General features: G+C 63.4%; 59 protein-coding genes (1 of these 59 running past the window's edge). 29 read left to right on the top strand and 30 right to left on the bottom strand.

The window, feature by feature from the left end; translation table 11 throughout:
* From AC0L2U_RS18975 to AC0L2U_RS18965, 3 genes are all read left to right on the top strand, one after another.
* Positions 1 to 194, top strand: partial view of an FMN-dependent NADH-azoreductase gene (locus tag AC0L2U_RS18975; RefSeq protein ID WP_127268106.1) — the 3' end only. 442 nt of this gene lie to the left of the window's left edge; 194 of the gene's 636 nt are visible here — the last part of the coding sequence; its start codon lies beyond the left edge, outside the window; it ends in the stop codon at positions 192 to 194.
* Positions 195 to 364: 170 nt separating this feature from the next.
* Positions 365 to 604 carry a CopG family ribbon-helix-helix protein gene (locus tag AC0L2U_RS18970; protein ID WP_127256140.1) on the top strand — a complete coding sequence of 80 codons (240 nt, stop codon included), beginning with the start codon at positions 365 to 367 and terminating at the stop codon, positions 602 to 604.
* A gap of 3 nt (positions 605 to 607) precedes the next feature.
* Entirely contained in the window at positions 608 to 901 is a 294-nt protein-coding gene (locus AC0L2U_RS18965) for a type II toxin-antitoxin system RelE/ParE family toxin (RefSeq protein ID WP_127268105.1), read from the top strand.
* A gap of 20 nt (positions 902 to 921) precedes the next feature.
* Here the strand turns inward: AC0L2U_RS18965 and AC0L2U_RS18960 are convergent, their stop codons facing one another.
* Positions 922 to 1,221 (bottom strand): AzlD family protein, encoded by a 300-nt coding sequence (locus AC0L2U_RS18960; RefSeq protein ID WP_127326299.1) that lies wholly within the window; start codon positions 1,219 to 1,221, stop codon positions 922 to 924.
* The gene (locus tag AC0L2U_RS18955; RefSeq protein ID WP_473602469.1) at positions 1,218 to 1,952 is read right to left on the bottom strand and encodes an AzlC family ABC transporter permease; all 735 of its coding nucleotides are present in this window, start codon (positions 1,950 to 1,952) and stop codon (positions 1,218 to 1,220) included. Before AC0L2U_RS18955 ends, AC0L2U_RS18960 begins: the two co-directional genes overlap by 4 nt.
* A gap of 170 nt (positions 1,953 to 2,122) precedes the next feature.
* Between AC0L2U_RS18955 and AC0L2U_RS18950 the strand changes: the two genes are divergently transcribed.
* The 5 genes from AC0L2U_RS18950 to AC0L2U_RS18930 all read left to right on the top strand — a co-directional run bounded on the left by AC0L2U_RS18950 (position 2,123) and on the right by AC0L2U_RS18930 (position 5,460).
* Positions 2,123 to 2,581, top strand: coding sequence for an Lrp/AsnC family transcriptional regulator (locus tag AC0L2U_RS18950; RefSeq protein ID WP_127268102.1), 459 nt, complete (start codon positions 2,123 to 2,125; stop codon positions 2,579 to 2,581).
* A gap of 126 nt (positions 2,582 to 2,707) precedes the next feature.
* Positions 2,708 to 3,910, top strand: a complete 1,203-nt coding sequence (locus AC0L2U_RS18945; protein ID WP_473602468.1) for an MFS transporter — start codon at positions 2,708 to 2,710, stop codon at positions 3,908 to 3,910.
* 298 nt (positions 3,911 to 4,208) lie between these two features.
* The gene (locus AC0L2U_RS18940; RefSeq protein ID WP_473602467.1) at positions 4,209 to 4,472 is read left to right on the top strand and encodes a YMGG-like glycine zipper-containing protein; all 264 of its coding nucleotides are present in this window, start codon (positions 4,209 to 4,211) and stop codon (positions 4,470 to 4,472) included.
* Between the two features lie 50 nt (positions 4,473 to 4,522).
* The gene (locus tag AC0L2U_RS18935; protein ID WP_292635448.1) at positions 4,523 to 5,158 is read left to right on the top strand and encodes an outer membrane lipoprotein carrier protein LolA; all 636 of its coding nucleotides are present in this window, start codon (positions 4,523 to 4,525) and stop codon (positions 5,156 to 5,158) included.
* 92 nt (positions 5,159 to 5,250) lie between these two features.
* Positions 5,251 to 5,460: a hypothetical protein gene (locus AC0L2U_RS18930; RefSeq protein ID WP_473602466.1), complete on the top strand. Its 210-nt coding sequence runs from the start codon at positions 5,251 to 5,253 to the stop codon at positions 5,458 to 5,460.
* 87 nt (positions 5,461 to 5,547) lie between these two features.
* On the opposite strand, the gene AC0L2U_RS18925 is transcribed toward AC0L2U_RS18930, so the two are convergent.
* Together AC0L2U_RS18925 and AC0L2U_RS18920 are read right to left on the bottom strand one after the other, a co-directional pair.
* On the bottom strand, positions 5,548 to 5,847 hold the full coding sequence (locus AC0L2U_RS18925; RefSeq protein WP_127326294.1) for an HlyU family transcriptional regulator: 300 nt from the start codon (positions 5,845 to 5,847) through the stop codon (positions 5,548 to 5,550).
* 112 nt (positions 5,848 to 5,959) lie between these two features.
* The gene (locus AC0L2U_RS18920; protein ID WP_127326293.1) at positions 5,960 to 6,649 is read right to left on the bottom strand and encodes a PadR family transcriptional regulator; all 690 of its coding nucleotides are present in this window, start codon (positions 6,647 to 6,649) and stop codon (positions 5,960 to 5,962) included.
* Between the two features lie 269 nt (positions 6,650 to 6,918).
* On the opposite strand from AC0L2U_RS18920, the gene AC0L2U_RS18915 reads away from it, so the two are divergent.
* Entirely contained in the window at positions 6,919 to 7,176 is a 258-nt protein-coding gene (locus AC0L2U_RS18915; RefSeq protein ID WP_127396261.1) for a DUF2798 domain-containing protein, read from the top strand.
* A 66-nt stretch (positions 7,177 to 7,242) separates the two neighbouring features.
* Here the strand turns inward: AC0L2U_RS18915 and AC0L2U_RS18910 are convergent, their stop codons facing one another.
* From AC0L2U_RS18910 to AC0L2U_RS18880, 7 genes are all read right to left on the bottom strand, one after another.
* Positions 7,243 to 7,611, bottom strand: a complete 369-nt coding sequence (locus tag AC0L2U_RS18910; RefSeq protein ID WP_127396262.1) for a thiol-disulfide oxidoreductase DCC family protein — start codon at positions 7,609 to 7,611, stop codon at positions 7,243 to 7,245.
* Positions 7,612 to 8,676: a DMT family transporter gene (locus AC0L2U_RS18905; protein ID WP_292700399.1), complete on the bottom strand. Its 1,065-nt coding sequence runs from the start codon at positions 8,674 to 8,676 to the stop codon at positions 7,612 to 7,614. It lies immediately after the preceding gene.
* 26 nt (positions 8,677 to 8,702) lie between these two features.
* Positions 8,703 to 8,972, bottom strand: coding sequence for a putative hemolysin (locus AC0L2U_RS18900; protein ID WP_127809618.1), 270 nt, complete (start codon positions 8,970 to 8,972; stop codon positions 8,703 to 8,705).
* Between the two features lie 106 nt (positions 8,973 to 9,078).
* Positions 9,079 to 9,372: a GYD domain-containing protein gene (locus AC0L2U_RS18895; RefSeq protein ID WP_127396265.1), complete on the bottom strand. Its 294-nt coding sequence runs from the start codon at positions 9,370 to 9,372 to the stop codon at positions 9,079 to 9,081.
* Positions 9,373 to 9,552: 180 nt separating this feature from the next.
* Positions 9,553 to 11,574: an RNA polymerase sigma factor RpoD gene (gene rpoD, locus AC0L2U_RS18890; RefSeq protein ID WP_013530149.1), complete on the bottom strand. Its 2,022-nt coding sequence runs from the start codon at positions 11,572 to 11,574 to the stop codon at positions 9,553 to 9,555.
* Between the two features lie 422 nt (positions 11,575 to 11,996).
* On the bottom strand, positions 11,997 to 13,931 hold the full coding sequence (gene dnaG, locus AC0L2U_RS18885; RefSeq protein ID WP_292679765.1) for a DNA primase: 1,935 nt from the start codon (positions 13,929 to 13,931) through the stop codon (positions 11,997 to 11,999).
* Positions 13,932 to 14,067: 136 nt separating this feature from the next.
* Positions 14,068 to 14,448, bottom strand: coding sequence for an RcnB family protein (locus AC0L2U_RS18880; protein ID WP_292700397.1), 381 nt, complete (start codon positions 14,446 to 14,448; stop codon positions 14,068 to 14,070).
* 387 nt (positions 14,449 to 14,835) lie between these two features.
* On the opposite strand from AC0L2U_RS18880, the gene AC0L2U_RS18875 reads away from it, so the two are divergent.
* Positions 14,836 to 16,500 (top strand): Na/Pi cotransporter family protein, encoded by a 1,665-nt coding sequence (locus AC0L2U_RS18875; RefSeq protein ID WP_127809616.1) that lies wholly within the window; start codon positions 14,836 to 14,838, stop codon positions 16,498 to 16,500.
* A 148-nt stretch (positions 16,501 to 16,648) separates the two neighbouring features.
* A complete protein-coding gene (locus tag AC0L2U_RS18870) occupies positions 16,649 to 17,833 on the top strand; it encodes an MFS transporter (protein ID WP_127326287.1) in 1,185 nt (394 codons plus the stop codon).
* 6 nt (positions 17,834 to 17,839) lie between these two features.
* Here AC0L2U_RS18870 and AC0L2U_RS18865 read toward each other — a convergent pair whose 3' ends face one another.
* Positions 17,840 to 20,026, bottom strand: a complete 2,187-nt coding sequence (locus AC0L2U_RS18865) for a heavy metal translocating P-type ATPase (RefSeq protein ID WP_473602465.1) — start codon at positions 20,024 to 20,026, stop codon at positions 17,840 to 17,842.
* A 105-nt stretch (positions 20,027 to 20,131) separates the two neighbouring features.
* Between AC0L2U_RS18865 and AC0L2U_RS18860 the strand changes: the two genes are divergently transcribed.
* Positions 20,132 to 20,548, top strand: a complete 417-nt coding sequence (locus AC0L2U_RS18860; protein WP_473602464.1) for a MerR family transcriptional regulator — start codon at positions 20,132 to 20,134, stop codon at positions 20,546 to 20,548.
* 249 nt (positions 20,549 to 20,797) lie between these two features.
* On the opposite strand, the gene AC0L2U_RS18855 is transcribed toward AC0L2U_RS18860, so the two are convergent.
* Positions 20,798 to 21,265: a GNAT family N-acetyltransferase gene (locus AC0L2U_RS18855; RefSeq protein WP_473602463.1), complete on the bottom strand. Its 468-nt coding sequence runs from the start codon at positions 21,263 to 21,265 to the stop codon at positions 20,798 to 20,800.
* Between the two features lie 272 nt (positions 21,266 to 21,537).
* Positions 21,538 to 23,733: a catalase/peroxidase HPI gene (gene katG, locus AC0L2U_RS18850; protein WP_473602462.1), complete on the bottom strand. Its 2,196-nt coding sequence runs from the start codon at positions 23,731 to 23,733 to the stop codon at positions 21,538 to 21,540.
* A 263-nt stretch (positions 23,734 to 23,996) separates the two neighbouring features.
* On the opposite strand from katG, the gene AC0L2U_RS18845 reads away from it, so the two are divergent.
* Entirely contained in the window at positions 23,997 to 24,950 is a 954-nt protein-coding gene (locus AC0L2U_RS18845; protein WP_473602461.1) for a hydrogen peroxide-inducible genes activator, read from the top strand.
* A 19-nt stretch (positions 24,951 to 24,969) separates the two neighbouring features.
* Here AC0L2U_RS18845 and AC0L2U_RS18840 read toward each other — a convergent pair whose 3' ends face one another.
* On the bottom strand, positions 24,970 to 25,683 hold the full coding sequence (locus AC0L2U_RS18840; RefSeq protein WP_473602460.1) for a DNA helicase: 714 nt from the start codon (positions 25,681 to 25,683) through the stop codon (positions 24,970 to 24,972).
* A 578-nt stretch (positions 25,684 to 26,261) separates the two neighbouring features.
* Between AC0L2U_RS18840 and AC0L2U_RS18835 the strand changes: the two genes are divergently transcribed.
* Positions 26,262 to 27,236 (top strand): hypothetical protein, encoded by a 975-nt coding sequence (locus tag AC0L2U_RS18835; RefSeq protein WP_473602537.1) that lies wholly within the window; start codon positions 26,262 to 26,264, stop codon positions 27,234 to 27,236.
* 501 nt (positions 27,237 to 27,737) lie between these two features.
* Positions 27,738 to 28,655: an NADP-dependent oxidoreductase gene (locus AC0L2U_RS18830; protein WP_473602459.1), complete on the top strand. Its 918-nt coding sequence runs from the start codon at positions 27,738 to 27,740 to the stop codon at positions 28,653 to 28,655.
* A gap of 34 nt (positions 28,656 to 28,689) precedes the next feature.
* On the opposite strand, the gene AC0L2U_RS18825 is transcribed toward AC0L2U_RS18830, so the two are convergent.
* Positions 28,690 to 29,172, bottom strand: coding sequence for a hypothetical protein (locus AC0L2U_RS18825; RefSeq protein ID WP_473602458.1), 483 nt, complete (start codon positions 29,170 to 29,172; stop codon positions 28,690 to 28,692).
* A complete protein-coding gene (locus tag AC0L2U_RS18820) occupies positions 29,162 to 29,383 on the bottom strand; it encodes a hypothetical protein (protein WP_473602457.1) in 222 nt (73 codons plus the stop codon). The genes AC0L2U_RS18825 and AC0L2U_RS18820 overlap by 11 nt, the downstream gene beginning before the upstream one ends.
* A 226-nt stretch (positions 29,384 to 29,609) precedes the next feature.
* Here AC0L2U_RS18820 and AC0L2U_RS18815 point away from each other — a divergent pair, with 226 nt between their 5' ends.
* The gene (locus AC0L2U_RS18815; RefSeq protein WP_292139579.1) at positions 29,610 to 30,050 is read left to right on the top strand and encodes a DUF2267 domain-containing protein; all 441 of its coding nucleotides are present in this window, start codon (positions 29,610 to 29,612) and stop codon (positions 30,048 to 30,050) included.
* Positions 30,051 to 30,100: 50 nt separating this feature from the next.
* Here AC0L2U_RS18815 and AC0L2U_RS18810 read toward each other — a convergent pair whose 3' ends face one another.
* From AC0L2U_RS18810 to pcaD, 3 genes are all read right to left on the bottom strand, one after another.
* The gene (locus AC0L2U_RS18810) at positions 30,101 to 30,316 is read right to left on the bottom strand and encodes a hypothetical protein (protein ID WP_473602456.1); all 216 of its coding nucleotides are present in this window, start codon (positions 30,314 to 30,316) and stop codon (positions 30,101 to 30,103) included.
* Positions 30,317 to 30,361: 45 nt separating this feature from the next.
* Positions 30,362 to 30,607, bottom strand: a complete 246-nt coding sequence (locus tag AC0L2U_RS18805) for a hypothetical protein (RefSeq protein ID WP_023809680.1) — start codon at positions 30,605 to 30,607, stop codon at positions 30,362 to 30,364.
* 277 nt (positions 30,608 to 30,884) lie between these two features.
* The gene (pcaD, locus tag AC0L2U_RS18800) at positions 30,885 to 31,676 is read right to left on the bottom strand and encodes a 3-oxoadipate enol-lactonase (protein WP_473602455.1); all 792 of its coding nucleotides are present in this window, start codon (positions 31,674 to 31,676) and stop codon (positions 30,885 to 30,887) included.
* A 100-nt stretch (positions 31,677 to 31,776) separates the two neighbouring features.
* On the opposite strand from pcaD, the gene AC0L2U_RS18795 reads away from it, so the two are divergent.
* Positions 31,777 to 32,751, top strand: coding sequence for a LysR family transcriptional regulator (locus tag AC0L2U_RS18795; protein ID WP_473602454.1), 975 nt, complete (start codon positions 31,777 to 31,779; stop codon positions 32,749 to 32,751).
* A 45-nt stretch (positions 32,752 to 32,796) separates the two neighbouring features.
* Here AC0L2U_RS18795 and AC0L2U_RS18790 read toward each other — a convergent pair whose 3' ends face one another.
* Together AC0L2U_RS18790 and AC0L2U_RS18785 are read right to left on the bottom strand one after the other, a co-directional pair.
* The gene (locus AC0L2U_RS18790) at positions 32,797 to 33,111 is read right to left on the bottom strand and encodes a hypothetical protein (protein WP_127396753.1); all 315 of its coding nucleotides are present in this window, start codon (positions 33,109 to 33,111) and stop codon (positions 32,797 to 32,799) included.
* 133 nt (positions 33,112 to 33,244) lie between these two features.
* The gene (locus AC0L2U_RS18785) at positions 33,245 to 33,694 is read right to left on the bottom strand and encodes a GatB/YqeY domain-containing protein (protein WP_013530126.1); all 450 of its coding nucleotides are present in this window, start codon (positions 33,692 to 33,694) and stop codon (positions 33,245 to 33,247) included.
* 276 nt (positions 33,695 to 33,970) lie between these two features.
* On the opposite strand from AC0L2U_RS18785, the gene carA reads away from it, so the two are divergent.
* From carA to AC0L2U_RS18770, 3 genes are all read left to right on the top strand, one after another.
* A complete protein-coding gene (gene carA / locus AC0L2U_RS18780) occupies positions 33,971 to 35,188 on the top strand; it encodes a glutamine-hydrolyzing carbamoyl-phosphate synthase small subunit (RefSeq protein ID WP_473602453.1) in 1,218 nt (405 codons plus the stop codon).
* A gap of 64 nt (positions 35,189 to 35,252) precedes the next feature.
* The gene (locus tag AC0L2U_RS18775; protein ID WP_023809686.1) at positions 35,253 to 35,504 is read left to right on the top strand and encodes a type II toxin-antitoxin system RelE family toxin; all 252 of its coding nucleotides are present in this window, start codon (positions 35,253 to 35,255) and stop codon (positions 35,502 to 35,504) included.
* Between the two features lie 11 nt (positions 35,505 to 35,515).
* Positions 35,516 to 35,899, top strand: coding sequence for a helix-turn-helix domain-containing protein (locus tag AC0L2U_RS18770; protein ID WP_127397906.1), 384 nt, complete (start codon positions 35,516 to 35,518; stop codon positions 35,897 to 35,899).
* Between the two features lie 72 nt (positions 35,900 to 35,971).
* Here the strand turns inward: AC0L2U_RS18770 and AC0L2U_RS18765 are convergent, their stop codons facing one another.
* The 3 genes from AC0L2U_RS18765 to ypfJ form a co-directional block, all read right to left on the bottom strand.
* The gene (locus AC0L2U_RS18765; protein ID WP_127397908.1) at positions 35,972 to 36,889 is read right to left on the bottom strand and encodes an aldo/keto reductase; all 918 of its coding nucleotides are present in this window, start codon (positions 36,887 to 36,889) and stop codon (positions 35,972 to 35,974) included.
* Positions 36,886 to 38,151: a TCR/Tet family MFS transporter gene (locus AC0L2U_RS18760; RefSeq protein WP_292679771.1), complete on the bottom strand. Its 1,266-nt coding sequence runs from the start codon at positions 38,149 to 38,151 to the stop codon at positions 36,886 to 36,888. The genes AC0L2U_RS18765 and AC0L2U_RS18760 overlap by 4 nt, the downstream gene beginning before the upstream one ends.
* A 155-nt stretch (positions 38,152 to 38,306) precedes the next feature.
* Positions 38,307 to 39,221: a KPN_02809 family neutral zinc metallopeptidase gene (gene ypfJ, locus AC0L2U_RS18755; RefSeq protein ID WP_128288915.1), complete on the bottom strand. Its 915-nt coding sequence runs from the start codon at positions 39,219 to 39,221 to the stop codon at positions 38,307 to 38,309.
* A gap of 187 nt (positions 39,222 to 39,408) precedes the next feature.
* Here ypfJ and AC0L2U_RS18750 point away from each other — a divergent pair, with 187 nt between their 5' ends.
* A complete protein-coding gene (locus AC0L2U_RS18750) occupies positions 39,409 to 41,478 on the top strand; it encodes a hypothetical protein (protein ID WP_245486668.1) in 2,070 nt (689 codons plus the stop codon).
* A gap of 157 nt (positions 41,479 to 41,635) precedes the next feature.
* Here AC0L2U_RS18750 and AC0L2U_RS18745 read toward each other — a convergent pair whose 3' ends face one another.
* Positions 41,636 to 41,824 (bottom strand): hypothetical protein, encoded by a 189-nt coding sequence (locus tag AC0L2U_RS18745; RefSeq protein WP_127321885.1) that lies wholly within the window; start codon positions 41,822 to 41,824, stop codon positions 41,636 to 41,638.
* 90 nt (positions 41,825 to 41,914) lie between these two features.
* A complete protein-coding gene (mntR, locus tag AC0L2U_RS18740; RefSeq protein ID WP_127271216.1) occupies positions 41,915 to 42,364 on the bottom strand; it encodes a manganese-binding transcriptional regulator MntR in 450 nt (149 codons plus the stop codon).
* A gap of 235 nt (positions 42,365 to 42,599) precedes the next feature.
* Here mntR and AC0L2U_RS18735 point away from each other — a divergent pair, with 235 nt between their 5' ends.
* The 3 genes from AC0L2U_RS18735 to AC0L2U_RS18725 all read left to right on the top strand — a co-directional run bounded on the left by AC0L2U_RS18735 (position 42,600) and on the right by AC0L2U_RS18725 (position 45,641).
* On the top strand, positions 42,600 to 43,964 hold the full coding sequence (locus tag AC0L2U_RS18735) for an Nramp family divalent metal transporter (RefSeq protein WP_127809602.1): 1,365 nt from the start codon (positions 42,600 to 42,602) through the stop codon (positions 43,962 to 43,964).
* An 81-nt stretch (positions 43,965 to 44,045) separates the two neighbouring features.
* The gene (locus AC0L2U_RS18730) at positions 44,046 to 44,888 is read left to right on the top strand and encodes a protein-L-isoaspartate O-methyltransferase family protein (protein ID WP_164895679.1); all 843 of its coding nucleotides are present in this window, start codon (positions 44,046 to 44,048) and stop codon (positions 44,886 to 44,888) included.
* A gap of 102 nt (positions 44,889 to 44,990) precedes the next feature.
* A complete protein-coding gene (locus AC0L2U_RS18725) occupies positions 44,991 to 45,641 on the top strand; it encodes a dihydrofolate reductase family protein (protein ID WP_127399421.1) in 651 nt (216 codons plus the stop codon).
* Positions 45,642 to 45,987: 346 nt separating this feature from the next.
* Here AC0L2U_RS18725 and AC0L2U_RS18720 read toward each other — a convergent pair whose 3' ends face one another.
* Positions 45,988 to 46,857, bottom strand: a complete 870-nt coding sequence (locus AC0L2U_RS18720; RefSeq protein ID WP_473602536.1) for a LysR substrate-binding domain-containing protein — start codon at positions 46,855 to 46,857, stop codon at positions 45,988 to 45,990.
* A gap of 98 nt (positions 46,858 to 46,955) precedes the next feature.
* On the opposite strand from AC0L2U_RS18720, the gene AC0L2U_RS18715 reads away from it, so the two are divergent.
* Positions 46,956 to 47,555, top strand: coding sequence for a LysE family translocator (locus AC0L2U_RS18715; protein ID WP_127326265.1), 600 nt, complete (start codon positions 46,956 to 46,958; stop codon positions 47,553 to 47,555).
* Between the two features lie 173 nt (positions 47,556 to 47,728).
* Here the strand turns inward: AC0L2U_RS18715 and AC0L2U_RS18710 are convergent, their stop codons facing one another.
* Entirely contained in the window at positions 47,729 to 48,523 is a 795-nt protein-coding gene (locus AC0L2U_RS18710) for an SDR family NAD(P)-dependent oxidoreductase (RefSeq protein WP_128363756.1), read from the bottom strand.
* A 206-nt stretch (positions 48,524 to 48,729) separates the two neighbouring features.
* On the opposite strand from AC0L2U_RS18710, the gene AC0L2U_RS18705 reads away from it, so the two are divergent.
* Positions 48,730 to 49,185 carry a MarR family winged helix-turn-helix transcriptional regulator gene (locus AC0L2U_RS18705; RefSeq protein ID WP_292659514.1) on the top strand — a complete coding sequence of 152 codons (456 nt, stop codon included), beginning with the start codon at positions 48,730 to 48,732 and terminating at the stop codon, positions 49,183 to 49,185.
* 24 nt (positions 49,186 to 49,209) lie between these two features.
* Here the strand turns inward: AC0L2U_RS18705 and AC0L2U_RS18700 are convergent, their stop codons facing one another.
* Positions 49,210 to 50,388, bottom strand: a complete 1,179-nt coding sequence (locus AC0L2U_RS18700) for an MFS transporter (protein ID WP_127383298.1) — start codon at positions 50,386 to 50,388, stop codon at positions 49,210 to 49,212.
* Positions 50,389 to 50,587: 199 nt separating this feature from the next.
* Here AC0L2U_RS18700 and AC0L2U_RS18695 point away from each other — a divergent pair, with 199 nt between their 5' ends.
* The 3 genes from AC0L2U_RS18695 (at position 50,588) to AC0L2U_RS18685 (ending at position 52,898) form a co-directional block, all read left to right on the top strand.
* Entirely contained in the window at positions 50,588 to 50,944 is a 357-nt protein-coding gene (locus AC0L2U_RS18695) for an ArsR/SmtB family transcription factor (RefSeq protein ID WP_127260980.1), read from the top strand.
* 76 nt (positions 50,945 to 51,020) lie between these two features.
* Entirely contained in the window at positions 51,021 to 51,785 is a 765-nt protein-coding gene (locus AC0L2U_RS18690; RefSeq protein WP_473602451.1) for a metallophosphoesterase family protein, read from the top strand.
* A 312-nt stretch (positions 51,786 to 52,097) separates the two neighbouring features.
* The gene (locus AC0L2U_RS18685) at positions 52,098 to 52,898 is read left to right on the top strand and encodes an SH3 domain-containing protein (RefSeq protein ID WP_473602450.1); all 801 of its coding nucleotides are present in this window, start codon (positions 52,098 to 52,100) and stop codon (positions 52,896 to 52,898) included.
* Positions 52,899 to 52,991: the final 93 nt, after the last annotated feature.

Here is a 52,991-nt window from a genome sequence, read left to right as displayed (position 1 = left end):
CGGCCGTGCAGTTCGATCACGCCATTCCCTACCTGCGCGGCGTGCTCGGCTTCCTCGGCATGACCGATGTCGATGTCATCCGTATCGAAGGCGTCGGCATGGGTCCTGACGCGGTGACCGCAGCGCTCGCCAAGGCGACCGCCAAGGTCGATGCCGTGGTGGCAGCCAGCCAGGGTGTCGCGGCTGCCGCATAGGGAAAAGACTTAAATTGGAGGGCAGGCGCTTGGCGCCCGCCCTTTTGCAATGCGCTCCCCGCTTGTTTTCCTGACAGTAAACAGCGCGAAGCGACCAGAGTCCTTTGGGTGTGACTTGACGATCCACCTTGGTTCACTCACAATCACAATGAACCAAGTGGATCGAAACCATGACGGCTTTCACCGTACGCCTCCCCGACGACACGACAAACAGGCTCGACCAACTTGCCGAAAAGCTCGATCGCTCGCGCTCTTATGTGGCCGCCAAGGCCATCGAAGACTTTGTAGCTCGTCAAGAGTGGCAACTCGCTGAGATAGAGGCCGGATTGGCCGAGGCCGAGCGCGGTGAGTTCGCCAGCGAACAAGAGTTGGCCGCCGTGATCGGGAAATACGTCAAGCCCGCCGGCTGATCCATGAGCCGCAAGACAATCCGTTGGACCAAGCGGGCTTTGCGTCGGCTTGGCGAAATTGGCGCGCATATCGAGAAAGACAGTCCCGAAGCTGCCGCCCGTGTCATTGGGCGCATCTTGTCCGCAGCGGAGTTGCTTACCGAACAGCCGGCTATGGGTCGCGTTGGACGCATCAAGGCGACGCGAGAACTCGTTTTGGCCGATATCCCATATATCGTCCCCTATCGCGTAAGCGAAGATGCCGTCGAAATACTTACCGTCATACATGCCGCCCAACAGTGGCCAAAGAGCCTCTGAGCCAACTGGCCGCTGCCTTTCTAGCCGATGAAATGCCTGAGCAACCCCGCCGAAGCGACTCCGATCAGCACAGTCGGCAGCATGGAAAGCCGCGTGGCGGCCACCAGCGTAACAGCCAGCGCCAGAATATCCGCCGGGGACTTCGACACGAAGGCCGGTGCGATGACCGCAATCAGCACGCAACCGGGCGCCGCTTCCATCACCGCCGTGGCACGCCCGCTGAGCGTACGGTTGCGCAGCACGACATAGCCGCCGATGCGCGTGAGATAAGTGACGCCAGCCATCAGCACGATGGTGAAAAAGGTCGTTGCATCGATCATGCATCACTCGCCATCAGCCAGGCCGCGACCAGACCCGACATGGCGCCCGCGGCGACATACCAGGCGCCGGGAACGAAGAGATAGACCAGTGCCGCCACGACCAGGCTGACCAGCCAGGGTCGCGCCGCCGCCATCCCCGTCCACATGCCGCGCATCAGCACCAGGAAGACAGCCGGGAACGCCATGTCGAAACCATAGGCCCCGACGTCGCCGAGCATCGGACCGAGCAAGGCACCCAGCGTGGTGAAGACCACCCAGGTGAGATACATCGCCAGCGCCGCGCCCAAATAGTAGCGCGGGCTGAATGCCGGCATGATGCCGGCAGCAGTGCGCTGTCTGGCATCGGCCAGACCCAGCGCCCAGCTCTCGTCGCACATAAAGAAAAGCGCCGGAAACACCTTGCGCCGCGGCAGGTGGCGCAGGAACGGCGCCAGTGCCGCACCCATCAGCAGGTGACGGCTGTTGACCAGGAAGGTGATGGCGACGATGAGCACGATGTGCGGCGGCGACGTCCACAATTGGATCGCCGCGAATTCCGAACCGCCGGCGAAATTCAGCCCTGTCATCATGGACAATTCGACAGCGCTCAAGCCTTTCTGCGTGGCCTGGGCGCCGAGCACCAGCGCATAGGGTATGGTGCCGAACAGCACCGGCGCGCAGGACGCCACGCCACGGCGGAATTCGGATCGCGAACCATTGCCCGCCGCCTCGATTGCCTGTGAAATGCTCATGTGTCTCCACTGGCGCGCCTCGCGGCCGCCGCTGCCCTGCGTTTGAACTCTCATGATACTGGCGGCAAACATACCCACAATTCTCCGCAATATGGTTGCGAATATTGTTGTACTTCAACTAGGTTCGGCATTGAGTGCCATTAATTTCAAAATAGATGGAATCTAGAGCCATGAAGCTGGATGAGATCGACAAGCGGATCCTGCGGGCGCTGCAGCGCGACGGCCGCATGGCCAACAACGATCTGGCCAAAGAGGTCGGCCTGTCGCCCTCTCCTTGCCTGCGGCGCGTGAAGCTGCTGGAGGAAGCCGGCATCATCGATCGCTACGTCGCAGTGCTGAACCCCGGCAGCATCGGCAAGGGCCTCACCTTCTTCACCCGCATCTGGCTGAAAACGCAGGACGAGGACACGATCGAGCATTTCGCCACCGAAGTCGCCAAGCTGCCGCAGGTGATGGAGTGCTATTTGATGCTCGGCGATTGCGACGCCATGGTGCGCGTGGTGGCGGCCGGCATCGACGATTACCGCCGCTTCCAGTCGGAGCATCTGAGCCGCATCAAGGGCGTGCAGAACGTCAAGACCGACGTCCCCAGCCAGACGATCAAATACACGTCGGAACTGCCGATCTGAGCTGCCGAAAACGGCGTCACGTCAAACTGGATAAAAAATGCAACCGGATTGTAGGATCGAACCCGGTGCCGGCGTCCTTCGGGTGCAAGCAGCGCGCAGCGCTGCCTTTAGGCATGGGAGATTTGAATGAGCCTTTCCTATCGTTGGGTCATCGTCGCCGCTGGCGCGCTGATGTCCTGTGTCGCCATCGGGACGATGTTTTCGCTGGCGATATTCCTGGAGCCGATGGCGATCGACACCAACTGGTCGCGCGCCGGCATTTCCAGCGCCATGACGCTCAACTTCCTGGTGATGGGCCTTGGTGGCTTCGCCTGGGGCGCGATATCGGACCGTTTTGGCGCCCGCATCGTCGTGATGATCGGCGCGGTGCTGCTCGGGTTGGCGCTGGTGCTGGCCAGCCGCGCCGGTTCGCTGCTGAGCTTCCAGATCACCTATGGCGTGCTGGTCGGTCTCGCGGCAAGCGCCTTTTTTGCCCCGATGATCGCGCTGACCACAGGCTGGTTCGACACCAACCGCAGCCTTGCCGTCTCACTGGTCTCGGCCGGCATGGGCGTGGCGCCGATGACGATCTCGCCCTTCGCCCGCTGGTTGATCTCCGCCTATGACTGGCGCACCGCCATGTTCGACATCGGCATTACCGCCTGGGTGCTGCTGTTGCCGGTGGTGCTGCTGGTGCGCCAGCCGCCGAAGCCCGTCTTGGTCGACACCGGCTCCGCGCCGGTTGCCGAAGGTGCCGGCCTGACAGTCAGCCAGGCGCTGCGCTCGCCGCAATTCATCGTGCTCGGGCTGACCTTCTTTGCCTGCTGCGCGGCGCATTCCGGACCGATCTTCCATATGGTCAGCTATGCCATGCTGTGCGGCGTCGCCCCCATGGCAGCGGTCTCGATCTACAGTGTCGAAGGTCTGGCAGGCCTTGGCGGCCGGCTCTTCTACGGCGTGCTGGCCGACCGGCTGGGCGTCAAGCCGGTGCTGATCGCGGGCCTGGCGATCCAGGCGATCGTCATTGCCGCCTATCTGTCGATCAGCCAGCTTGAGCAGTTCTACATGCTGGCCGTTATCTTCGGTGCCACCTATGGCGGCGTCATGCCGCTCTATGCGGTGCTGGCGCGCGAATATTTCGGCCAGCGCATCCTCGGCACCGTGTTCGGCGCCGCCACCATGCTGTCCAGCCTCGGCATGGCGCTGGGACCGCTTGCCGGCGGCATGGTATTCGACGCTTACGCCAACTATTCCTGGCTGTTCATCGGCTCTGCTCTTATCGGGCTCGGCGCGGTCGGCATCGCCATCGCGTTCCCTCCCCTGCCACGCAGGGAGTTGCAGCCGGCTTAGTCCGGGTCGATTTCCAAACCTTGCTGGCCAGGCGCGCAATCAGCCTGGCCCGTTCGGTCCGCCGCGGATCCTGTCCCCTGTTTCATCCGTTCCCCCTTGTGCGAGTGCGGAAGTCCACGGCCACGTTTGCACCAAGCGACGACCTTCGCGCACCCGTCCACACCAGTGAGGGTACCATTTGAGCCGAAGGCGCGCGGCTCCGCCACGGCCAGGCTTGAATGGCAGGCAACGGTCGATGGATCGAAAAGCTCTCTTAAGCATTTAAGCTTTGGCTAATAGTAGCCTCAGGAGAGAAACGATGAAAAAGACGCTGCTCATTTTGAGCCTGCTCGTTCCGCTCTCGGCGTGCTCCCGTACCGAACAAGGCGCCGCCGTCGGCGGCTTGGGAGGCGCGGCCGTAGGCGCCGCGGTGGCCGGAGACCCTGTGGAAGGGGCGGTCGTTGGCGGTGCGGTGGGAGCGATAGCAGGGGCCGTCATCGGCCACGCCAGCGAAGCCGGCCAGTGCAGATATCGCGATCGGTACGGCCGGGTTTACGTTGCACGGTGCCCGGACGGTTACTGATCTCAAGACGCGTGATCTCCTTCGATCACGCGTCTGCCAAGAGTAGTCGAATGGCCTATCGGATCAAAAAGCTGCCGGGTTTCTTGTTTGCCGCTGTCGGCGCTGCCGCGGTGAATATCGCGTCCACGATTGCGATTTCGGCCGCGCCGGTTGATGCGAAGACCATTGCCGATCACTTCTCATCGGTGAAATCCATGTCAGGGGATTTCGTGCAGTCAGGCCCGAAAGCGGAAAGAAAACATGGCAGGTTTTTTCTCCAACGCCCAGGCAAGATCCGGTTCAACTATGCAGGCCAATCTGGGATCAGCGTGATTGCAGATGGTAAATCCCTGGTGGTTTACAACAGGAAGCTGAAGACATCGCGGCTCTATGCTCTCTCGAAGACGCCGCTCAAGCTGTTGCTCGACAACAAGGTCGACTTCTCCGGCAGTCGCCTCAAGAGCATCAGAGACGACGGCGCCCAAGTTACCGTCAAGCTGGCCGACAGATCGGCTTTCGGCAACTCGAACATCTCCATGGTGTTCGACAGAAAATCGCTCGATCTGCGCCGATGGAGCCTCACCGACGAGAAGGGACTTACCACAACGGTGACTATATCAAATGTGAAGCAGGGCGTTCGCGCTCCCGAGGGCACCTTCGTCATCGATTATGCGGCGAACCGTGAATTCAACACCACAACGAAATAGCGGCGGCCGCAGAATGGTCACAGCACCGGAACCAATATGATCAGCGGCGGTTTAATCCGTGAAGGGACCGGAACCGCAAAGGACGCGGCACAATGATTGAAATTCACAGCATCGAAGCGGCCAACGCCAGACTGCGCATAAGGAGAGCTGAGCACTCTCTGAAGCGCGCGAATGACTTGCTGGACGAGGAAGGCGGCGTCGCTCTTAATCTGGCATTGTGCGGCCGGATAAGGGCCGCGAGAAGGCATCTGATCGAGGCCAGGACCCGCCTGATGACGATCGAGCCCGCCAGGACGAGTTGATGCGCCGGCGGTCAGGTCAACCCGGACCGAGAGGTCCATCGTGGTGCAAAGGCCCACATGGTTAGGCAGTGCCCTGCTGGCGGTGATCTACCCAAAAATCCGGTCGCCCTGCTCGTCGACCAGTTGGATGCCCTTCTTGATCGAGATGTCGACGGCGTCGTCGAGCCCGGCGAAACGGTCTGCGCGGATGAATTTGTGTTCCTTCACCACACCGTCGATCTCCTTGGAGACGACGCCGCACGTCTGGTACTGGCCATCCGCCTTGTAGGGCGTGGCGCTGATCAGGAAGCCCTTGTGCTCGACCTGCTTGGCTGGCGCTGCACTCGTCGGCTCAGCCGCCTGGGTTCCGCCGCCACCACCGCCGAAAAGACGCTTCAGAAAAGACATCGGGCTTCCTCCAACAGCATTCATCCCGCACCATGTAGAGTGACGCGGGATGAATTTCACTATCGGTCCTTGGCCCAGCGGGCAAGGGCTGCGTCCGGTCGGCTGGACAAGCTTACTTGTGCGACAGCGCTTCCAGCGCCTCGGCGGCGCCTTCGAGGATGGCGATCGCCTCGGCCTGCTTGTCGGCCGGGGCGTCGACGAAGTCACCCAGAGCCGCGCGCAGTCGGTGGCGGACTGCGCGGAATTCGTCGCGCGCTTCCGAACGATCCCCGCGGCTACCCCGGCCGCCACGACGCCCGCCCTCTTCACTCTCGTCGTTCCAGCCGAACCAGTCGCGCGCCTTGGCCATTTTGCGGCCGAAGCGCTCGAGATGGTCGAGCACGCCATCGATCATCTCGCGGTTGTCGGCGAGATGCGCCTGACCAGCTTCGGTGATCGAAAACACCTTCTTGTTGCCGTCGGCGGCGGAGGCGGCATAGCCGGCCTCTTCCAGGAAGGTCAGCGTCGGGTAGACCACGCCCGGGCTCGGGCTGTAGATGCCGCTGGTGCGCTCTTCCAGGGCCTTGATGATGTCGTAGCCGTGGCGCGGCGCCTCGGCCAGCAGCGACAGCGTGATCAGCTTGAGGTCACCGTCGGCCAGCATGCGCCCGGCGCGGAACATGTCGCCCGGGCCTCCGCGCCCGCCACCGCGACCGCCCTGCCCGAACGGGCCAAAACCGCCGCCCCCTCTGCCACCGAATTTGCCGGCCATGTGCATGAACATCCGTTCGCCGAAATGATTGTTCCCAAAATGTTTGTGCATTGATTGCTCCTTGAGTTGTATCTTACGATATATCTTAATTAGGCAAGCCAATCGACGGAGTCAAGATATATCTTACGATGTATCTGAATGCGGCGCCAGAGGCTTGCTTTCATTGGAACGTGCCGCTAGAAGGCCGGCGAGCGCCTCGGCTGCTCCGTAAGCGTCTGACGTCAAGCAACGCATCCAACCCGGTCTTCCGGGCAATTTTGCCGGCCACCGGCGAATGGATGCCAATGCGACGGACCGGACACTTTCAGGGAACACCCGAAATGAATGCAAGATATCAGCGCAGGAAACTGCCTGCGCGCTATGCCGCTGTTCTCAGCCCGCTGGTGCTGTCGCTGTTGATGACCTTCATCGTCTCGTTGATCTCGACGTTGAAAAGCCTTGGCTTCCACCCCGACCTGCCGTCCATCTGGCTGACCGCCTGGGGTCTGTCGTGGCTGGTGGCGTTTCCGACGCTGCTGCTGGTGCTGCCGATAGTGCGCCGCATCGTCGGCGCGCTGTGCAAGCCGGCCAGCCGATAGCGCGCACGAAAAAGGTCCGGAGATGTCCTCCGGACCTTTTGCCCTGCGGTCATCAATGACGAACCGCTACCAGCGACCCTTGCGGCGGTTCCAGGCATAGAGAAGATCGGCGAAGCGGTCGTAGGCAAAGCGTGTCACCGGCAAGGCAACCGGATTGCCGAACACCATCGCCAGCCAGCCTTCGCCCGGCGTGACCTTCCACACGGCGATGGCAACGTCGGCGCCGACCAGCAGCCTGCCCGCCGCATCGGTGGCGTGCAGCCGGCGGCGGATGTCCTCAAGCGACGCGCCATGTCCGGCAAGCGGTGCCGGTTCAAGATTGGTGTCTCGGAACTCGATCCGCCCGGCCTTGACCGCCTCGATCAGCCGCCGCTTCTGCCTGCTGATACCGGCATCGCAGACCGGGCAGCGCGTGTTGTACCAGACGGTCAGCATCTATCCGTGGCCATGCCTGTGGTGCAGGTCGGGATAATGCGGATGCCGGTGGCGCATCGGGGCATGCCGGTGCCAGTGCGAATGCGGCTCGCTCACCGGCCCGTCATGATGGTGCTGGTGGTGCTCGTCATGCACATGGCTGTGCTCGTGTTCCAGTTCCTCATGGTCGTGCTCATGCTCATGGCGTTCCGACAAATGCAGCCATAGGCCAACGCCCATCAGAACTCCGGCGGCCGCAAGCTTGAGCGTGACGGCGTCACCCAGGATGGCGATTGCCAGCAACGCGCCGATGAAGGGAGCGAGCGAGTAATAGGCCCCTGTCCGGGCGGTGCCCAGATGACGCAGCGCCACGATGAACATCACCAGGCTCACCCCAATGCCGAAGAAACCGACTGCGGCGGTCGCTGCAATGACCGACGCCGGGGGAAACAAGGCCCCGCCGGCAAGCGCCAGCCCGACATTGACGACACCCGCCACCAGCCCTTTGAGCATGGCGATCACCACCGGGTCGGTGGCGGAGATCCTGCGCGTGAAATTGTTGTCGATCCCCCAGGCCAGACAAGCCCCTGCCACCATCAGGGCGCCACGGTTGAAGGCGACGCCCTCACCTTGCCACGACAGAAGAATGGCACCCGCCAGAATGGCGAAGGCGCCAAAAAGCAGGCGCCGGTCGACATTCTCGCGATAGACGAGCCAGGCGATCGCCATCGTCGCCAGCCCTTCCAGGTTGAGCAGCAGCGCCGAACTGGACGCCGTGTTGAGGGTCAATCCGAACAGCAGCAGCACCGGCGCGATAACGCCGCCCATGCCGATCGCCAGCGCCAGCCAGGGAATATCCCCAGCGGTCAGTTGCGCCTCCCCGGCCGCGGCCTGCCTGCCCCGAAGCAGGCGGTACAGAGCGAGGCCAAGACCGGCACCGAGATAGAGCAGGCCGGCCAGCATGAAGGGATTGACGCCATTGAGCAGCAGCTTGCTGAGCGGCGGCGTCGCCCCGAACAGGGCGGCCGAGCCAAGCGCGAGTGGCACGCCGGGCCACAGATGCGAATGGGAATGCGGTTCGGACATGATCTCACCCTATGATGGCAGGTGTGTCACTTGCGGCGCATGGCCGCCTTCGGCCCGATGCACTTGTTGTCGCGAAACAGCGCCCACTCCTCGCAAAGGCGCCCATTGGGCAAGCCGCAGAATCCATATTCATTACCGGCCTTGTCCTTCCTGATCACCAGGCGCCCGCCGATATCGACACAATGGACGGATGCCGGATTGGCCATGCCGACCGGTTTTTGCGCACTGGCGCCGGCGGAAAACGGCAGCGACGACAAAGCGGCAAAGCTGGCGACCAATATCGAAACCTTCTTCATCGCGATCTCCCCGGCCACATTCTATCACGGCGAAGCGCCCCGTCTTGCGGCAAAGCGCCACCAGGCCGGCACCAACCAGCGACTTCGAGAAACCCTGCCGATTCCTTCACCCGAGCGAGGTGATGATCTCGCGGTAGGCTAATTCGGGAAAGGCCTTCAGCGTCCGCGTCCTGACATTGCCCGCTGCCGCCAGCATCAGCGAGAAGCGCGCCAGCACCGCGTCGTCGGGCGCTTCGACCACCGCCACCATATCGTATTCGCCCATGGTCAGGTAGAACGTCTTGAACGATCCGCCCATGTCTCCCAGTTGCCTCCTGGCGGCGTCGAGCCGCTTCGGTGACTCGCGTATGTTCCTGGCACCTTGCTCCGTCCAGTTCATCAGCACGATGTAGCTTGTCATGGCACACCTCCCTCCGGGGCCACGGAGCACGGCGGCTTCGCCGGGGCGGGCATCCGGGTTGTCGCCCAGAAAATGCATCCGACACCGAATTATCCTCCCGAAGGGCCTCGCCCGCAAGAGTGCGTCCCACAACAAAAAAGGGCGCCATCGGCGCCCTTGAACTTTTTGCATCGGTAAGTCTCAGCTATCCAGGAAGCTGCGCAGCTTGCGCGACCTGCTCGGGTGCTTGAGCTTGCGCAGCGCCTTGGCTTCGATCTGGCGGATACGCTCGCGGGTGACCGAGAACTGCTGGCCGACTTCTTCCAGCGTGTGGTCGGTGTTCATGCCGATACCGAAGCGCATTCTGAGCACGCGCTCCTCGCGCGGCGTCAGCGAGGCCAGCACGCGCGTGGTGGTCTCGCGCAGATTGGCCTGGATCGCCGCGTCGATCGGCAGGATCGCCATCTTGTCCTCGATGAAATCGCCCAGATGCGAATCCTCCTCGTCGCCGACCGGCGTTTCGAGCGAGATCGGCTCCTTGGCGATCTTCAAGACCTTGCGCACCTTTTCGAGCGGCATGGCAAGCTTTTCGGCCAGTTCTTCCGGCGTCGGTTCGCGGCCGATCTCGTGCAGCATCTGGCGCGAGGTGCGCACGATCTTGTTGATCGTCTCGATCATGTGCACCGGAATACGGATGGTGCGCGCCTGATCGGCGATCGAACGCGTGATCGCCTGCCGGATCCACCACGTCGCATAGGTCGAGAACTTGTAGCCGCGGCGGTATTCGAATTTGTCGACCGCCTTCATCAGGCCGATATTGCCTTCCTGGATCAGGTCGAGGAACTGCAGGCCGCGATTGGTGTATTTCTTGGCGATGGAGATGACGAGGCGCAGATTGGCTTCGACCATTTCCTTCTTGGCGATCGCCGCTTCGCGCTCGCCTTTCTGCACCTGATTGACGATCTTGCGGAATTCCAGGATCGAGATCGCCGTTTCGGTGGCGAGGTTCTGGATCTCGGCGCGCAGGTCCTTGATCGCATCCTTCTCGTTCTTGGTGAATTCCTTCCAGCCGCGCGAGGTCAGATTGCCGATCGAGCGCGTCCAGTTCGGGTCGAGCTCGGAACCCTGATATTCCTTCAGGAACTCTTCGCGGCGCACGCCGTAGCTTTCGGCCAGCCTGAGCAGCTTGCCTTCGTTCTGCACCAGGCGCTTGTTGATGTCGTAGAGCTGCTCGACCAGCGCCTCGATGCGCGCCGTGTTGAGCGACAGCGACTTCACCGCCTTGATCAGCTGGTCCTTGAGCTCCTTCAGCCGGCGGTCCTGGCTGGGCGACAGCGTGCCGGCGGCGGCCAGACGGTTCTCGACCTGCTGGTCCTGCAGCTTGCGCAGCTTTTTGTAGGTGTCGGCGATAACGTCGAGCGTCTCCATCACCTGCGGGCGGAGTTCCGCTTCCATCGCGGCCAGCGACAGGCTCGCTTCGTCCTCGTCTTCGTCGTCGTCATCCGTCAGCCCACGCGTATCGGCGCCGACATTCGTGATGTCGTCTTCGTCGTCGCGCGAACGGCGCGGCTTGTCCTCGACCTTGGCTTCCTCGACGCGCTCGACCACCGGCGCCTGCTTGGCCTCGGGGCCGGCATAGGTGGCTTCGAGATCGATGATCTCGCGCAGCAGGATCTTGGATTCGTTGAGTTCGTCGCGCCAGATGATGATGGCCTGGAAGGTCAGCGGGCTTTCGCACAGACCCGCGATCATCGTCTCGCGGCCGGCCTCGATGCGCTTGGCGATGGCAATTTCGCCCTCGCGCGACAACAGCTCGACCGAGCCCATCTCGCGCAGATACATGCGCACCGGATCGTCGGTGCGATCGGTCGGTTCTTTCTTGGTGGTGGTGGCGGCGACCGCGGTGCCGGTCTGCTCAGCCAACTCGTTGGCGTCTTCCTCGGCATCGGCCGCGGTGTCGGCGGCCTCGGGCTCCTCGCCCTGCTCGTCGTCCTCGACCACGTTGATGCCCATGTCGGACAGCATCGCCATCGTGTCCTCGATCTGCTCGGAGGTCACTTCCTCTGAGGGCAGCACCGAATTCAGCTCGTCCATGGTGACATAGCCGCGCTTCTTGGCGGCCTTGATCATCTTCTTGACAGCATCATCGGAAAGGTCGAGCAGAGGGCCATCGGTGGCGCCTTCGCGTTCGGTTTCGACCTCTTCCTTTTCCTTTGTCGCCATAGTCTTTATCTTCTCCTAGCGGCCGAACTTCAAAGCCGCGTAAGCTGTCGGACCAGTCAAATCGGATGCGCTCGCTTATGAAACGCGCTTCACCGGGCCAGTAACTGCATCAACTCGTTTCGTTTGGTGTATGTCGTTGCCCAAATCGGTTTCCCCTTTTGGGCGACATGCATTAAGTCCAGATTAACCCTGATATCTGTGGCAGGCGGGCTGCCTGTCCAGTGACCAGTACCTCACATCGCTTATTTCCCGTCGACGCGGGTTCGGGTTAACGTTTCGAATCGTCCTGATTCCGCCAATCTGCCAGAAGGTCAAGCGCCTCTCGCATGATTCGCATGAAAAAAGCGAATCAATTACCCGACTTAGCCCGTTACGCGCCATTTGGACGCGCAACGACGCTTTCTCAATTCACTCGCTTCCAACTAAGCTCGCCCAGCCCTGCCCGAGGAGACGCCAAACCCTTCGATCAGCGCTTCCGTGGCCTGCACATCCTGGAATTGCGCCTGAATTTCGATCAGATGCCGGTAGTTTTCGTCTGTGGGATCGGTGGCGAGCGCCGCTTCCGCCTGTTTCAGTTCCTTATGTAAGGTGCGCGCGCTGCGCTGCAAGTGCAGCGCCTGGCTGAAAGCATCGCGGGCATCTTCAAGGGCGGCGGTCTCCAGCGCCGGCCATTGCCGCATCCGCCGGATCAGCCCGACGGCCCGCTCCCAGATCTCGGCGCAGCCAGCGCGTTCGATCGTCGCAATCACCGCCTGCCGGTCATTGGCCATGTCATGCGCCATCGCATCTAGGATTGCCGCATGCAGCCGCCTCAGGTCGGAGTTGGCGAGATCGAGGAACTCGATATGGGCGAAATTCTCGTCGATCAGCGCCGGATGGTTGATCAACGCGACGATGATCGTCGCCTCGCGCACCGACATCCCCTCGCCGCCGCGTTTGACCAAAGCCGACTGGCCGAGGCTTTCGGTGATCGCAATGCGGCCGCCACCGCCTTTGGCGAACTGCCCGCCGGGCGCGGCCGTCTTGCCCTGGCCCTGTTTCCAGTCCTGCCGACCTTGACGCCCACTGCGCTGCGAGCCGAAGAAGCTGAGCACACGCTCGCGCATCTCCTGCTGGTAGTGGTAGCGCAGGCTTTCGTCGCGGATGCGGCTGGTCAGCTCGCGCAGCGTCTTCTCGAGTTCGGCCCGCCGCTCCGGCGTATCGAAGACGCCGCCCGCCGTCTCACGCATCCACAAAAGGTCGACCAGCGGCCGCGCCTCGGCCAGCACGCGACGAAAAGCATCCGGTCCTTCGGTCTTGACCAGATCGTCGGGATCCTTGCCTTCCGGCAGCAGCGCGAAGCGCGCCGAACGGCCGGCCTGCACAGATGGCAGCGCCATATCGGCGGCCCGCCACGCTGCCTTCAGCCCGGCCTTGTCGCCGTCGAAGCACAGCATCGGCTCCGGCGCCATGCGCCAGAGCAGTTCGAGCTGGTTCTCGGTAAGCGCGGTGCCGAGCGGCGCCACGACATTCTCGAAGCCGGCCTGCGCCAGTGCGATCACGTCCATATAGCCTTCGACGGCGATGACCGTGCCGCCCTTGGCCAAGGCCTTGCGGGCGCGGGCGAAATTATAGAGCACATTGCCCTTGTGGAAGAGCTCGGTGTCAGGCGAGTTCATGTATTTGGCCAGCGCGTCCGGCTGCAAAGCACGGCCGCCGAAGGCGATGATCTTGCCCCGGGAATCCGGAATCGGGAACATGATGCGGTCGCGGAACCAGTCATAGGAAACCGGGATGTCGTCACCGTGGCGCACCAGTCCACAAGCCTCGATGTCGGCCTTGGGCACGCCCTTGGCGGCGAGATGCTCCTTCAGCGCATTGCGGCTGTCGGGCGCAAAACCGAGCCGGAACGATTGCTGCGTCGCCGGCGTCAGTCCGCGGTCGCGCAGATAGGCACGCGCCTTGGCGCCTTCCGGCCCCTGCAGCCGTTCCTGGAAGAAGGCGGTGGCCATCTCCATGACGTCGGTCAGGCTGGCGCGTTCCTTTTCGCGCCGCTCCTCCTGCGCATCGCGAACCGGCATCGGCACACCGGCCATGTCGGCGATCTTTTCGACCGCTTCGGGAAAGCTCATCCCGTCGAGTTCGGTAAGGAACTTGAAATGATCGCCCGAAACAGAACAGCCGAAACAGTGGTAGCGGCCCTTTTTGTCCTCGCAGTGGAAGGATGGGCTCTTCTCGCCATGAAACGGGCAGCACGCCCAATAGTCGCCGCGTGGCGCGTTGGTCTTCTTGCGATCCCACGCGACGCGCTGGCCGATAACCGATGAAATCGGCACGCGGTCGCGTATCTCGTCGAGGAAGGCGGGTGGAAAGCGCATCGGGGAACTCGTTTCCCGATTATATAATCATACCCGCGAAATCCGACGACCCTTAATGCGGGCCATACCCGGTTTCCACAGGCAAAAGAGGCAGCCGTTGCGGGCCGCCTCTTTCCAATATCCGCCTGGGGAGCGATCAGTGCGCGGCAAGCGCGCCGAAAATGACGCCGGAGAGCACACCGACCAACACATAGTCGTTGCCGACGCGGATCCATTCCTGGCCGCGGCCGGGACGATGCAGGCCATAGCGGCCGTAGTCGCGGATCGGCTGGTGCTGTCTCCAGCCTGAATATTTGTGGCCGTTGCGCCAGTTGTTGCGCTTTGCGATGACCTTCTTATGGAGGACGCGCTTCTGGATGAAGCGCTTCTTGACATCCCTGTTGGTGGGCTTTTGCCAGTCGACCTGGCTGTAGTTCGACTGCGGAGCGTTCGGTGCGTTCAGCGGTGCGGCTTGGCCGGTGAGGGACGTAGCGGCCAGCATCGAGAAAGCGAGTGCGGAAAGGACAATGCGTTTCAAGAGAAGTCTCCTTGGTTGTCGATGCCAGAGGAATAGCGGGCCACCGATGAACCGAAACTGAACGCCTGCATCACAATTGTGTAATGATTTCCTCTATTTACCGAATAGTGCTGAACATAATCGCAAAGGCAGGAGCCGGTCGCGCTGCCAACTTGGCCTATCCGTTGCTTCGCGCCCGCCCAGCAATGCAACCATTTGCGCGTCCGTCCATTTTCCGACACCGCCCGTCGCGCGGCAACGGCCCTTGAAATCGACAAGATTTTATTATCCGGCTAAAATATTCGAGCTATTATAAGCCACCGCCATGAACATGATTCGTACCCTCGTTTTCCCTTCTGATCGCCACGCCAAACAGGACGCGCATCCTGTTTGCATGCGGGGGACGAAATGAGCGGGTCCGTCGTCCTTCTGCATCTGGCCGGCGCCGTGGCGCTGATGCTGTTTGCCACCCGCATGGTGAAGACCGGCGTCGAACGCGCCTATGGCGACGTGCTGCGCCATCGCCTGCGCGCCACCATGCGCAATCCGATCATGGCGGTGCTGGCCGGCACCGGCCTTGCGATCGCCCTGCAAAGCTCCACCGCCGTCACGCTGCTGGTCGGCTCCTTCGCCGGCTCCGGCATCGTCTCGGGCGCCGCGGGCCAATTGGCAGTGCGCGGCGCCGAGATCGGCTCTGCACTGGTGGTCAAGCTGCTGACCTTCGACCTCACCTTGCTGGTGCCGCTGTGCCTGATCACCGGCACGGTCATGTTCATGGCCACCGAGCGGCGCGACTGGCGCCAGACCGGCCGCATTCTGGTCGGCATCGGCCTTTTGATCCTGTCGCTGGAGATGATCGGACAGGCGTCTGAGCCGCTGCGCAACAGCCAGCTCATGCCGGTCATCATCAACTACTTCTCGACCGATTCCATCACCGCCTATCTGCTGGCGGCGCTGATCACCTGGCTGTTCCAGTCGAGCATCGCGGCGGTGCTGTTGATGGCGACGCTGGCAGGCCGCGGCCTGATCACGCCTGAACTCGGCGTCGTTCTTATCCTCGGCGTCAACCTCGGCTCCTCGATCATCGCGCCGATGCTGACCCGCTCGTCAAGCCCCGAAGTGCGCGTCGTACCGATCGGCAATCTCCTGATGCGCGGGCTTGGCTCGCTTGTCATGCTGATCCTGGTCATGATCTTCAGGCCGCACTTCGCCTTTCTCGGTTCGACGGCGGCGGACCAGATCGTCAATGCGCACATCCTGTTCAACGTGCTGGTCCTGCTCGCCGGCCTGCCGCTGGCAGGGTTCGTCTACCGCGCTTCGGAGAAGATCGTCGCACTTGGCACCAAGCCCGTGCCGGCCGCCTCGCTTGACATCGTCGAGCTGTCCGCGCTCAACGAAAGCGCGCTCGACGTGCCGAGCCAGGCGCTGGCCAATGCCACCCGCGAGGTGGTGCGGGTCTGCGAGACGATCGAGATCATGCTCAAGCGCATCATCGAACTCTATGAAAGCGCCGACGCCGACAAGATTAAAGCGCTGGCCGCACTCGACGACCGCGTCGACCGCAAGCACGCCGCGATCAAGCTCTACCTCGCCAAGTTGACCAGGAACGCGCTGACCGAGGACGAGGCGCTGCGCTGCCAGGAGCTGATCGGCGCCTGCGTCAAGCTGGAGCAGGTCGGCGACATCATCGTGCGCAACATGCTGGTGCATGTGAAAAAGAAGTTCGAGCGCGGACTGGAATTCACCGACGAGGGCTGGGCCGAGCTGTGCGCCTTCCATAGCTCGGTGCTGGCCAATGCGCGGCTTGCCTTCAACGTTCTGGTGTCGCGCGATCCCGAGACCGCCCGCCAGTTGGTGCTGGAAAAAGACCGGCTTCGCGACCGCGAAAAAGAAACCAGCGCCAGCCATTTCGTGCGCCTGCGCGACGGCACTGCCAAGAGCGTCGAGACCAGCTCGATCCATCTCGACACCATCCGCGACCTGAAGCAGATCAATTCGCTGCTGGCCTCGATGGCCTATCCGGTGCTCGAAGAGCGCGGTCTGCTGACTGGATCCAGGTTGAAGGCGAGCTGAGAAGCAGCCGATCTCCCCCCTCGTGAGGGAGATTGGCGCTTCATCGCCTCGCGCCCCCACTGAAGAAAACCTAAACTCGCGACAAAAATTTCTGGATTGCCCGCGACGCTCATCCGTGGTTTGAGGCCGTTCCAGCTAAGGCTTCCCCATGTCGCTTCCGCTCATCGCCCTGTTCATTGCCGCCTTTGCTTTCGGCACCACTGAATTCGTCATTGCCGGCGTGCTGCCGCAAGTGGCGGAGGGGCTCGGCGTCTCGGTTCCCTCGGCCGGCTATCTCGTCTCCGGCTATGCCTGCGGCATCGCCATCGGCGGTCCACTGCTGGCGCTCGCCACCAAGTCGCTGTCGCGCAAGAGCCTGCTGCTCGGCCTCGCCATCGCCTTCACCATCGGCCAGGCGGCTTGCGCGCTGGCGCCCGACTTCACCTCGATGCTACTGTTGCGCATTGCCGTGGCGGTCGCGCATGGCGCCTATTTCGGCGTCGCCATGGTCGTCGCCGTCGGTCTCGTGCGCGAAGACCAGCGCGGCATGGCTGTCGCCGTCATCCTGTCCGGCCTCACCGTCTCCAACGTCATCGGCGTGCCGGCCGGCACCGCGATCGGCAACATCTGGGGCTGGCGCGCCACCTTCTGGGTGATGTGCGCGCTCGGCGTGGCGGCAACGCTTGCCATGGCAGCCCTGTTGCCGCGCACCACCGGCTCATCGGCCAGGCCCGCCGGTTTCGCCCGCGAGGTCCGTGTGCTGGCCCGCCAGCAGGTCTGGACTTCGCTGATCCTGATGCTGATGCTGATGATCGGCCAGTTCGGCCTGTTCACCTACATCACCCCGACACTGCTGGAGGTCACCGGGCTCGACGAGAACCTGGTGCCGTGGGTGCTGCTGCTCAACGGCGTCGGCGCCACGCTCGGCGTCTTCCTCGGCGGCAAGCTGTCCGACTGGAAGCTGATGCCGTCATTGATCACCATGCTGGCCTTGCAGGCGGTGACGCTGGCCGTCATCTACGCCGTCAGCCCCTATCCCCTGCCGATGGTTGTGGCGATCGTCGTCTGGGGCGGCCTCAACTTCGCCATCGGCACACCGATCCAGACCCGCATCCTGGCCTGGACGGCGGACGCCTCGAACCTCGCCTCGTCGCTCATTCCGTCCGGCTTCAATGTCGGCATCGCGCTGGCCGCGTCGTTGGGCGCCGCGATGTTGAACAGCGGCTATGGCTACCGCAGCCTGCCGCTGCTGGGCGCCATCGCCATGCTGGTCGCCGTCGCGGTGGCGCTGGCATCCTATGTCTGGGAAGGGCGCAGCAACGCCACGCCGCCGCTGACGGCTCCGGCGGAATAGACCACTTCACCCGCGCCAGCGTAGGAGACGCATGGCGTTGGCGGTGACCAGCACGGTGGCGCCGGTGTCGGCCAGGATCGCCGGCCACAGGCCGGTGATGCCGGCAATCGTGGTAACCAGGAACACTGCCTTCAAGCCGAGCGCCACGGTGATGTTCTGGCCGATATTGGCCATCACCGCCCGCGACAGTCTTACCATGCGCACGACATCCATGACGCGGCCATGCAGGATCGCCGCGTCCGCCGTCTCCAGCGCCACATCGGTGCCGCCGCCCATGGCGATTCCGATGTCGGCGGCGGCGATCGCCGGTGCGTCGTTGATGCCATCGCCGACCTTGGCGACCTTCAGCCCTTCGCGCTGCAATTCGCCGATGATGCGCTGCTTGTCCTGAGGCAACAGTTCCGCCCGCGCCTCGATCCCGAGCGAAGCGGCGATGGCTTGCGCCGTGCGGCGATTGTCGCCGGTCAGCATGATCGTGCGGATGCCCTCGGCCTTCAGCGCCGCAATGCCGGCCGCCGCATCCGGCCGCGGCTCGTCGCGCATGGCGATCAGTCCTGCCACCACGCCGTCGGCGACCAGCACTGAGACGGTCTTGCCCTGCCCGTTGAGGCTGTCGACGGCGAGGCGCTGCACTTGGGTTATGTCGGCGCGTTCGCCCGCCGCTGGACCGGAGCCGAGGAAGACGGCGACGCCACCGACGCTGCCCTCGACACCTTTGCCCGAGATCGCCTTCGCCGCCAGGGCCGGCGGCACCGGCGCACCATCAGCCTTGGCCCTGTCGAGGATCGCCATGGCTAGCGGATGGCTGGAACCCTGCTCGAGCGCCGCCGCCAGCGCCAGCACGGTGCGTTCATCGCGGCCATAGGCCATGATGTCGGTCACCACGGGCTTGCCCGCGGTCAGCGTGCCGGTCTTGTCGAAGGCCACCGCCGTGACCCGGCGAAACCCTTCCAGCACCGCACCACCTTTCATCAACAGGCCACGCCGCGCGCCGGTCGCAAGACCTGCGGCTATCGCCGCCGGCGTCGAGATGACGAGCGCGCAGGGGCAACCGATCAGCAGGATCGCCAGGCCCTTGTAGATCCATTCGTTCCAGTCGCCGCCAATGAGCAGCGGCGGCAACAGCGCAACCAGAGCGCCGACCGCCAGCACCGCCGGGGTGTAGGTGCGCGAGAAGCGGTCGATGAAGCGTTCGGTCGGTGCCTTGGCTTCCTGCGCCTCCTCCACAAGCCGCACGATTCGGGCGATGGTGTTGTCAGACGCGGCAGCCGTCACGCGAACCCTGAGCACGCCGTCTGTGCTGATGGTGCCGGCAAAGACGGCGTCCGCGACGCCCTTGCGCTTGGGCGTGCTCTCGCCGGTCACCGGCGCCTCGTCGATTTCGCTCGCGCCCTCGATGATCTCGCCATCGGCCGGGATGCGGTCGCCCGGCCGCACCAAGATGACGTCGCCGACCACGAGATCTTCGGCGGGAATCTCAGATGTGCCGCCCGCCCGCTCGACCAGTGCCGTCTTCGGCACCAGATCGGCAAGCCCCTGGATGCTCGCCCGTGCGCGGCCGGCGGCGACACCTTCCAGAAGTTCGCCGATCAGGAACAGCACCACCACGGCGGCCGCTTCTTCCGTGGCGCCGATCATCACGGCGCCTATCGCCGCGATGGTCATCAGCATCTCGATCGAGAACGGCGTGCCGGCCAATGCCGCCATCAGCGCGCGCCGCGCGATCGGCACCAGGCCGACCAGCAGGGCGGCAAGGAAGACCCAGCGCTCGGCCGCAGGAAGAAGATGGCCGATACCGTAGGCGGCAAGAAGCGCTGCAGCGCAAGCCAGCGTCAGAGCTGCCCGGCGGGTGCGCCACCACGCCTGCCCAGGCTCGGCATGGCCATGATCGTGGCCTTCATGGTCATTGGGGACGTGATCGGCGTGCGCCCTGTCTGAGATCGGCGATACCTGCGCCTCGGCCTTGACGATGCCATAGCCGAGCCTTGCCACCTGTTGCAGCACCTTGTCTTCCGGCAGCGCGCCGCCGTGGCTGACCGTCATGCTGGCGCCGGTCACCGAAACCGAGACATCGGCGACGCCGTCGAGGCGACGCACAGCCGTATCGATCTTGGCCGCACAGGAGGCGCAGTCCATGCCGCCGATCTTGAACCGTGTCTGCCCGATTGGTTCCTGCTTGAGGGGAGCCGTCATCACATCACCTGCCTGTCTTGCCCGCGCGGCGTCGCCGTATGGTCTTGAATGCTGATGTCAGGCATTGTAATTGCTCTAGTGACTAGAGCTTCAAGAGGCAAATTCATGTTTTCCATCGGTGATCTCTCGCGCCGCACCGGGGTCAAGGTGCCGACCATCCGCTACTACGAGCAGATGGGCCTTGTTGCCGCACCCGAGCGCTCGGAAGGCAACCAGCGCCGCTATTCCAGGCAGGAGCTGGAGCGGTTGGCCTTCATCCGCCACGCCCGCGACCTCGGCTTCGCCGTCGAGGACATCCGCTCCCTGATCGACTTGAGCGGCCACCCCGAGCAGCCCTGCGGCCACGCCGACAAGATCGCCGAGGAGCAACTGATCTCGGTGCGGGAAAAGATTGCCCAATTGAAGCGGCTCGAGGCCGAGCTCGAGCGCATCGACACGTGCTGCAATGGCCAGACGGTCGGCGACTGCTACGTCATCCGCGCGCTATCGGATCATGCGCTGTGCGCCGATGAGCATGGTTGAGAGGTTCGAAGGACAAACTTACGCGTCAAAGTCGGCGCCGCCCCTCATCTGGCTGCCGCCATCTTCTCCCCGTAAACGGGGCGAAGGACGCTGTCATCAATGGTTTCGCCAATCGCCAACGTTGCAGAGATGGCACCGAAGTCGCGACCAGCCCCTTCTCCCCGTTTACGGGGAGAAGATGCCGGCAGGCAGATGAGGGGCGGCGGCGAGTTCGAAATGAGGGGGTGAACTCAATCCGACGAGATCGCCCTACAGCTCGATCCGGAACCGCAAGCTCTCCGCCCCGCCATAGGCGGCGTCCTCGAAAAAGCGTTCGACGAGCTTGCCGCCATTGGCCAGGATCACCTTGTGCGAGGCCGGATTGCCCGGCTTGGCGGTGACCTCGACGTGAGCCAGGCCGACCGCCCTCGCCTCCTCCAGCATCAGCCGCAGCGCCTCGGTGGCGTAGCCACGCCGTCGCTTCCACGGCACCACCGCATAGCCGATATGACCGAGCACATGCTTCGGCAATTCCGCCGTGCCCTTCTGCCAGCGAAAACCGATCGAGCCCGACGCCTCGCCATCCCAGATCCAGCGGCGGAAGCCCGGCAGGCGCGGCACCTTCTTGCCGTCGGGCAAGCTGATCGCGCCACCCTTGCCCTGGGGATCGTCGAGGTCGGCAAGAAAGGCCACGGGATCCTTTTCTATGGCCGCGAGCTGCTCGCGCGTCGCCTCCATCAGCCGCACATTGTCAGGGGACTAGCCGCGTTCGAGCGCCGCCCTGTAGGACGGCAGATGTTCAAGTGCGGGTTTGACGATTTCGATCATGGTGCACCGGCGGAGACACGACACCGGCAAGATAGCATCCCTGCCCGGGAAGGCACGGTCCACCAAAGCGCAGTCTCTTACGGCAAGGGCCGCGCTCCCATCACTGGAAACACGGCCCTGGCGTTGGGTCCTTGGGAGGACTGGCGATCCGGCGCCGCAGCACCGGAGCGCCTTTAGCAATCTCAGGCGATGTCGAAGCGGTCGGCGTTCATCACCTTGGTCCATGCCGCGACGAAATCCCTGGTGAATTTCGCCTTGGCGTCCGCCGACCCGTAGACCTCGGCAAGCGCGCGGAGCTGGGCGTGCGAGCCGAAGATCAGGTCGGCACGGGTGCCGGTCCACTTGACCGCCTTGGTCTTGCGGTCACGCGCCTCGTAGACTTCGTCGGAGCCGGCGGCCGGGTCCCAGACCGTGTCCATGCTGAGCAGATTGACGAAGAAGTCGTTGGTCAACGTACCCGGCCGGTCGGTGAGCACGCCGTGCTTCGACCTGGCCGTGTTGGCGCCGAGCACGCGCAGACCGCCGACCAGAACCGTCATCTCGGGCGCGGTCAGCGACAGCAATTGCGCGCGGTCGACCAGCATGGCCTCGACCGACATCGGCTGCTTGCCCCTGACATAGTTGCGGAAGCCATCGACTTTCGGCTCGAGCGCGGCAAAGGAATGGACATCGGTCTGTTCCTGTGAAGCATCCATGCGGCCCGGCGTGAACGGCACCTTGGTTTCGTGACCGCCGTCCTTCGCCGCCTTCTCGACCGCGGCGACACCGCCGAGCACGATGAGATCGGCCAGCGAGATCTTTTTCCCGCCGGTCTGTGCCGCGTTGAACTCCGCCTGGATGGCTTCCAGCTTCGCTAGCACCTTCGACAGTTCCGCCGGCTGGTTGACGTCCCAATCCTTCTGCGGTGCCAGTCGGATACGTGCCCCGTTGGCACCACCGCGCTTGTCGGAATTGCGGAACGTCGAGGCCGAGGCCCAGGCAGTCGAGACCAATTCGGAGACCGAAAGGCCCGATGCGAGGATCTTCACCTTCAGCGACGCAATGTCCTGCTGGCCGACCAGTTCATGGTCGACCGCCGGGATCGGATCCTGCCAGATCAGCTCTTCCTTCGGCACGAGCGGGCCGAGATAACGAACGATCGGACCCATGTCGCGATGGGTCAGCTTGTACCAGGCGCGGGCAAACGCGTCGGCGAAATGGTCCGGATGCTCATGGAAGCGCCGCGAGATCTTCTCGTAGGCCGGATCGGCCCGCAGTGCGAGATCGGTCGTCAGCATGGCAGGCGCGCGGCGCTTGGACGGATCGTGGGCATCCGGCACGGTCCCGGCACCGGCGCCGCCCTTCGGCGTCCACTGATGCGCGCCGGCCGGGCTCGTGGTCAGTTCCCATTCGAAGTTGAACAGATTGTCGAAGAAGTTGTTGCTCCACTTGGTCGGCGTCGTGGTCCAGGTCACCTCGAGGCCCGAGGTGATGGCGTCGCCTGCAATGCCGGAGGCGTGCTTGCTCGACCAGCCAAGGCCCTGCGCCTCGATGCTCGAGCCTTCAGGCTCCGCGCCCACCAGCGAGGCATCGCCGGCGCCGTGCGTCTTGCCGAAGGTGTGACCGCCGGCGATCAGCGCCACGGTCTCCTCGTCGTTCATGGCCATGCGCGCGAAGGTCTCGCGGATGTCGCGTGCCGAGGCCAGCGGATCCGGCTTGCCGTTCGGCCCTTCCGGATTGACGTAGATCAGTCCCATCTGGACGGCGCCGAGATGGCCCTGGAGTTCGCGGTCGCCGGAGTAGCGCTTGTCGTCGAGCCACTTGGTTTCCGAACCCCAATCGACGTCCTGTTCGGGTTCCCAGACGTCGGCGCGGCCGCCAGCAAAACCGAAGGTCTTGAAGCCCATCGATTCCAGCGCGACGTTGCCGGTGAGGATCAGCAGGTCGGCCCAGGAGATCTTGCGGCCATATTTCTGCTTGACCGGCCACAGCAGCCGGCGCGCCTTGTCGAGATTGGCATTGTCCGGCCAGCTGTTGAGCGGAGCAAAACGCTGCTGGCCGGCCCCGGCGCCGCCACGGCCATCGCCGATGCGGTAGGTGCCGGCACTGTGCCAGGCCATGCGGATGAACAGCGGCCCATAATGGCCGAAGTCGGCCGGCCACCACTCCTGCGAATCCGTCATCACCTGGTGCAGGTCCTTGATCACCGCATCGAGATCGAGCGACTTGAATTCCTCGGCATAGTCGAACTCTTCGCCCATCGGATCCGAAAGGTTCGATTGCTGATGGAGAACGCCAAGATCGAGTTGGTTGGGCCACCAGTCACGGTTGCTCCTGCTGGAGGATCCGTGTGCAACGGGGCATTTGCCGGCGCTGGGATCATCGGTCTGTGCGTCCATGTTCTTCTCCGATCGTGGCTGTGTTGAGCTGTTCAACTGCTGCGTGAACAGGGACGTTGGATGTCCCTGGAGGCGGTCCGTTTCATGGCTGGCGCGATGACCATATGCCCGATACGCGACCGAATATGTTGGATGTCCCCTTGCCGCGGGCATGCGCCTCACCAGGCGGTCCCGGCTGCTCCTCATCTTCGTTGCGACTCCTATAGCAAAGCCGCTTGATTAATTTAAGTTGGATTTCCTGATTACAGCGATAAGATGACATTATGACAAACCTGACGCTGAAGCAGTTGCGTTATTTCGAGGCGCTGGCGCGGCACAATCATTTCGGCCGTGCCGCCGATGCCTGCGCGATCTCGCAGCCCGCCATCTCGGTGCAGATCCGGGAGTTGGAGGAAACGCTTGGCACGGAGCTTTTCCAAAGAGGCCCACGTCAGGTCCGGCTGACCAATTTCGGCGAGGAATTCGCCTTGCGCGTTCGCGACATCCTGCGCTCGGTGGATGAGCTGACAGATCTGGCCCGCGCCTCGCGCGACCGGCTGGTGGGACGGTTGCGCATCGGGGTGATCCCGACGATCGCACCCTACCTTTTGCCTGCCATCATCGGCAACCTCGCCCGCATGCATGACGGGCTCGATATCCACGTGCGCGAAACGCAGACGCAGAAGCTGATCCAGGAACTGGCCGACGGCCGGCTCGACGCGGCCATCGTCGCCTTGCCGGTATCGGAAGCGTCTCTGACGGAAATCGTGCTGTTTGCCGAGAACTTCGTGCTGGTCCGGCCCGGCGAGGATGAGGGAAAGCCGGTGCCCAACCGCGAAATGCTGCGCGAGATGCGGCTGCTCCTGCTCGAGGAAGGCCATTGTTTTCGCGACCAGGCGCTGTCGTTCTGCAACATGCATTCGGTGCGCCCAAGGGAGTTGCTGGACGGCAGCTCGCTGTCGACCCTGGTGCAGATGGTCGGCGCCGGCGTCGGCGTCACCTTGATCCCCGAAATGGCCGTGCCGGTGGAGACGCGCTCGGCGGCGGTCTCTATCGCCCATTTCGCCAACCCCCAACCGTCGCGGACGATCGGCATGATCTGGCGCAAGACAAGCCCGATCGCCAAACAGCTGCTGCTTATATCCGAAGTGGTTCGCCAGGCGGCCGAAGCATTGCGCGCGCAGCACGGTTCGGCATCGGTTGCGCACCCTCTGAAGCTGCCGGCAGCGGCCCAATGAAGGCTGGCTGACCGGATCGTCAGCCTGCCGCGTGGAACCGGATTTCGCCCTTGTTGAGGAAGCAGGTCTTGTTAAACAGCGACAGGTCCAGAGCGTTCGGCAACCGCACATCGCCGATATCGGGACATGGCTTCTTCGCCGGATCGTATGACCGATCGATCTGCGAGATGAAGACGAGGATCAATCCTTTGTCGCGGGCAAAGGCCTTCAGCGTGCGAACCTGCGCCATCAGCTCCGGGTTTTCCCGCTTCTGATCGAGCAGTTGCAGATAATCGATCACCACCAGCGTGCCGCGCGGCGCCGAACCCAATGCCTTGACGATATAGGCGGCACTGATGGCGTCGGAATTATCGAATGTGAACTGGTCGTTGAACTGCACCGGGTCCGCCCCGATGGCGCGAAACCGGTCCAGCACATCCCTTTGCGTATATTCGAGCGTAAAGAACACACCGCGATGGCCTGATTTCATGGCTTCGACCGCGAGTTCGAGGCTCATCAGCGTCTTGCCGTGTCCGGGTCGGGCACCGACCAGAACCATATCGCCGGGCGCAAGTTGCGCAAACAGCATGCCGGCGGGCGCCGCCTCGGCTGCCTTGGCTGCAAGCAGGCTCCAGCTGGTGAACCCTTCCTGTGCTGCAACACGGTCGAGCGCTTCGTGCAGCGCAATCTTGCCCTCGCGAGACAAAAGCCTGGCTTGACGCTTGAGATGGTAGATGGGCGCGGACAACTTCATCGCAAAACTTCCTGGTGCGAGCCGTTTTTGCAACCCCTCCTTATGCCAAGTGCTCGAACAGTCGGTTCGGTGATTGGATAGCGCCCTGCATGAACGATGCTTTCCCGGCGGAGGGAGGTGGCGTGGGCCGCGCCAGAATCAGATGATAGCTCAATCCCTGCGGATCGAAAATCGCGGACCTCCAGGGATCAGGCTCCGGACTCGCGCACGATAGGAATTTTTTCTTGACTTCCTGCCCTCAGCTATGGTACATATTTGTCCATGGTGCTGATTTGCGCCAATGACCCGCCGCACAGGCGGGTTTTTCGTTTGATGCTCCGTCAGCCAACGCGCCGAGGGCTCCGAAGGGACCCGCCAACCCGAGTTCGTTGCCCTGCAAGGATGCGAAGACCTCCGCCACAAGCCTGGAGCCAGCATGTCGGCGTAGGCCGTTTGCATGCATCGACCTGCTTTACGGCCCTTCATGCGGGTACGCTAAACAAGATGTGTTTCGCCTGATAATGCGAGGCCATCTATGATCGATTCTCGCGGCAATGCCGCAAGAAATCGCCATTCGCTTCGACAAGGAGAATGATCCGGTGCGGTTGAGATCTGTTCCTCTGGGTGTCGTCGCCAGCCTTCTCGTCGTCATCGCCGTGGCGGTATCGGCCCGATCCTTTGCCGCACCATCTGCCGTTCCAGCCTGGCTGCAGGCTTATGTCGGCGACAGCGACGGCCAGATCTCGCAAATTGTCCTCGAACGAGCCCGCGCGCTTTACCGGAAGAAGGTCGCGCAAGGCGCTGTCAAGAACCCCTGCTACTTCGCCATGGATGCGACACGCCCCAGCGATCTGGGCAATGGCGTGCTTGGCCGCCGCTACTACGTCATCTGCGAAGCCAGCCAATCATTTCGCGCGATTTCGTCAGGCCACGGCAGCGGGCGGAATTTGAAAGGCGTCGTCGATTTTTCAAACGGCAAACGGTGCGCGAAGAACTTCGGCAATGCGATGGATTCATCGTTGACGGCCGGCGGCGCCTATATGACCAGCGAGGCCAAAACCTCGTTCAAGGGCTATTACCGCACCGGCGCGAAGCAGGACGCGGTTTTCCAGCGCACCTTCATCCAGTTCGACGGCGAAGGCGAAGCCGCGAACGCCAGGCAGCGGGCGATCGGCGGTCACGCCGCCCAGGTGCTGCATGGCATGTGCCTGCGCAAAAACCCGAACAGCTCGCACGCCGACCATGACGGCTTCGTGCCGTTCGGCAAGCTGGTGGACTATGCCGGCGGTCGCAGCAATGGCTGCACCAGCTGGTCGCCGGCGGATGCCAAGCGGATCATCCCGATGGTCAAGGACAATCCGACGACGCTCTACATCTACCCGGAATCGCGCGACATCGCCGCGGTCGCAGCCAACCGTTCACAGCCAGGCGCCTACTGGAACGCGTCCTGCCTGAAGGAAATCGGCACACCGAAATTCTGGCCGAGAAAGACCCTTGAGCCGATCATCGCCCAATACAGGAAGGATCATCCGGCACCGCCGCCACAGCCGTTGCCGATCTGCGAAGCGTCTTGAAGTCCGCATCGCGCCGCCGCGTCGATTAAGACGTGCTGCTTTATGTTCGTCGTGCGAACCGCATTGATCGGCGGCCCTGCGACCCACCATCAATGATTCAATCCGATCTCCAAGGTCAGCGCGCCAGCAGCTTCGGCCCCCGCCTCTCTCCTCGGCGTCGCAACTCAAAACAGCTGTGTGCATAAGGGCCGGATGGATCAGACTGGTTGAATGCTCTGGCCGAGGAGAGAATTTCCGGCACCACGTTCAGCCGATTGCGGTGGTTGGAACCAACGGCCTGCTACCCAGTTAGAAAGCCAGCAAGTCTGGTTGTAGCCTTGCCGCCATGTGAATCAAAACCCGCCGACGCTGTCTACGGCCTAGCAAGAATGGCGACCTTGCAGCGGCGGTGGCCCGCTGGGAAACCGGTGTGCCTGCCTCCGCAACCTGGGCTGCACAGCCGCTGACGACAGCCCAGCAGACCACCGTCGCCGACAGCCAAGCAACAGGAGATATGCCGACATGAAAGCAGCCCGCATCCATGCTTTTGGCGGACCTGAGGTTCTTTCGATCGATCAAGTCCCCTTGCCTCAACCGCTTGACGACGAGGTTGTGCTCAGGGTTCGCGCCGCGAGCGTCAATCCGATCGACTACAAGATCCGCGAAGGTTCGACGAGCGAAACCCTGCCGGTCACGCTCGGGCGCGACGTGTCCGGCACGGTGGAAATATGCGGCACGCGGGCGCATACGTTGAAGAAGGGCGACCCGTTATTTGCGATGCTTGGTCATGACCGCGGCGGCAATGCCGAATATGTCGTGGTCAAGGCGACGGAGGCGGCTGCGAAACCGGATCGTCTAAGCCATGTCGAAGCCGCGGCGGTGCCGCTTGCCGGCATCACTGCATGGCAGGGCCTGTTCGACCATGGCGGCCTCAAATCCGGGCAACGGGTTCTCATCCATGGCGGCGCCGGCGGCGTCGGTCATCTGGCGATCCAGTTCGCCAAGGCCGCGGGCGCGTTCGTCGCGACAACCGTTTCCGCCGAGGACGTGGTTTTCGTCCGTGAGCTCGGCGCCGATCAGACGGTCGACTACAAGAACCAGCGTTTCGAAGAGGTCGTCGATGCGGTCGACCTGGTGTTCGACCTTGTCGCGGGCGACACGCAGGACCGCTCCTGGGATGTGCTCAAGCCAGGCGGAACACTCGTTTCCACTCTTTCCGAACCGTCGCAGGAAAAGGCAAATTTGCGCCGGGCGCGTGGCGTCTCCTATCTGGCCGAACCGAATGCGGCGCATCTTGCCGAGATCGGCCGCCTCATCGAGGCCGGCAAGGTCACCCCCTTCGTGCAAGCCACCTACCCTCTTGGAGAGGTCGCCAAAGCGGAAGAACGGCTGGAAAATGAGCATGTGCGTGGCAAGATCGTGCTTGAGGTTTCCGCCTAGCGAGTTGGTGCTTCTGCCGTCCCTCTGGAACGGGTTATCCGATCCGCGCGTCGCCGTCGCTGTCCGGCACGTTCGGAAACAGCACCTTCAGCTTGTGTTCCGCGCTTGCCCAACTGCGCGTGTGATGTTGCCAGAGGCACCAATTGCTCACCGCAAAGGCTAGAATGCCGACAGTCACGGCGAGACTGACTGTCGAGCCAATGACAACCTTGAGCATCACCCCGGCAAAGACACCGGCGATGGCACCGTTGACGACATTCACCATCCCTGCGGTTCCGGCGAACGCTTGCCAGGGCCTTGGCTTGAGGCCGACATCGGCCAGCAGAGCCGTTTGGTTGTCATGAGTGGAGTGAACCAGGTAGCGCGCCATCGAGGGAGTAAGCTCGGTGTAGTAGTGCCTGATGCGCGCCATGCCACGGGCGTGGATCATGTCTTCGATGGCCACCTGCACAGCCCTGACGAATGTCACCAGCCCGATGAAGTAGAGGCATGGCAACAGGATCAGGCTAAACAGCATGAAAGGGAAGCCCCATCCTTGTCACCTGGGCGACGAAGGCAAGGGCGATCGTGGCGCTGGATACCGAAGTCAGGAACAAATTTGCGCGCTGATTCGCCTCCTGAATCGTCGCCGCCCTGGCGGTCCCCAGCACCAAATGCTCCGTGGTCATCATCTGCAGGAGTTGCTGCCGGTTCTCGCCTTCATCGGTTTTTGTCTTCCTTGCAGGCATCGCAAAAAACCTGTTGCGGGACGCGCTCCCCCACCCAACCAACTCCTCAAAGCCGCCACCCAAGGAACGAACTGCTTCGGAAGGGGTTCCAGCGCAACCAAGAGCCGTTCCGTGATCCCGGAGAAGAGCCGGATCACAGACCGAGCCAATTTTGTCGACAGATAGCGAAACGATTGTCCCCGAGCATCGTTTCGAAACCAGACATGAATTTGATGAGGAGGCGATGATGAGCGCTACCGGTTTGGATGTTTTTGACAGGACGCTGCAGACGACCAACATCTGGCTCGACGAGATCATGGACGATCATGGTCCGGATCGGCGGATTGCATGGCACATATTGGGCGCGGTCTTGCGGACCGTAAGGGACAGGCTGCAGATCGGGCTTGCGGCCAAACTTGGGGCGGAACTGCCGCTCCTGGTGCGCGGCGCTTATTACGAGCACTACCGGCCCGCAGCCGAGCCGGACAAAACGCGCTCCCTTGAAAACTTCTCGCAGCACATCGGCGAGGAATTGAAATCGATCCGCCCCGTCGATCCCGAGGAGGCGGCACGCTCGGTGTTCCGAGTTCTTGCACGGCATGTTGATCTTGGCCAATCGGCCAAGGTGCGCGATGCCCTGCCGAAAGAAATCCAGGCGCTTTGGCCCGAAAGTCTCGGCGTCAAATAGCGACAGCAACGAATCTGACGGCTACTCGGCAGCTGGCGCCCCTGAGGGCGTCAGTCCCGCAAACGGTTGGCGGCATGATCCTGGTGCTGCTCAGTCGCGACCTGCCTGGAGTCCAAACCGCGTTCTTTGGAATGCTGCGCCTTGTCGCGATTGGACAGAACCTGGTTTTCTTCGAGCTTGTCCTTTGGCGTTACGGTCATGGCGCCTGTGCCAGAACCCTTTCCCTGTGAACCTGCTCCGATGTGTTTCTTGCTCCCGCGTGCCATGGGCTGCCTCCAATCTATGACAAATGTTCCAGGATCGGTGCTCATCTAGTCGTCAGGACGATTTTTGTGATGGACGCTTTCCTGATTTTTGCCGCGAAGGATGTTTCGGTCGTCCGGATCGACGAGGTCAGGTGTGTCGGTTCTCATGTCCGATCCTTTGCGCAGCGCTTCGCGTTCCGCCGCTGATCGTTTCAGATCCGCCTCTGAATCGAAATCCTTGCCGGCATTCTTTGTGTTTTCCCGCTCTTCAATGATGCGAATTTGTTGGTCATGGGTTTTGCGTCCAGTCATCGCTTCCTCCGGTGTGTTCGTGTTGGCGCTCGAAAGTCATCGGCCGCCTCTAAGGTCGGGTCACGGCGCTTGCCTGTCCGAGCCGGCTCTCGTGCTGATAATGGCAAGGTGACGGGATCGTTCCGAAGGCGTTGAATAAGCTTTTCGCCAGATGGCTCGGTTCACCGAGGCGCTCACGTTGACCGAGGCCGCCGCCCCGCCTTCTGAACCAGTACGTCCTTTGAACGTTTCGGCGACCGCCGGACTGGTGCCGGACGCCTTTCCGTCGCGCTCCAGCTCAGCGCAGGAAATCGACCACAGCCTGGATGAACTCTGCCGGATATTCGATGTTCGACAGATGGACCGCGGGCAGCACTATCAGCTTCGCGCCGGGCACCGCCGCCGCAATCATCTCACTGTGGCTGGCTGCTGTCACCGTGTCGTGCCGACCGGCGATCACCAGCGTCGGCCGCTGTATCAGTGCTACGGTGCGGCGAAGATCGGCGTCGCGAACCGCTGCGAACAGACCCGCCAGACCTTGCCGGTCGATAGCCAGCAGCATGGTGCGAAACTCTTCGACCACCGGCTCGTTGGCGGCAATTATCGACGCGGGGAACCAGTTGCTCAGGAACGTCTCGGCGGTTTCCGACATGTCCGGCGCCTGCCGCACCGCGGCAATCCGCTCGTCGAAATAGCTTGCCGGCGAGAGATGGGACGAGGTGTTGCTCAGGATCAGCCGGTCGATCCGCTCGGGCGCGTGGATGCCGAGCCACTGCGCGACGAACCCGCCGAGCGACAGGCCAAGGAAATGTACGCGTTGTAGGTCGAGCGCATCGAGCAACTCGATGACGTCGCGGCCAAGCCGGTCGAGCGAGTAGGCGCCGACCGGAACGCTCGATCCGCCATGGCCGCGAAAGTCGTAGCGCAGGACACGGAAATGCTTCGACAATTCGCCGATCTGCCTGTCCCACATGTGCAGCGTGGTGCCGATGGAATTCGACAGCACCAGCACCGGCTTGCTTGCCTCGCCATCGAAGCGGTAGGCGATGCGCGTGCCGTCGCCCGTGGTGACGAAATTAAGCTCATTCATGATGAGATTCCTTCTGGAACGTTGAACGAGACAGAGCCTAGCCGTGGAGCGATTTTGTTGATATTACAAAGATAGGACAATCTCTGTAATAAAAACTGACATGGCCGAATTCACCCTGCACGACCTGCAATGCTTCGATGCGGTGGTCCGCACCGGCGGTTTTCAGCCTGCGGCGGCCATGCTGTATCGCTCGCACCCGGCGGTGTTCGCCGCCGTCGCCAAGCTGGAACGACAGCTCGGCCTTATCCTTTTGGACCGCAACGGCTATCGCGTGCGTCCGACCGAGGCCGGGCTTTCGTTCCACCGCCGAGCGCTATCGCTGCTGCGCGAGTTGGACGGTTTGCGCGTCCATGCCGCCCAGTTGGCGATGGGTGAGGAAAGCGAGATCCACGTGGTGATAGGCGACCTGTGCCCGCGCCCGCATGTGCTGGGCATGCTCGGGCGGTTCTTCGCACAGTGCCCCGGCACGCGCCTGCATCTGCATTTTGAAGCGGTGGGCGGCCCATGGGAGCGTCTATTCGATGACGAAGCCGATCTGATCCTGCACTGGGTCGACAAGGGCGATGCGCGGGTGGAATGGGTCGATCTGTGCAAGGTGTCCTTCATTCCCGTGGTGGCGCCGGGCTTTCTGCCCGGGCGTATCGAGCAGCCGATCACTCTGGACCAGATGCAGGCACTCACCCAATGCGTCATGCGCGACAGCGCCCGCCATTCGCCACAACAAAACTATTCGCTGATCGAAGGCGCGCCGCAATGCCTCGTCGCGGACCAGGGCATGAAGAAGGAGATCATCCTGCAGGGCCTTGGCTGGGGCCACCTACCCCGCTTCCTGATCGAGGAAGAACTGCATGACGGGCGCCTGCAATCCATTGCCGGCCGCCATCTGCCGGGCCGCACCGACGAACTGGTGGTGGCGCGGCGCCGCGACCGACCGCATGGGCCGATCGCCAACCGGCTGTGGGATCATATCCAGCAGGAAGCCCCGACATTGCGCCGTGCATTGGAGCCGACGGGGCCCGCCGGACAGACACCCACCAACCAGTCGCGAAAGGCGCAAGTGGCAACCGGTCGCTGATGACCGGCCGTGCAATGCCAGGACCTCTCGGGTCCCGTCCAGCGATCACTTCTTGACATACGCTCCAGGCTGGCGGCCGCTCTTCGGAGCCTTGGCGTCCTTTGAACGCTCCGCGATAGCGGGGCCGGCGCCGGACGTCTTTTCGGTTGCGGCGCTCGGCGTGACTTGCCTTGGCGGGTTTTGTCCCTCCGATTGGCGGGTTCGGTCTTCCACTTCGCCCATCCGGCGGGTGAGCCCGATGCCGCCGACGGGCTTCTTGTTGGCGGCCGCATCCTGGGAGAATTCATCGGAAGCGTCGGCATCGGTCTTTGCCGGATATTTCGTCGCACCGGTTTCATAGCGGGTTTCGTTCTCAGTCATGACATCTCTCCAGTTGCATGACGGATAAACATCTCAGCGGTATCCGAGTTCCAACTCCTGGACTTCGATTCCGGACGGATCTGGGTTCCGGGAGCGCCCGGTCGGCCACGCAAGCGACGAGATGAGCAGCATCCTACTGCAGCAGGCCCTTGACGATGCCGCTCGCCTTGCCGAAATCCATCTGGCCGGCATATTTCTGCTTCAGCGCGGCAATCACCTTGCCCATGTCCTTCTGGCTGGCCGCACCGGTCGCGGCGATCGCCTCGCGCGCCGCAGCCGTCACCGCCGCATCGTCCAACTGCGTCGGCAGAAAGGTGCGGATGATCTCCATCTCGCCACGCTCCTGCGCAGCCAGTTCCGGCCGCTTGCCGTCGTCGAAGGCTTTGGCCGATTCCTCGCGCTGTTTCACCATCTTGGCCAGGATCTGCAGGATCTCCTCGTCGCTGGCCGGCTCCTTGCCCGAACCGCGATTGGCAATGTCGCGGTCGTGAATGGCGGCCTGGATCAGCCGCAATGTCGGCAGCCGGTGCTTGTCCTGCGCCTTCATCGCGCTCTTCAGGGATTCGGCGATTTTGCCGCGCATGGTGCATTCTCCTTCGATCGGCGCGGACAATAGCGCCAGGCGCAAGCCAAGGCAAACCCTGATATGCCGGGGCAAGCCACTGATTTTGCTAGGCGAAATAAAACATGGCGGCATTTCGCATGATCATTGACCGCCCTGCCCCCTTCCCCTATGTACTGGGCCTTGCATGAACGGAAATTTGACTGCGTGGGAGCCGCGAAATCGCCGCTTCGCGCCGTTTGCCGCGCAGATGGCCCGCCGGGCCGGTTGCAGCGCGCGGCCTGATAGGAGTGCCGCATGGCCGAGATGACGCCCACCTTGACCCCCGCTTGGGCCACTGAAAAGCCGACCGCCCTTCTGGTGCTGGCCGACGGCACCGTCATCGAAGGTCGCGGCCTCGGCGCCACCGGCTCCGCCGTCGCCGAAGTCTGCTTCAACACGGCGCTGACCGGCTACCAGGAAATCCTCACAGACCCTTCCTATGCCGGCCAGATCGTCACCTTCACCTTCCCGCATATCGGCAACATCGGCACCAATGACGAGGACATCGAGGACCTCAATCCCGCCGCCCGCGCCGGTGCCGTCGGCGCCGTGTTCAAGGCCGATGTCACCAACCCTTCCAACTATCGCGCCGGCACCGGTCTCGACCAATGGCTGAAGAAGCGCGGCATCGTCGCCCTGTCGGGCATCGACACGCGCGCTCTGACCGCGCTGATCCGCGAAAAGGGCATGCCCAACGCCGTGATCGCGCACGCGCCCGACGGCGTGTTCGATCTCGACGATCTGAAGCGGTGCGCCGCCGCATGGTCGGGCCTGATCGGCCTCGACCTCGCCAAGGATGTCACCTCGGGCCAGTCCTCGGTCTGGCGCGAGACGCCCTGGGTGTGGAACGAAGGCTTTGGCGAACAGACCGAACCGACAATGCATGTCGTCGCCATCGATTATGGCGTCAAACGTAACATATTGCGCCTGCTCGCCGGCCTCGGCGCCAAGGTCACGGTGGTGCCGGCCAAGACCGGCGCCGAAGAAATCCTTGCCATGCAGCCGGACGGCATTTTTCTCTCCAATGGCCCCGGCGACCCGGAAGCCACCGGTGATTATGCCGTGCCGGTCATCCGGGATCTGTTGAAGACCGACATCCCCGTGTTCGGCATCTGCCTCGGCCACCAGATGCTGGCACTGGCGCTGGGCGGCAAGACCGCCAAGATGCACCAGGGCCATCACGGCGCCAACCATCCGGTCAAGGATCACACCACCGGCAAGGTCGAGATCGTCTCGATGAACCACGGCTTTGCCGTCGATGCCGACTCGCTGCCATCGGGCGTCGAGGAAACCCACGTCTCGCTGTTCGACGGTTCGAACTGCGGCATCACGCTGACCGGCCGGCCGGTGTTCTCGGTCCAGCATCACCCGGAGGCTTCGCCCGGCCCGCAGGACTCGCATTATCTGTTCCGTCGCTTCGTCAATCTAATCCGCGAGAAGCGCGGCGAGGAATTGCTGGCCGAACGGGCTTGATCCTTTAGAATGCTGTTAGCGATATCGCTTAACACAAAGCGATAAATGTGCGATATTGCTTGTTGTGAAGACGATCATCCTTTCGGTATCGGCGGCTCGCGATCTCGATAACCTGCCGGCGGATGTCCGCGAGCAGGTTTCCGAGGGTTTGATCACTTACGCCGTCAGCGGTCGTGGAGATGTAAAGCGTCTTGCCGGCCGGAACGGTTATAGACTGCGTATCGGCCGCTATCGCGTCATATTCGACGAAGACCGCACCACGATTCTCGCGATCTACATCGGCAAGCGTGAAACGACGACCTATAGCAGGCCATAGGACAGGACATCATGAACGCCCCGCAAATCATCAAGACCTCAACCGGCGAAGAACTGGTCGTCATCCCGAAGGCCGACTACGAGGCATTGCTGCATGCCGCTGAAGAAGCCGTGGAAGATGCTGCGGATGTGGCGATCTACGATGAACGGAAGGCCGAGCTCAAAACGGAAAAGCCCCTGCCCGCTGCCGTGACGATGGATATCCTGCGGGGCTCGAGCCGGCTCAAAGCGCTGCGCAATTGGCGCAACCTGACCCAAGCCGATTTGGCGACTGCCATTGGTGTCAGCCAGGGTTTCCTGTCGGACCTCGAATCCAATCGTCGCAAACCATCGCCGCAGACCAGTGCCATGCTGGCAAAGACGCTGGATATCCCCGGCGAATGGATCGAACCCTAGAGCAATCCCAGGAAAAGTGTGAAACGGTTTCCCGTCCGGGAATTGCGACAAACAAAGAATCTAGTTCTCATCCTACGCCACCGGCCGGCCTTCACTGGCTTCCAGGACGGCGAACCATTGCTGGCGGTCGAGCCCGATATCAAGCGCCTTGACCATGGCGGCCAGCCGTTCCGGCTTCATCGAACCCAGCACCGGCACCAATCGGGCCGGGTGGCGCAGCAGCCAGGCGATGGCGACTGCGGCAAGATCGCCGGCACCGATTTCCGCTGCCACCTCGGCAAGCGCTGCCCGCACCCGCGCCTCGCGCCCCTCCTTGCCGGTGAACAGCGAGCCGCCCCCGAGCGGCGACCAGATCATCGGCGCATAGGCAAGGCGCTGCGCGTGGTCGAGGCTGCCGTCGGTCAGCGCTGATGTCTTCAGCACCGACATCTCGATCTGGTTGGTGGCGAGCGCGAACGGCATTCGCGAGGCCAGCAGATCGAACTGCGACGGCGTGAAATTGGAGACGCCGACCGCCCTCACCTTACCGGCTTTGACCAGGCCGGCCAGTGCCGGCGCCGTCTCATCGGCATCCATCAACGGGTCCGGCCGATGCAGCAGCAACAGGTCGAGATAGTCGGTGCCGAGATTGGCGAGCGAGCGGTCGACCGAGGCCGCGATATGAGTGGCGCTGGTATCGTAGTGCTTCAGCCGGTTGTCCGGCCGGTTTGGCGATTTCTTCATGATGTCGCATTTCGAGATCAGTTCGATGCTGTCGCGCTTGCCTTTCCAGCGCGCCAGCCCGGCGCCGAAGGCCGCTTCAACCTCATAGTGCCCATAGATGTCGGCATGATCAAAGCTGGTCAGTCCGAGATCGACGGCGGTGCCGATCAGCCGTGCGACCTGATCGGCATCCGGGCGGGCGGCGCTGTCGAGCAGACGCGAGGCGCCGAAGACCAACCGCGACAGCGACAGTCCGTCCCGAGTCAGCGCAATGCGGCTGTGACTCACACCTGCGCTCCATCTTCGGCGGCGCCGGCGGTGACATTTGCGCGCGCCGCGGGCCTCGCCACCTTGGTGACGAAGACGATGACCGCCAGCGTCAGAAAACATGCGCCGACCAGATAGGGCGCACCGCCGAAGGTCACCGGCGCGCTTGGCCCGGTGAACCAGGAAAAGATCGCCGTATAGAGCAGCGGCGTGATGATCGAGGTGATCGAGAAGATCGAGGTCATCGCGCCCTGCAACTCGCCCTGCGCCGAAGGCGGCACCTTGGCGGCGGCGAGGCTCCTCAGCGGCGGATCGGCCAGTGCTTCCAGACAGCCGACGACGATCACCGCATAGATCATCCAGCCTTGCGACGCGAAGGCATAGCCGAAAGCGCTGGCTGCCGTGAATGTCAGGCCGATGACCGCCGTCTTCCACTCGCCAAGCCTCGGGATCACGCGCGGCAGCACCGTCGCCATGACGATCGCACCGCACAGGCCGAAGGCGCCGAGCGAGAAGCCGATCTGCTGCTCGCTCCAGCCATAGCGGTAGCTGGAGACGAACGACCAGACCGCCGGATACATCATGTGTCCGAGCGTCATCAGGAAGAAGACAAGCCCGATCCAGCCGATGCCTTGATATTGGCGCATCTGCAGCAGCGTGCCGACCGGGTTGGCGCGTTTCCACTCGAAGCGGCGGCGATGCTTGTCATCGAGCGTTTCCGGGAGGAAAAACAACGCAATGAGGAAATTCACGAAGGCGAGCCCGGCGGCGAAATAGAATGGCACGCGCGGCCCGAACGTGCCGAGCAGCCCGCCCAGAACCGGCCCGATGACGAAGCCGACGCCAAACGCGATACCGAGCAGGCCGAAATTCTTTGCCCGGTTCTCATCGTTCGAGATATCCGCGATGAAGGCTGAAGTCGTCGAATAGCTGGCGCCTGAAATGCCGGCCAGCACACGCCCGATGAACAGCATCGGGTAGGACCAGGCGACCGCGCAGATCAGATTGTCGATGGAGAAGGTCAGCACCGAGGCGAGCAGGATCGGGCGGCGTCCGAACCGGTCGCTCAAGCCGCCCATGATCGGCGCGAAGACGAACTGCATCGCCGCATAGACGAAGAACAGCCAGCCGCCTTCGATCGCCGCACCGCTGATGCTGACCCCGGTCAATTCCCGGAGATAGGCCGGCAGCACCGGCATGATCATGCCGAAGCCGATAATGTCGAGCAGCAGCGTTGTGAAGACGAGCGCAAGGCCCCGTCTGGCGGTTTTGGGGTCGATCATGCAGGATCAAGCTCCTCTGCTCGCCCTCAGGCGCAGGCGGACGCACTTATAGGCGAGCCCGCGGCAAGGAACAATAAGGGAACAATCCGGATGCGTTCATCCTGACAGCCCCTGACGGCAACATCGCCGGCAGGTGAAGCTCGAAAACGGCCTGGTCAGATCGGCCCACTCAGCGTGTTGCACTCCGACAGCTTGCCGCTCTTGTAACCACGCGCCAGCCAGGTCTGCCGCTGCTGCGAGGTGCCGTGGTTGAAGCTTTCCGGCACGACATAGCCTTGCGTCTTCTTCTGCAGCGTGTCGTCGCCGATCTGCTTGGCGGCGTTCAGCGCGCTCTCCATGTCGCCCTGCTCCAATATGCCTTTCTGCCCGGTGTAATGCGCCCACACGCCGGCAAAGCAGTCGGCCTGAAGCTCGATTCGCACCGACATCTGGTTGGCTTCGACCTCACCCATGCTTTGCCGCATCTGGTTGAACTTGGACATGATGCCGGTCAGGTTCTGCACGTGGTGGCCGACCTCATGCGCAATCACATAGGCGCGGGCGAATTCGCCCGAGGCGCCGAACTGCTGGTCGAGCTGCTGGAAGAAGGTCATGTCGAGATAGACCTTGTGGTCGCCGGGACAATAGAACGGTCCGGCCGCCGCTGAAGCGAAGCCGCAGGCCGAGCGGACCTGGCCGGAAAACAGCACCAGCTTCGGATCCTCGTAGGTCAGGCCTTGAGATTTGAAGATGCCGGACCAGGTGTCCTCGGTCTCGGCCAGCACGGTCGCCACGAACTGCTTCATCTCGTCATTGGCAGGTGTGGCACCGCTGTCCTGGCCGCTGTTGTCGGTGATCTGACCGCCGCCGCCCGGCGCCAGTCCGCCGCCGCCGCCACCCAGGATCGTCGACGGATCGAAGCCGAAATACCATCCGGCCAGCACCACCAGGATGACGAGGAAGATGCTGCCGCCGCCACCGGTGCGACCGCCGATCGGAATGCGGAACTGGCCACCGCCGCCGCCGAGCCCGCCACCGCCGCTGCGGTCGTCCTCGATATTGTCACTCTGACGACGGCCTCTCCAGAGCATGGCAACTCCTCGCGCTGCAAACTTCCCCGTTGTTGCGGGGCTCGACCCAACAAACAACTATCTCAATGGTTGCTCCAAGTCACAGCATTTTTCCAGACCGCGGCGGTTCTGGCATGACGGCCTCACCGCTCTGGCCGAGAGTGCGCAAGGCCTGTAGCATTGCTCGTGGATGGGGGATGTATTGGGCTTGAAGACGATCGGTTCGTTCCTGTCGCTGATTGCGGCGTTGTTTTGCCTCGGCACGCCGGTAGCCGGCGCGGTGACGCTCGATTCCAGCGTTGCCGTCACCGACCCCGCCACCTTGCAGGCATTGGAGCGTGGCGGACTGTCGATCAGCCGCCTGCTGGGGCCAGCGCTCGGCCTGACCCGCGAGGTCGACAATCGCGGTCTGTTCTCGGTACCGGCTTTGGCGACGGTGCGCGACACAGTCAAGCAGCAGATCGCCGACGAGCCGAAGACCAGTCCGGACCCCTATGTCGCCGACATGGCCAGATCAAAGGACACCAGCCAGAAATTCAATCCAAAATACATCGACGACGACGGCTCGACGCTGGACCTCACCGGCGTCGTCAACCGCATGGACCGCGGCTATCTCGGCCACACTGAATGCGGCGAGATCCGGCTGATCTATCGCTTCCACTATTCGATTGCTGAAAAGCCGGTGAAGGGAAAGGGAGGCCAGCGCATTTCCTCGCGGCTGCCGCTGACCATGAGCCTGGTGTTCAACGCCAAACCCAGGCAGGCACAAGCGCGCGCCTCCAAGGACCTGCCAAGCGCCACCGACGGGTCCTGCGCCGATGTTGCCCAGCGCTGGCTGGCAGCCGGAAAGAAAGACCTGCCACCCGACCAGCTTGCCGCCTGGCTGCGCTCCGACGAGGGGCCGCTGTCGGGCGCCATGCTCAAGTCGTCGCAGATCATGCGACTCGAACTCAACATGCAGGTGCTGCGCCTGTCTGCCTCGACGCGGCGCGATTTCGGCGGTCATGCCGAATACCTCCTGAAGATCTTCAAATGGGATCCGGCGACGTCCAGCTTCTATGAAGCGAAGATGGAAAACCAGATCGACCGCGCCACCGTGCTGGCCGACAAGCCGTCTTTCGCCAAATGGCTGCTCACCGACCGCAACATCTACGACCTCGACCATGGCCGGCTGGTCATCGATGAAAAATTCCTGGCCAGGAGCGCCGTCTCCGTCGCACCCGGCGGCCTCAGCCGGTCGCAGAACAACATCGTCTACGGGCTGGTCGACGACGCCGACATCGACAAGGCGCTGAAGGACTACGTCGCCAGGGGCAATACGCTCGCCACCATCAAGTCGGCGGCCGGCTTCAAATTGCGGCTCAACGAGATGAGCTGCACCGGTTGCCATCAGACGCATGGCATTGCCGGCTTTCATTACACCGGCGCCGATCCGGCCAGCGAGCCGCGCCGCAACGCCGTCTTCGTGCCGGGCTCGGCTGTGTTCTTCGCCGACCTGCCGCGCCGCCGCGCCATCGTCGAGCAGTTCGCCGCCGGCAGTCACCCGGACTTTACGCGCGGCTTCGCCGCCCGTCCGGACGCCAGATATGCCGAGGCGCTGAAAGGCACCGACCTCTACAATGGCTGGGGCTCGATCTGCTATCGCGGCGAGGACCCAAGTTTCAAGGACTGGACCTGCGGCACCGGCCTGCGCTGCGCTGGCGTCCATGAAAGCGCCATCCATCCGGGCTTCGGCACCTGCGTCAGCGAGGCCGGCACGGCCGTCGGCGACCCGGTCGAGTTCGGCGAGATCAAGATGTCGACCTGGGGCAACGACCAGTATTGCCGCCTCTCCCCGGCCACCGCCAAGGCCTGCGCCATCGACCCGGCGCGGGACAAGAAGCCGCCGGTCAAGCTCGCCGGCTATGGCGCGGCGCGCCAGCGCTACGACAATCCGCAGCAGAAGACCGGCGGCTTTCCCGGTGGCATGCTGCGCAAGGCGAGCTGCGACAAGCTTCCCGGCGAGGCGACGTGCGGACGTCTGGCCAAGACCGGCTTCAACGACTGCATCGCGTCGGGCAAGGACCACAAATTCTGCACGAAGGAATTCACCAAGACCGCCGGCCTGCGCGCCTGCGACAAGGCGCATCCCTGCCGCGAGGACTATATCTGCACCGCAGGCTATGACGATCTGGTGCAGGCAAAAGCCGGCAAAGGCACCTGCATCCCGCCCTATTTCATCTTCCAGTTCCGCGTCGACGGCCACCCGCGCAGCTGGGTGCAGGATGTCAGGGAGTGAGGGAACGGTTTGCCGCAGGCAAATTGAAAGGTCCACTGGACCTTTCAAAAGGCTCGAACGCCCGCAGCCATAGCGGAGGGCGATAGACACTGCCGCAAGAAAGGACGTAAACCACGTCCAACAGCGGCCTTGGCCTGCAGCCAATCACGTCAGACGCCTAATCTTCCTGTTTGGCGCCGGCGCTCTTGCCGTCAGAGCTCTTCGACCGTTCCTCGAAACGCGCCGCGCCCTTTTTAAGCGGACGGCCGGTTTCCGCCTCGGTCTTGCGCTCGTCCCTCGCCGCCGCCTGTTTCAGTCCCGCGGCCGCCTGCTTGCCCTTTGCGGTCGGTGCTTGTTCGATGCCCATCGCTTCCTCCGTTCGCGCGACAAAACGCGCGCTGTCGGGAGCAACGTGCCCGGCGTGCGACGGTTCCGGCAGCGCCGGAAATCTGGCGGCTCAGCGCGCCGTCATCGCCTTGCGGAAAGCTTCCAGCGTCTCGGCGCTGACATGGTGCTCGATGCCTTCGGCGTCGATGCGCGCCGTCTCGGCGCTGACACCAAGCGAGCGCAAAAAGGCTTCCACCGTCTGATGGCGGATGCGGCTTTGCTCCGCGACCTTGCGGCCGGCATCGGTCAGGAACACGCCGCGATAGGGCTTTCTCGACACCAGGCCGTCGGCGCACAGCCTGGTCAGCATCTTGGCCACTGTCGGCTGGGCGACGCCCAGGCGTGCGGCGATGTCCACCTGGCGCGCCTCGTTGCCGTCTTCGATCAGGTCGGCGATCAGCTCGACATAATCCTCGACCAGCGCGCTGCGGCGCGCTTCGCGCTGCTGCCGGAAGCCCTCCGAATGAATTTCGGCGTCAAGCAGCGGCTCGCGCGGGACCGGTCTGTTCTTCAGCGCCAATACGCGCTCCTCCCAGGACTATTTGCCATCCATGCTTTCATAGCACGGGCTCTGATTCTTCAGGCCGTTTATTTGCATTGCGCCACAGGTGCAACCAGCGCTTCCGATTGCCGTTTCCACCCGATGACCGCCGGCCGGATGAAAAGCAACGACAATGAAATATAGCATATTGCATAATGTTGAGCCATGGCATAGCTTAGGGAACATCGCCCAGTCTCCCGGAAAGCCCTCCCCCATGTCCGAAGCCGAAGCCACAGCCTCCCGTTCCTCATGGCGGTTCGCCAGGCCCGACGAGGACGAGCAGCCCAGCCTGCGTGAAGTCAATTCCTCCATCGCCGTTCCGAGTTCGGGGGTCTGGTTCCGCCGCCTGTTCGCCTTCATGGGTCCCGGTTACATGGTCTCGGTCGGCTATATGGATCCGGGCAACTGGGCGACCGATCTCGCCGGCGGCGCGCAGTTCGGCTACACGCTGCTGTTCATCATCATGCTGTCCAACCTGATGGCGATCCTGCTGCAGGCGTTGGCGGCACGGCTCGGCATCGCCACCGGCCGCGACCTCGCCCAGGCCTGCCGCGCCTACTATCCCCGTCCGGTCAATTTCGTGCTGTGGATCGCCTGCGAACTGGCCATCATCGCCTGCGACCTGGCCGAAGTCATCGGCACCGCGATCGCGCTGCAACTCCTGTTCGGCATTCCGCTTATCAGCGGCGCCATGCTGACGGCGCTCGACGCCTTCCTCGTGCTGCTGCTGATGAACAAGGGCTTCCGCTATCTCGAAGCTTTCGTCATCGCGCTGCTGATCATCATCTTCAGCTGCTTCGCCATCCAGATCTTTGTCGCCGCCCCGCCGGCAGGCTCGATCCTGCATGCCATGTTCGTGCCGTCGTCGCAGATCGTCACCAACCCGGAGATGCTCTACATCGCCATCGGCATCATCGGCGCCACCGTCATGCCGCATAATCTCTATCTGCACTCCTCTATCGTGCAGACCCGTGCCTATGAGCGCACCGACAAAGGCAAGCGCGACGCCATCAAATGGGCAACGACGGACTCGACCATCGCCCTGATGCTGGCGCTGTTCGTCAATGCCGCCATCCTGATCGTGTCGGCGGTCGCCTTCCACAACACCGGCCACCAGGATGTCGCCGAGATCGGCCAGGCATTCGAGCTGCTGTCGCCGCTGCTTGGCTTGAGCATCGCCTCGATCCTGTTCGCGGTGGCGCTGCTGGCGTCCGGCCTGAACTCGACGGTGACGGCAACGCTTGCCGGCCAGATCGTCATGGAGGGTTTCCTGCGCCTGCGCATCCCCAACTGGGCACGCCGGCTCTTGACGCGCGGCCTCGCCATCATCCCGGTGGTGGTCGTCACCGCGCTCTATGGCGAAAAGGGCACCGGCCAGTTGCTGGTGTTCAGCCAGGTGATCCTGTCGATGCAGTTGCCTTTCGCGGTCGTCCCGCTGGTGCAGTTCGTCTCCGACAAAAAGAAGATGGGCAATCTCGCCATTCCGCGCGGCGTCGCCGCCCTTGCCTGGGTAGTCGCCGCGGTGATCCTGGGGCTCAACTTCAAGCTGCTCTACGACACCATCTTCGGCATCGGCTAAGCTCCGCTTCGAAAATCAACTACCGTGCGCAAAGGGTAGTCTCGCGACAAATCGACAATCCGCGCTATGTTGTCCCGCAGCATGGCCGGGATCGAAGACATCAGGAAATTCTACGCGCGGCTGCTGGTCGCCCATGCCGGCTCGCCCGATCCACGCCTGGAAGCGGCTTTCGCCGAGGTGCCGCGCGAAGCGTTTCTCGGTCCCGGTCCGTGGACGGTCATCGCCGGCAACGGCAAGGTCACGACGCCGAGCGCCGACCCGGCCCATGTCTACCAGAACGTGCTGGTGACGCTCGACGACGACAAGGGCATCAACAATGGCGAGCCCTTCCTGCATGCCATGTGGATCGGAAAGCTTGCGGCTAAACCTGGCGAGGCCGTCACTCATATCGGCGCCGGCACCGGCTACTACACCGCCGTGCTGGCCAGGCTGGTTTTACCAGGCGGCACCGTCACCGGCTTCGAACTCGACGAAAAGCTGGCCGATCTGGCGCGCAAAAATCTCGAAGCATATGGCAATGCAACGGTCGTCCATGGCGATGCGGTGACGACGCCCCTGCCGCCATCCGACATCATCTACGTCAATGCTGGCGTCGCAGCGCCACCAGCAGGGTGGCTGAAGGCGCTGCGGCCCGGCGGCCGCATGATCTTCCCCTGGCGCCCGGCCGAGCGCGTCCCGCTGGCGGTGATGGTGATCCGCACCGAAAAAGGCTTCGCCTGCGATCCGTTCATGCGATCGTGGTTCATTCCCTGCGTCGGCGCCTCGCTCGCAGACTCAGCGTCGAGGATCCCGACCCGCGAGCAGGCCGCGCGCAGCCGCTCGATCTGGCTGGTGCAGGACAGGGCGCCGGACGACACCGCCACCGCCATATCGGGCGATGTCTGGTTCTCGTCGGAAGATCTCCACCCCGGGCCTCGCAAATGATGGTGGTTCGCCAAAATTTATATGTCGGACTGGTGGCTCGTCGCCCGTCCTTGGGCTGAAGTCCGGCCACGACGGCGTGGACAGAAGAACGGGAGCACTGGAATGAGAAAGATCATCTCGGCGACATTCGTCAGCCTAGACGGCGTCATGCAGGCGCCCGGCGGCCCGCAAGAGGATCCGGTCGGCGGCTTCAAGTTCGGCGGCTGGACCTTCCATTACTTCGACGAGGCGGGGAGCGCAGCCATGGATGAACTGTTCTCCAAGCCTTTCGCCCTGCTGCTCGGCCGCAGAACCTACGACATCTTCGCCGCCTACTGGCCGTATCAGAAAGATTCGATCGCGGATGCCTTCAACCCCGCGACCAAATATGTGGCGACGCATCGGCCTGACACCCTCACCTGGCAGAACACGCAATCGCTCGGGCCTGATATCGTTGCGGAGTTGCGCCGTCTCAAGCAGGAGGATGGCCCTGACCTGCTCATCCAGGGATCCGGCGATCTGATCCAGACCTTGCTCGCCAACGGGCTGATCGACGAAATTCGGCTGATGATCTTCCCGCTGTTGCTGGGCAAGGGCAAGCGGCTGTTCGGCGACAGCGCGATGCCGGCCGCCTTCAAGCTCATCAAGTCGCAGGCAACCAGCACAGGCGTCATCATGGCGACCTACGAACGATCAGGCGAGATCAAGGTCGGCTCGTTTGTCACAGGGGAGCCATCCGAGGCCGAGCTCGAACGGCGCAAGAACTGGAAGTAGCAGGACCTGGGTTCCTCGCCCCACGATGAAAGATCGACCCCCACTCCGTCTCGGCTTCGCCGAGCCACCTCTCCCCCGATCGACGGGGTAGAGGAAAGGCGCGAGCTTTAGAAAGGTTGGCTCCCTTCCTCTCCCTCCGGAGGGGGGAGAGGTGGCGCTGCGAAGCAGCGACGGAGTGGGGGAAGCCGCTCGTCAATCGCGCCGCCGCCGCAAGACAGGCATACCCGACCAGCAAGAAAACTGTCACCCATGCTATCGGTCCATTCTGTTACCTATCTATCCGGTTCGGACAACTCGACACCTCTCCCCCGATCGACGGGGGAGAGGAACCCAAGTTCTGCCTGGCTCAAGCAGCCACCGGCCGCCGCGCCAGCCCGTCGCGGATATGTCGCGCGAATTCCTGCGCCGCCGGCCCGACACCGTGCCTCGGCAGATGCAGGTTGATGGCAAAATTCGGCAGCGGCGGCAGGCCGGACTCCGATGGCAGTATGTCCAGATCGGCCGGCACGGTGGAGGCCAGCCAGGTGGTGACGGCAAGGTCCGACCGCACCGTCGCGGTCGTCGCGTCGATGTTGCCGTTTTCGAACACGGTGCGCCACTCCAGCCCATGCTCACCGAGCGCCGCCAGCACCGCCGGACGGAAGGCGCAGGTATCGGCGACGATCGAGACCGGCAGCGGCCGCTTGGCGCGGGCAATGCCGCCCTTGGCACCGACCCAGACCAGCCGATCGATGGCAAGGCACTCACCGGCCGACGGGCCGACGCGTTCCTCGATCACCGCAAGGTCGATGGTCCCGGCCGCAAGGGCAGCCGTCAGTTCCGGCGACGAGGCGCAGACCAGCGATATCTCGATCTGCGGATAGGTCTCGGCATAGGTCTTCAGCACCGGCGCCAGCAAGGTGCCGACAAGGTCGTAGGGCACGCCCAGCCGCACCTGGCCGGCCACCGATGTCCCAGCCATCTCAGCCCAGATCTCGTCATTCAAGGCCAGCAACCGCTTGCCCCTGCCGAACAGCTGTTCACCGGTGCGCGTCAGCCGCAAGCCGCGCCGGTCGCGCGTAAACAGGCTGGAGCCGAGCGCCTCCTCCAGCCGCTTGACCTGCTGGCTGACAGCACCTTGCGTCAGGTGCAGCGCATTGGCCGCCGCCGTCATGCTGGCCTTGTCGGCGACGGTGATGAAGGTGCGGATCAGCGCCATGTCGAGATTTCGGATCATGGGTGGCATTATCTATCCTAATGCTGACCATGGCAAACATTGCATTTACTGAAGTTCGCACGCAGCTACGATCGCAGCCCTCTGACAGAGGACGCCGCATGCTCGAGCCCATTCTCCCGCTCATCCTTTTTGCCATCGTCGCCACCACCACGCCCGGCATCGCCACGACCCTGTCTACGGCGTCCGGCGCGCAGTTCGGCTTTCGCCGTTCCGTGCCCCTGCTGGTCGGCAGCGCCGCCGGCCTCGCCACCGTCACGGGTGCCGCTGCCGCCGGGCTTGCCGGTCTGCTGCTTGCCGTGCCTTCGCTGCAACTGGCCATGAAGGTCATCGGCTCGCTCTATCTCCTCTGGCTGGCGATCAAGATCGGCCGCAGCGGACCGCCCAATCTGGATGTGAGCATGGCCAGGCCGAACAGCTTTCTGGGCGGCGCCGGCATTCAATGGATGAACCCGAAAGGCTGGGCGATGGGACTGGGCGCCGCGGCTTCGTTCGCGGCATTGGCCAGCGGACCGGTGCAGCTTGCGCTGCTGCTCGGCGCCACCTTCGGCCTCGCGGCCGCCGCCTCGCTTTCACTGTGGTGCGTGGCCGGCATGGTGCTGGCGCGGCTGCTCAAGACCGAATGGCAATGGCGCGCGCTCAACATCGTGCTGGCACTGGTGCTGGCCGCCTCGATCATTCCGATGTGGCGGACGGCCTGAGTTGGACGCAAGGCCCCCTCACCCAGCCTCCGCTTCGCTCGGCTGACCTCTCCCCTCGGGGAGAGGAGATTGTCAGCGCCGGCGCCGGTCTCTTCTCCCCAGCGGGGAGAAGGTGGCCGCGAAGCGGCCGGATGATGGGCCTTTTGGTTCGTAAAGCGAACCAGCCTAAACCCTCAAGCCGCGTAGCGGGCCGCCGGCTTGTCGGCGTGCAGGCTGCCGTAGAAGGCCTGCCGGGCACCGAGGAAAATGTCCAGTTTGGCCGGCTCGGCGAGCGCCGGCACGGTGACGGCTTCACCCCTGGCAAGGCCGACAAGGGCCGCATCCACCATATCGTCGGCGCTCATGATGATTTCCTTCGGAAGCTGGTCGATATCGCTGCCGGCAAGCTCCCAGAAATCCGTCCGTGTCGCGCCCGGCAGCACCACCTGCACCTTCACCTCCGTACCCTCCACCTCGCGGTGCAGAGCCTCGGTGAAGTTGACGACATAGGCCTTGGTGCCGCTGTAGATGCCGCCGAACGAGGTCTCATAGGCGAGCACGGAGGCGATGTTGACGACCGCACCTCTGTTGCGCGCCAAAAACCCCGGCAGCACGGCACGGGTCAGCCGCGTCAGGGCGATGACATTGACCTTGATCATGCGTTCGGCAGCGTCCGCATCGGCGATTGCCACCACGGACTGGCCGCCAAGGCCGGCATTGTTGACCAGCAGCGTCACGCTGTCGTCGCTGGCGATCGCCTGTTCGACGCGGCGGACGTCGCCGTCGTTGGAAAGGTCGGCGCTGATCACGCTGACCTTGCGGCCATAGGTCTGGCGCAGCTTCCCGGCCAGTTCCTCCAGCCGGTCGGCGCGCCGCGCCACCAGCACCAGATCGTAGCCCTGCCCCGCCAGCCGGTCGGCATAGACCGCGCCGATGCCCGACGAAGCACCGGTGACGACCGCCGTGCCCTTGTTGCCCTGTCCACTCATTGTCCTGTTCCTTCTTCGACTGATCTGGTTCGTTTCGACTGACCCGGCGCCGTGGCATCTGCCGCGCTACCGAAAGCCGCGTGATTGATTTAGTGGCATATACCACTAATTGGGAAGTAGGCATATGCCACTATCTTGTCAATGATACGGACGGGGATTATTTGAGGGGTGCAGCCGGGCCTCATTCGCCGGCGCCAAGGACCATCATGTCAAAGGACAGCTTGCCCGGCCTCACGCTCTGCAACAACGCCGCGCTGCGCCGCGCGACGCGCAAGCTCGGCAAGTTTTATGATGATGTGGTGGAGCCATCAGGCCTCAAGGCGACGCAGCAGGGCCTGCTCTACCAGATCCATATCGGCGAGGAGCCGGCGATGGGGGCCATCGCCACGTCGCTGATCATGGACCTGTCGGCGCTCGGCCATACACTGAAGCCACTGATCCGCGACGGCTATGTCGAGACCTTCGCCGATCCGGACGACCGCCGCGTCAAGCGTGTGCGGCTGACGCCGCAGGGGCTGGCCAAGCTCGAGGCGGCGATGAAACTGTGGCAGATCGCCCAGCAGCGTTTCGAGGATGTCGTCGGCAGGGACAAGGCTGAAAAGCTGCGCGCGGCGCTGGATGACATCGCCGCGCTGGATTTTGATCTGCCGCCGGCCCGCTGAGCCGGCCAACGGCTTTCAAAGAGATTACTCGGCAGGCATCTCTACAGGCCGAGCCGCCCGGCGGCCGGCCACCACGATGCCAAGCCCGATGATCGGGAAGATCGCGGCGACCAGGCCAAGATCGGCCGGCGCGCCGTAGCGCAGCACGGCGCCACCGACCACGGCGCCCAGCGCCACGCCGAGATAGAGCGCCGAGGCGTTGAGCGACAGCACGATCGGGGCGGCGTCGGGCGCCAGCTTGATGATGCGGCTGGCCTGCGCCGGCGGGAAGGCCCAGCCGACGATGCCCCACGGCACCATCATCGCCATCAGCGCCGGTCCGGCAATATGCGGCGGCAGAAAGGTCGGGATGACCGACAGCAAGACCAGCATGCCGGCACTCAGCGCCAACGACCAGCCGACGGTGCGGGTCGCGCCGAACCGGTCGGCAGCCTGGCCGCCGCCAATGTTGCCGATGACGGCGCCGACGCCGAAGGCGAGCAGCATGCCGGGCAGCGCGATCTGGCTGAGACCGCCGCCCTCGATGGCAAGCGGCGCGACATAGGCAAAGACGGTGAAGGCGCCGATCAGCGCCAGCACTGTCGTCAACAGGATCGGCATCACGCCGGGACGCAGCGCTGCCGCCAGCCTGCGCTTCAAGGGCAGCCTGGTGCCAACGATGCCCCGCGGCAGCCGGTACCAAAGGATCGCGCCGGCAAGCGCGCCAAGGCCGGCGATGGCAAAAAAGGTTCCGCGCCAGCCGGCAACGGTGGCAACGAGCGCGCCCAGTGGCGCACCCAGGGCAACGGCCACCGTGGTGCCGCCGACGACGACGGCGATGGCACGCGCCCGGTGATGGTCATCGACCAGCGCCACCGCGGTGCCTTGCGCGGTTGCGGCGAACAGGCCCGACGACAGCGCCATGACGATGCGCGCGATCAGCAGCAGTTCGAAGGAGGAACTCAAGGCAGCGGCGACGTTGCCGAGCACGAAGAACACCAGCGTCCACAGGATGACGCGGCGCCGGTCCCACTCGCCTGTCAGCGTCGCCAGGATCGGCGTGCCGATCGCATAGGCGAGCGCAAAGGCGGTGATCAGCGTGCCGGCCAGCGGAATGGAGATACCGGCATCCGCCGCGATGTCGGGCAGAAGGCTGGAGATGACGAAGCCTTCGGTCGAGATCGTGAACGATCCGAGCGCGAGCCAGAAAAGGCGCTTGTCCATGGCGGGATGTCCTTAGTTCAAAAGTTATTGAACAATTGGACATAATAGGGCATCATGTCAATGAAGCCAGGGAAAAATAGCTGAACCTTCCTGACAGCCCTGTGTCAGCACAGGTCGGCGCCAGATGGAGAAAGGTCGCGTGCGGGGCAACAATGATGGATGCGTTGAAATCGGACCCGACTGTGCTTAGTTTCGAGCCATGACCTTGCCACACCCCAATACGGACCAGATCAGCCTGCCGATCGTGCTTGGCGTGCTCGGCGATCCGACCCGGCTCGCCATCGTGCGCTATCTCGCCAGCAAGCAAGGCGTGCCGCTGAACTGCAGCCAGTTCCTCGATTTCGGCTCGAAGACCAATCTGAGCTACCACCTGGCCAAACTGCGCGAGGCCGGCGTCACCCGCGCCGAAGTGGTCGGCACCAACCGCATGATCACACTGCGCCGCGCCGATCTCGACGCCCGCTTCCCCGGCCTGCTCGACAGCGTCATCGCCGCCGCCGGCGACGATCCGGCACTGCCGGCGGTCGGCGGCCACGACATCGAAATCCACGCCTGACCTTGCAGAACTTGGGTTCCTCGCCCCACGGACGTGGGCAAAAGGAAAAGCGGCGTCACACAGGAGCCTTCCGAAAATGCGCATCGCCGTACTCGCCGATATCCACGGCAATGTGCTGGCGCTCGACGCCGTGCTTGATGACCTTCGCCGGCGCGGCGGCGCCGACCTGACCGTCAATCTCGGTGACAGCGTTTCCGGCCCGCTCTGGCCGCGCGAGACGTTTGCGCGGTTGGAGGCGCTGAACCTGCCGACGGTGCGCGGCAACCACGACCGCCGTGTCGCCGCCGACCCCGCTGATGACACCATGTGGCCCTCCGACGTCTATGCGCAGGAGCGGCTGACCGAGGCACAGCGCCAGGTGCTTTTCGCCCAACCGCTGACACTGGAGATCGCACCCGCAATCATCGCTTTCCACGCCCGTCCCGACCATGACGAGAAATATCTCGCCGATACCATCGTCAATGGCCAGCTGGTGCGTGCGCCGTTGGCGGCGATCCGGCGGCGGCTGAAGACGCTCGACCCGGCTTGCCGCATCGCGCTGTGCGGCCACAGCCACCGCGCGGAACTGATCCGCGTCCCCGATGGTCCCGTCATCTTCAATCCGGGCAGCATCGGCTGCCCTGCCTATGACGATTCCACGCCGCCGGCGCATGTCTCCGAGCAGGGCTCGCCGTATGCGCGCTACGGCATCGTCACCTTGGGCAGCAACGGCCAGCCCGACCGCTTCGAGGCCATCGCCGTCGACTACGACCACGAGGCGGCCGCCAGGCAAGCCGAACAGGCGGGCCGGCCGGAATGGGCTCACGCGCTCAGAACAGGGTTCATGCCCCTGCCCGGCTGAACGCTCTTGCGTTCATGCCCGGCTGAACGCTCTTGCGCGTTCATGCCCGTCCAGCTGAGCTGCCTCACGGCCCGGCGGTCCGGGTTGAGGCTGGCGAAACGGCGAGCCGAATTTTCGGGCTTACATGGCGCCGCGTCGTCCCTTATAAAACCGGCCGGGCTTGCGGCGGGCTCGATCCGCCGCGGCACGGTATCAGCGCACGGCCAAACGATGAGGCGCACAGTTACGCTCCGAACAACCCTCCATGCGCTGATTGCGGCTCCGCTGTTGATGACGGCATGGCCGGTGATTGCCCCCGCTATGGCTGAAGATATGGCCCAAGAGGCGCCGGAGCTCGTCATCTCAGTCGTCACCGGCCTGGCACCGGATGACCTTCTCAAAGTCCGCACCACCGCATCGCCGGTCGCCACGGTCGAGGCGCGGCTGAGCAGCGGCGACATGGTCACCAATCTCGGCTGCAACGACATCAACGGCTACAAATGGTGTAAGGTCGAAAGCACGGGCAAGGAGAAGCTGAGCGGCTGGGCGCCGGCGCGCTATCTCATCCCCCTCAATCCGGCCCCCTATGTCGAAGGTGAGACAAGACCGGCCGATGCGCCGGTGGTTGCCTCCACCGGCAGCGCCAATGAGACCGGGCAGGCCTCGGCGCCGGATCAATCCCACGCCACCGGCTCGGCCAACAGCGCGCCGGTCCCGCCGCCCGACCTGACAGCGCGGCTTGGCGGCGCCGGTCCGGCAGCCGAAAGCACGCCAAAATCCGCCGCCGAAATCGGCCGCGCCGCCATGCAGGATGCGTACGTACTGGCGCTGGCGGCGCCCGACGTCCCGCCCGCTTCCGCCCCCGGCGCCAGCGAAATTCCTTGCGCTCGCTATGTCGGCGAGCCGATGACGCGTTGCGGGATCAATGTCGTGCGCAAGGGCAGCGACAATGTGGACGTCACGATCACCTGGCCCGACGGGGGCACGCGCGTCATCGCCTTCGACGCCGGCCGGCCGGCCAGCTCCGACGCGCCCAGCAATTTCCGCTTCACTCGGGAGGGCAGCCTCAACATGATCCGCATCGGCGAGGCCGAGCGGTTTGAGATCACGGATACGCTGGTGTCGGGGAATTAGAATTTATGGGAGTAAGGGAGTAGGGGAATAAGGGAGTATGTTTGGAATGCCCTCGAACCCACCCTACTCCCCTACTCCCCTACTCCCCTACTC

The sequence above is a fragment of the Mesorhizobium sp. WSM4808 genome (assembly GCF_055811675.1).
The sequence above is the reverse complement of the archived record's forward strand: the minus strand, read 5'-3'. Positions and strand labels throughout refer to the sequence as shown.

What these genes read in the sequence shown, in the direction of transcription:
- AC0L2U_RS18695 (WP_127260980.1), top strand. Translation starts at nt 50,588, where the DNA reads ATGACCTTGCCACACCCCAATACGGACCAGATCAGCCTGCCGATCGTG.
- AC0L2U_RS18770 (WP_127397906.1), top strand. Translation starts at nt 35,516, where the DNA reads ATGAACGCCCCGCAAATCATCAAGACCTCAACCGGCGAAGAACTGGTC.
- AC0L2U_RS18720 (WP_473602536.1), bottom strand. Translation starts at nt 46,857, where the DNA reads ATGATCCGAAATCTCGACATGGCGCTGATCCGCACCTTCATCACCGTC.
- AC0L2U_RS18900 (WP_127809618.1), bottom strand. Translation starts at nt 8,972, where the DNA reads ATGAAGAAGGTTTCGATATTGGTCGCCAGCTTTGCCGCTTTGTCGTCG.
- AC0L2U_RS18950 (WP_127268102.1), top strand. Translation starts at nt 2,123, where the DNA reads ATGAAGCTGGATGAGATCGACAAGCGGATCCTGCGGGCGCTGCAGCGC.
- AC0L2U_RS18710 (WP_128363756.1), bottom strand. Translation starts at nt 48,523, where the DNA reads ATGAGTGGACAGGGCAACAAGGGCACGGCGGTCGTCACCGGTGCTTCG.
- AC0L2U_RS18785 (WP_013530126.1), bottom strand. Translation starts at nt 33,694, where the DNA reads ATGCGCGGCAAAATCGCCGAATCCCTGAAGAGCGCGATGAAGGCGCAG.
- AC0L2U_RS18830 (WP_473602459.1), top strand. Translation starts at nt 27,738, where the DNA reads ATGAAAGCAGCCCGCATCCATGCTTTTGGCGGACCTGAGGTTCTTTCG.
- carA (WP_473602453.1), top strand. Translation starts at nt 33,971, where the DNA reads ATGGCCGAGATGACGCCCACCTTGACCCCCGCTTGGGCCACTGAAAAG.
- AC0L2U_RS18825 (WP_473602458.1), bottom strand. Translation starts at nt 29,172, where the DNA reads ATGCTGTTTAGCCTGATCCTGTTGCCATGCCTCTACTTCATCGGGCTG.
- AC0L2U_RS18935 (WP_292635448.1), top strand. Translation starts at nt 4,523, where the DNA reads ATGGCCTATCGGATCAAAAAGCTGCCGGGTTTCTTGTTTGCCGCTGTC.
- AC0L2U_RS18895 (WP_127396265.1), bottom strand. Translation starts at nt 9,372, where the DNA reads ATGACAAGCTACATCGTGCTGATGAACTGGACGGAGCAAGGTGCCAGG.
- AC0L2U_RS18875 (WP_127809616.1), top strand. Translation starts at nt 14,836, where the DNA reads ATGAGCGGGTCCGTCGTCCTTCTGCATCTGGCCGGCGCCGTGGCGCTG.
- AC0L2U_RS18870 (WP_127326287.1), top strand. Translation starts at nt 16,649, where the DNA reads ATGTCGCTTCCGCTCATCGCCCTGTTCATTGCCGCCTTTGCTTTCGGC.
- AC0L2U_RS18920 (WP_127326293.1), bottom strand. Translation starts at nt 6,649, where the DNA reads ATGCACAAACATTTTGGGAACAATCATTTCGGCGAACGGATGTTCATG.
- pcaD (WP_473602455.1), bottom strand. Translation starts at nt 31,676, where the DNA reads ATGAATGAGCTTAATTTCGTCACCACGGGCGACGGCACGCGCATCGCC.
- AC0L2U_RS18795 (WP_473602454.1), top strand. Translation starts at nt 31,777, where the DNA reads ATGGCCGAATTCACCCTGCACGACCTGCAATGCTTCGATGCGGTGGTC.
- AC0L2U_RS18815 (WP_292139579.1), top strand. Translation starts at nt 29,610, where the DNA reads ATGAGCGCTACCGGTTTGGATGTTTTTGACAGGACGCTGCAGACGACC.
- AC0L2U_RS18855 (WP_473602463.1), bottom strand. Translation starts at nt 21,265, where the DNA reads ATGGAGGCGACGCGCGAGCAGCTCGCGGCCATAGAAAAGGATCCCGTG.
- AC0L2U_RS18760 (WP_292679771.1), bottom strand. Translation starts at nt 38,151, where the DNA reads ATGATCGACCCCAAAACCGCCAGACGGGGCCTTGCGCTCGTCTTCACA.
- AC0L2U_RS18685 (WP_473602450.1), top strand. Translation starts at nt 52,098, where the DNA reads ATGGCCCAAGAGGCGCCGGAGCTCGTCATCTCAGTCGTCACCGGCCTG.
- AC0L2U_RS18955 (WP_473602469.1), bottom strand. Translation starts at nt 1,952, where the DNA reads ATGAGCATTTCACAGGCAATCGAGGCGGCGGGCAATGGTTCGCGATCC.
- AC0L2U_RS18865 (WP_473602465.1), bottom strand. Translation starts at nt 20,026, where the DNA reads ATGACGGCTCCCCTCAAGCAGGAACCAATCGGGCAGACACGGTTCAAG.
- AC0L2U_RS18925 (WP_127326294.1), bottom strand. Translation starts at nt 5,847, where the DNA reads ATGTCTTTTCTGAAGCGTCTTTTCGGCGGTGGTGGCGGCGGAACCCAG.
- AC0L2U_RS18845 (WP_473602461.1), top strand. Translation starts at nt 23,997, where the DNA reads ATGACAAACCTGACGCTGAAGCAGTTGCGTTATTTCGAGGCGCTGGCG.
- AC0L2U_RS18690 (WP_473602451.1), top strand. Translation starts at nt 51,021, where the DNA reads ATGCGCATCGCCGTACTCGCCGATATCCACGGCAATGTGCTGGCGCTC.
- AC0L2U_RS18905 (WP_292700399.1), bottom strand. Translation starts at nt 8,676, where the DNA reads ATGTCCGAACCGCATTCCCATTCGCATCTGTGGCCCGGCGTGCCACTC.
- AC0L2U_RS18790 (WP_127396753.1), bottom strand. Translation starts at nt 33,111, where the DNA reads ATGACTGAGAACGAAACCCGCTATGAAACCGGTGCGACGAAATATCCG.
- AC0L2U_RS18910 (WP_127396262.1), bottom strand. Translation starts at nt 7,611, where the DNA reads ATGCTGACCGTCTGGTACAACACGCGCTGCCCGGTCTGCGATGCCGGT.
- AC0L2U_RS18705 (WP_292659514.1), top strand. Translation starts at nt 48,730, where the DNA reads ATGTCAAAGGACAGCTTGCCCGGCCTCACGCTCTGCAACAACGCCGCG.
- AC0L2U_RS18735 (WP_127809602.1), top strand. Translation starts at nt 42,600, where the DNA reads ATGTCCGAAGCCGAAGCCACAGCCTCCCGTTCCTCATGGCGGTTCGCC.
- AC0L2U_RS18930 (WP_473602466.1), top strand. Translation starts at nt 5,251, where the DNA reads ATGATTGAAATTCACAGCATCGAAGCGGCCAACGCCAGACTGCGCATA.
- AC0L2U_RS18730 (WP_164895679.1), top strand. Translation starts at nt 44,046, where the DNA reads ATGGCCGGGATCGAAGACATCAGGAAATTCTACGCGCGGCTGCTGGTC.
- katG (WP_473602462.1), bottom strand. Translation starts at nt 23,733, where the DNA reads ATGGACGCACAGACCGATGATCCCAGCGCCGGCAAATGCCCCGTTGCA.
- AC0L2U_RS18960 (WP_127326299.1), bottom strand. Translation starts at nt 1,221, where the DNA reads ATGATCGATGCAACGACCTTTTTCACCATCGTGCTGATGGCTGGCGTC.
- AC0L2U_RS18970 (WP_127256140.1), top strand. Translation starts at nt 365, where the DNA reads ATGACGGCTTTCACCGTACGCCTCCCCGACGACACGACAAACAGGCTC.
- AC0L2U_RS18940 (WP_473602467.1), top strand. Translation starts at nt 4,209, where the DNA reads ATGAAAAAGACGCTGCTCATTTTGAGCCTGCTCGTTCCGCTCTCGGCG.
- AC0L2U_RS18725 (WP_127399421.1), top strand. Translation starts at nt 44,991, where the DNA reads ATGAGAAAGATCATCTCGGCGACATTCGTCAGCCTAGACGGCGTCATG.
- rpoD (WP_013530149.1), bottom strand. Translation starts at nt 11,574, where the DNA reads ATGGCGACAAAGGAAAAGGAAGAGGTCGAAACCGAACGCGAAGGCGCC.
- AC0L2U_RS18860 (WP_473602464.1), top strand. Translation starts at nt 20,132, where the DNA reads ATGTTTTCCATCGGTGATCTCTCGCGCCGCACCGGGGTCAAGGTGCCG.
- AC0L2U_RS18820 (WP_473602457.1), bottom strand. Translation starts at nt 29,383, where the DNA reads ATGCCTGCAAGGAAGACAAAAACCGATGAAGGCGAGAACCGGCAGCAA.
- AC0L2U_RS18915 (WP_127396261.1), top strand. Translation starts at nt 6,919, where the DNA reads ATGAATGCAAGATATCAGCGCAGGAAACTGCCTGCGCGCTATGCCGCT.
- AC0L2U_RS18715 (WP_127326265.1), top strand. Translation starts at nt 46,956, where the DNA reads ATGCTCGAGCCCATTCTCCCGCTCATCCTTTTTGCCATCGTCGCCACC.
- ypfJ (WP_128288915.1), bottom strand. Translation starts at nt 39,221, where the DNA reads ATGCTCTGGAGAGGCCGTCGTCAGAGTGACAATATCGAGGACGACCGC.
- dnaG (WP_292679765.1), bottom strand. Translation starts at nt 13,931, where the DNA reads ATGCGCTTTCCACCCGCCTTCCTCGACGAGATACGCGACCGCGTGCCG.
- AC0L2U_RS18805 (WP_023809680.1), bottom strand. Translation starts at nt 30,607, where the DNA reads ATGACTGGACGCAAAACCCATGACCAACAAATTCGCATCATTGAAGAG.
- AC0L2U_RS18745 (WP_127321885.1), bottom strand. Translation starts at nt 41,824, where the DNA reads ATGGGCATCGAACAAGCACCGACCGCAAAGGGCAAGCAGGCGGCCGCG.
- AC0L2U_RS18700 (WP_127383298.1), bottom strand. Translation starts at nt 50,388, where the DNA reads ATGGACAAGCGCCTTTTCTGGCTCGCGCTCGGATCGTTCACGATCTCG.
- AC0L2U_RS18965 (WP_127268105.1), top strand. Translation starts at nt 608, where the DNA reads ATGAGCCGCAAGACAATCCGTTGGACCAAGCGGGCTTTGCGTCGGCTT.
- AC0L2U_RS18810 (WP_473602456.1), bottom strand. Translation starts at nt 30,316, where the DNA reads ATGGCACGCGGGAGCAAGAAACACATCGGAGCAGGTTCACAGGGAAAG.
- AC0L2U_RS18840 (WP_473602460.1), bottom strand. Translation starts at nt 25,683, where the DNA reads ATGAAGTTGTCCGCGCCCATCTACCATCTCAAGCGTCAAGCCAGGCTT.
- AC0L2U_RS18945 (WP_473602468.1), top strand. Translation starts at nt 2,708, where the DNA reads ATGAGCCTTTCCTATCGTTGGGTCATCGTCGCCGCTGGCGCGCTGATG.